Here is a 55731-nt window from a genome sequence, read left to right as displayed (position 1 = left end):
GACGGCCATGGGGATCTCCATGGTGGTCCCGGAGTTCGTGCCGCAGGCAAAGTGGCATCTCTATTCCGGCTTTACGATCGTCGCCATGCTGTCGCTCTACGCGCTGTTCCTGCGCATGCAGGTCGACCAGCACAGCTATTTCTTCAGCTACCACTACCCCCGCAACACCCGAAAGGCGGAGGCGGCAGCGGTTGCGGCGGAAGGCGACCACGACGAGGACGCGCCGATGAGCGTCTCGATCGCATTCCTGATCGCCGGCGTGTGCGTCATCGGCTTACTGGCGGAGCTGATGTCCGGCTTCATGACGGAGGGCCTCAAGGGCACCGGCACGCCGCCAGCCGTCGCCGCCATCATCGTGGCGGGCATCTCGGCGGCGCCGGAAATCCTGACCGCCCTCAGGGCGGCGCTCGCCAACCGCATGCAATCGGTCATCAACATCGCGCTCGGCGCCTCGTTGTCGACAGTCATCCTCACCGTACCGGTGATGGAAGCGCTCGCCCTTTTCCAGGGCGAGCCGATCGTGATGGCCATGACCTCGACACAGACGGTGATGGTGACGATCACGCTGATCGCATCGGCCATCAATCTTTCCGACGGCGAAACCAACGCGATCGAAGGCATGACCCATTTCGTGCTGTTCGCCACCTTCCTGATGCTGTCCGCGATCGGCCTTTAGGCGACAGCCAGCGTGCCGCTCCGGTGGTCACCGAGCGCTTCGGGCAGGCAACCGAACGCATCAAGGGTGGCGCGCACCGCCTCGTCGATCGGCGTACGCGGCTCTTCCCCGATCGCCGCCGTCAGCTTGCTGTTGGTCAGGTGCAACGGCTCCTGCCAGAGATAGCGCATCTCGAGAATCTCCCGGAAAAGCCGGACGAAGGGGGAGGCAACATAGGCGAGCGGCCACGGGAAGCGTCGGACGCGGATATCCGGCTTTCCGACCACACGTCCGATTGCGTTTGCCATCTGCATGCCGTCATGGTCCCAGAACCCTTCGAAGTGATAGTCGGCATAGGCCGGCAGGCTCGACGAGCGCTCCACCAGCCGCATCATGGTTTCCGCCAGATCGGGCAGATAGGCCCATTGATGGCCAACGCCTTTTCGACCCGGATTGACGACCGCCTTCACCGGCTTGCCGGGCGTCACCAGTTGCGAAAACCAGTTGTTGGCGGCACCGGGACCGAAGAAATCCCCGGCCCTGACCATGATGACCTGTGTGCCATTGGCGGCTGCCTGGCGCAGGCGCTTCTCGAACGCAACGCGGATCTTCCCCTTTCGCGTCTCCGGGTTCTGGGGGCTGTCCTCGACCGGGTTGGGGCGCGCGTCAGGCCCGAAATTGTAGACCGTTCCCGGCACCAGCAGCCGTGCACCATGGCGGGAAGCCGCCGCGATCGAATTGTCGAGCATCGGCAGCACCAGCTTTTCCCAGTCGCGATAGCCGGGCGGATTGACCGCATGCACGATGAGATCGACGCCGCTGGCTGCCGCCGAAACATCCGCCGCGACCAGCGCGTCACCTTGCCGCCACTCGAATTCCGGATGCCGGCCTTGCAGGGCCGCCGAGTTCCGGTTCAGGGCGCGGACCGTCCAGCCTCTTGCCTTCAGCACATGGGCGACTGCGCCGCCAATGCCTCCGGTTGCGCCCAGGATAAGGGCAACAGGTAACTTCAAATCGTTCGACATCGATAATCTCCACTGTTGGGTTTGTGTGGCGCAATCATCGGCGATCTTCCAAAAATTCGGAATTGTATAAATTGGTTGCCCTGCTATACGTTTTTGTATGGCAACACATGATGTCGACTGGGATCTCTATCGGACGTTTCTTGCCGTGTTGCAGACCGGCTCGCTCTCGGCTGCGGCGCGGCAACTGAACCTCAGCCAGCCCACCGTAGGCCGGCATGTCGAGGCGCTGGAACAGGCCGCCGGCTTTCCGCTCTTCACCCGCTCGCAAAGCGGCCTGCAGCCGACGGAAGCGGCGCTGACCCTCAAGCCCTACGCCGAAAGCATGGCAGCCACCGCCGCCGCGCTGGCGCGCGCCACCTCCGCCTCGCCCGGCGCCGTCGAAGGCACGGTCAGGATCAGCGCCAGCGAGATCGTCGCCGTCGAGGTGCTGCCGCCGATCCTTGCAAAGCTAGGCGAGACCCATCCAAAGCTCGAGATCGAGTTGTCGGCCTCTGACGCCGTGGAGGACCTGCTGCACCGGCAGGCCGACATCGCCCTCAGAATGACGGAACCGGTCCAGACAGCCCTCGTCGTCCGCCATCTCGGCGACATTCCGATCGGCTTCTTCGCCCATCGCGACTATCTTGTAAGACGCGGTACGCCGCAAAGCCTAGCCGATCTCGCCAAGCATGATGTCATCGGCTACGACAGGAACCTTGCCTATGTCCGCGATGTCATGCGCAATTTCCCGGGCGTCGCCCTGCCCCGGTTTCATTTCCGCGCCGACAGCAACACCGCGCAACTGGCCATGCTGAGAGCCGGTTGCGGCATAGGGCTGTGTCAGAGGCAATTGGGCCTGAGGGACCCCAATCTCGTGGAGATTCTGGAAGGCACCCTGCCGATCCGCCTGCCCGTCTGGGCCGCCATGCACGAGAACCTCAGGAATACGCCGCGTTGCCGTGCCGCGTTCGACGCCCTTGTCGAAGGCATGCTGCAATACGTCCGCAGCCTGTAGCGCAAACAAAAGGCCCGCTGGACGCATATCCGGCGGGCCTTCAAATTTCGATTTTGTCAGGCGCTTACTTGCAGGCGGCGCAGAAGCGCTGGATGCGCTGGCAGGCGTCTTCAAGCTGCTCTTCCGAGGTCGCATAGGAAATGCGGAAGTTCGGGCCCATGCCGAACGCCGTGCCATGCACGACGGCGACGCCTTCCGACTGCAGAAGTTCCATGACGAAGTCCTCGTCCGTCTCGATGACCTTGCCCGACGGCGCGGTCTTGCCGATCAGGCCGGCGCAGGACGGGTAGACGTAGAAGGCGCCTTCCGGAACCGGGCAGGAAATGCCGGTCGCCTGGTTCAGCATCGACACGACCAGATCACGGCGGCCCTGGAAGATCTTCTTGTTCTTCTCGATGAAGTCCTGCGGACCGTTCAGCGCCTCGACGGCCGCCCACTGGGCGATCGTATTGGTGCCCGACGTCTGCTGGCCCTGGATCATGTCCATGGCCTTGATGAGCTCCAGCGGGCCGGCGGCATAGCCGATACGCCAGCCGGTCATCGCATAGGCCTTGGACACACCGTTCATGGTCAGAGTGCGCTCATAGAGCTTCGGCTCGACCTGAGCCGGCGTGGCGAACTTGAAGTCGTCGAAGGTCAGGTGCTCGTACATGTCGTCGGTCAGCACCCAGACATGCGGATGCTTGACCAGCACGTCCGTCAGCTTCTTCAGCTCGTCATGCGTGTAGGCCGCACCCGACGGGTTGGACGGCGAGTTGAAGATCAGCCACTTGGTCTTCGGCGTGATCGCCTTTTCAAGGTCTTCCGGCTGCAGCTTGAAGCCGTTCTCGATGGTCGCGTTCACGAAAACCGAGGTGCCGCCGCAGATCGCCACCATTTCCGGGTATGACACCCAGTAAGGGGCCGGAATGATCACTTCATCGCCCGGGTTAAGGGTTGCCATCAGCGCGTTGAAAAGAATCTGCTTTCCGCCGGTGCCGACGATGACTTGTGCAGCCGTGTAGTCGAGACCGTTTTCGCGCTTGTACTTCTTGGCGATCGCTTCGCGCAGTTCCGGAATACCGGAAACCGGCGAATACTTCGTCTCGCCGCGGTTCATCGCCTCGATGGCGGCTTTCTTGATGTTGTCCGGCGTATCGAAATCGGGCTCACCGGCCGAAAGGCTGATGACGTTCATGCCCTTGGCTTTCAGCTCGCGGGCTTTCTGGGCCATGGCAATGGTGGCGGAGGGCTTTACGCGGGCAAGTGCATCAGCAAGAAAGGCCATAATGATTGGGTCCTGATGTGGTTTTCAGACGATCGGCGGAAAACCTGCGGGAAATCCCGAATTTCCGCCCCACGCTCTATGTCGAATGTGACCGCCGGTTTCAAGCCAAACCGTGTCTCGGTGACATATTTTCTGACGTTTCGTCGCGAATTGCAGCGAGGTGAGCCTCGTGTGCCGCAGCAGCACTCCCCCGCCCGGCAGGCGGCGTCACGAATCTTTCCATGTTGAAGACCACACCGCGCCGCAATTTGGTCCATCTCGAGCCATCTTCTGGTGGCCTTGTTCTGTTGAATGATCGCTATCCGTGTTCCCGCATTCAAAGGACGAGACGGGCCGGGCGATAAGGGTTAATATAGGGGTCAAGGACGGGGCGAAGGTCCCGAGGGGGAAATATCATGTCATTCGAGCGCGAGGATCACGAGCTGCGCGAGCAGCAAAGAACAACAGCCGCGGCGTTTCGCCTGGCTTTCTTTGCGCTCGCCGCCTGCATGGTCATGCTGACCGGCCTCGTGTCGGGGCTGAAGGCGCAGGATACCGCTGCCAAGCCTCCCGCACCGCAGAAGATCGCACTGGTGCGGCCCTCCGACATGATGAGCGGTGCCCTGCTCTTTCCGGCGCGCGATCCCGGTTTCTATGTCGAGGCGCCGAAGCTTGCCACCGACGTGAAGATCGACGTCTCCGGACCGATCGCCCGCGTCAAGGTCACACAGCAGTTCGTCAATCCCTCCAAGGGATGGGTCGAAGGCACCTACGTCTTCCCGCTGCCCGAAAACGCCGCGGTAGACACGCTGAAGATGAAAATCGGCGATCGCTACATCGAAGGCGAGATCAAGCCGCGCCAGGAGGCGCGCGAGATTTACGAACAAGCCAAGAAGGAAGGCAAGAAGGCCGCTCTTCTGGAACAGCAGCGCCCCAACCTCTTCACCAACCAGGTCGCCAATATCGGCCCCGGCGAAATGGTGGCCGTACAAATCGAGTACCAGCAGGAGGTCCACCAGTCGAACGGCGAGTTCTCCCTGCGCTTCCCGATGGTCGTGGCACCCCGCTACAATCCGCAGCCGCTGGTCCAGACGGTCGACTTCGACAACAGCGGCTCGGGCTATGCGACGGGCAGCGATCCGGTTCCGGACCGTGAGAAGATCACCGCCCCCGTCCTCGATCCGCGCGAAAACGCCAAGATCAATCCGGTGACCCTCACCGTCCACCTTGATGCCGGTTTCCCGCTCGGCGAGGTCAAGACGCCGTTCCACGAGATGGACACGGTCAAAGACGAGAACGGCAGCGAGACGCTGGCCCTGAAGAACGGCAGCGTACCGGCCGACCGGGACTTCGAGATCGACTGGCGCGCCGCCGCCGGCAAGGCCCCGAATGCAGGTCTTTTCAAGGAGAGCGTCGACGGCAAGACCTATGTCATGGCCTTCGTCACGCCGCCTGCCGATCCGGCAGCAGAAAAGGCCGTCGACAAGCGCGAGGTCGTCTTCATCCTCGACAATTCCGGCTCCATGTCCGGCCCGTCGATCGAACAGGCGCAGGCGAGCCTGGCACTGGCAATCAGCCGCCTGAAGGCCAGCGACCGGTTCAACGTCATCCGCTTCGACGACACGATGACGGACTTCTTCGGCGGCCTCGTGCCCGCCTCCCCCGACAACCGTGAAAAGGCGATCGCCTATGTCCGCAGCCTGACGGCCGACGGCGGCACAGAAATGCTGCAGGCCCTGCATGCGGCGCTCACGACCCAGGGCAAGCACGAGGACGGCGCGCTGAGGCAGGTCGTGTTCCTGACCGACGGCGCGATCGGCAATGAGGCGGAACTCTTCGACGAAATTGCCCGCAACCGTGGCGATGCACGCGTATTCACCGTCGGCATCGGTTCGGCCCCGAACTCCTTTTTCATGACCAAGGCCGCCGAACTCGGCCGCGGCACCTACACCCATATCGGCTCGGAGGATCAGGTCGCCGAACGCATGGGCGAACTCTTCCAGAAGCTCGAACATCCGGCGATGACCGACATCTCCGCCAAGTTCGAGGGCGTTGGTGCGCAGGAAATCACCCCCGATCCGATGCCCGACCTTTATGCCGGAGAGCCTGTCGTGCTGACGGCGGAACTGCAGGAAGCGGACCCCTCCGGCACATTGCTGATCGCCGGCAAGACCGGCGATCAGCCCTGGCGCGTCGACATGGACATCGCCAAGGCGGCCAAGGGCAGCGGCATTGCCAAGCTCTGGGCCAAGCGCAAGATCGAGGACCTGGAATCCAACGCCTTCCGCATTGGCGACCAGAAGGCGCTCGACAAGCAGATCGAGGATGTGGCCATGGCCCACCACCTCGTCTCGCGCGTCACAAGCCTCGTTGCCGTCAACGTGACGGCGAGCCGCCCGAGCGGCGAGTGGCTGGCGGAAACCAGGCTGCCGCTGAACCTGCCGGCCGGCTGGGATTACGACAAGGTCTTCGGCTCCGACCGCCCACAGGACAACACCGTCCCCGGCCAGCAACCCGACAAGGCCGAAATCGATGCGCCGGCTGCAAAGCGCGTCCAGCTAGCCTCCATGACGGCAAACCAGATGCTCGCCGCCCCCAGCGCCGAAAGCGCCGCCCTGATCGCCTCCAACCAGACGGCAAGCGTCGATCTTCCGCAGACGGCAACGCTTGCCGATCGCAACATACTGCTCGGCCTGCTGATGGTCGCCTTCGCCGTGATGGCCGGCATTTGCCTCACCATCTGGCGCCGGGGCTTCAAGCACCTCGCCTCCTTGGGAGGAACGCGCCTTGACTGACCAGCCCAGATGGTACCACCTCGACTTCATACGCCGTATGTCGACGGCCGAGCGGTTGCTGGCCGGCGCCATTGCGGTGGTCGGCGTGACGGGCCTGATGCTGATCGGCGACGGCCTGTACATGAAGGCGAAGGCCGCCCTCTCCCAGGTTCTGCTGCAGCGTAGCTTCGCCGAGCGTCTGGCCGGAGATGCCAACAGCAAACCTTGGCCTTGGGCCGATTTCGTCACCGAAGCGGAAATCCGGGTGCCGCGGCTCCACCGTTCGGCGATCGTGCTGAAAGGCGCGTCCGGCCAGGCGCTCGCCTTCGGCCCGGCATGGCTGACCACCACCCCGCCGCCCGGTGAAAACGGCACAACGGTCTTCGCCGCCCATCGCGACACGCATTTTCGCTGGCTGAAGGACGTCCGTCCCGGCGACATCATCGAGGTCACGACGGCAAACGGCAACGTCCTGCGCTACCGGGCGGGCGTCGGCCGGATTGCGCGTTGGAATGACAGCGGCATAGACGCCGCGGCCAGCGGCCAGCACCTGGCGCTGACCACCTGCTGGCCTTTCGACGCGGTCGAACGCGGCCCGCTGCGCTACATTCTCGATGCAGAACGAATGACCGAAGGCACGGGAAACATCGTCGCGGCGCGTTGAAACCTGAAAGAGAATCCCCCACATTCGCCTGAAGATTGAAATCTAGCGTCAGGATGTCCGCATGGCCCGGCGGAAATACACAAGTCTCGCTTTTGCGGCTGCCGCCGCGATGATGACCACCGCCTTTTGTGCATCTGCGCAGGACGACGTCGCCGAGACGCAATCGGCCATTCTCGAGGTCACGAAGATCGCCGACGGCCTGGCCTCACCCTGGTCTGTAGAGATCCTGCCCGACGGCGCCTACATCATCAGCGAAAAGGCCGGCACCATGCGCATCGTGCGCGACGGCAAGGTTTCCAAGTCGATCGCCGGCGTCCCGGCGGTCTATGACGCCGGTCAGGCCGGCCTCCTGGACATCGCGCTCGATGCCGACTTCGCACAGAACCGCCGCCTCTATTTCACCGCCGTCGTCACCGACGAAGCCGGCCATGGCACGGCCGTCTACAGCGCCACGCTCGCGCGTGACGAAAGCCGGCTCGACGACGTGCAACAGATTTTCCTCATGCATCCGGCCTGCACCACCGACATCCAGTTCGGCAGCCGCATCGCCCAGGCGCCGGACGGCAGCCTGTTCTTCGGCATCGGCGATTGCGGCGAGCGCGACCGCGCGCAGGATCCCATGGACGATGCCGGCAAGATCCTGCACATCAACGCCGACGGCACCATTCCCGCCGACAATCCCTTTGCCGGCGGCGCGAAGGGCAGACCGGAAATCTGGTCGCTCGGTCACCGCAACCCGCAGGGCACCGTCATCGATCCGAAGGACGACCGGCTCTTTACCGTGGAACACGGCGCACGCGGCGGCGACGAGATTAACATGCCGGAAGCCGGCAAGAATTACGGCTGGCCGGTGATCACCTACGGCAAGGACTATTCCGGCGCCGATATCGGAATCGGCACGGAAGCCGAAGGCTACGAACAGCCGCTCTACTATTGGGATCCCTCCATCGCGCCCGGGGCGATCGCCGTCTATCACGGCCCGATGTTCCCGGAATGGGAGGGCGACTTCCTCGTCGCGGCGCTCAAATACCAGCTGATCGCAAGACTGGAACGCGAGGACAGTGGCACCATCCTGTCGGAGGAGCGCATGCTGCAGGGCGACTACGGCCGCATCCGTGACGTGAAGGTCGCGCCGGACGGCTCGATCATCTTCATCACCGACGACGAAAACGGCGCCCTGATGCGCATCACCCGTTCCAATACCGCCGAGCAGTAAAGTTTGACCCCATCGACGATTTTGCATCCGGCGGCAGGCCCGGTTCTTGCCGCGGCTGTGGCCAACTGATATCGCTCGGCCTCTTCCTGTTCGACAACGGAATGACATTCGGAGCCGTCCCCCCTGTATCCGGAACGGACCGCTATTTGTTTCTTGGAGGTCGCAAATGTCCCGTATTCAGGCCAACATCGTCCTGTTGATTGCCGCCGCCGTCTGGGGTGGAGGCTTCGTCGCCCAGGCAACGGCCATGGAGACGCTGGGCGCCATGTGGTTCATCGGCCTCCGGTTCGCGATCGCGGCGCTCGCCACGGTCCCTTTCGTCATCCGCGAAGCCCGCAAGGCCGAGGCGCCGGCCGGACCAAAGGCAATCCGGGCCTTCATCCTGATCGGTCTCGCCCTGTTCGGCGGCGCGGCAACGCAGCAGTTCGGCCTTCTGACGACGTCGGTGACCAATTCCGGCTTCCTGACCGGGCTCTACGTCATCATCGTCCCCATTCTCTTCGTCGTCTTCCTGCGCCGCAAGCCGCACTGGATCATCTGGCCGGCGGCCGTGATGGCGGTGTCCGGCATTTATCTCTTGAGCGGTGGCGATCTCGGCGCGCTGAACAGCGGCGACGTTCTCACCATCATCTGCGGTGTCTTCTGGGCCATTCAGGTCACGCTGATCGGCTTCTTCCTCGAACGGCACGGGCGGCCGCTGCTGCTGTCCTGCATCCAGTTCACCGTCTGCGCCGTGCTCGGCCTTGCGATCGCCTATGTCACCGAACCGATAGATATCAAGGGCCTGACGGAAGCCCTGCCCGAGGTCATCTATTCCGGCTTGTTCTCGTCGGGTCTCGCCTTCGTCCTTCAGGTCATCGGCCAGCGCTACACGACCGCTCCGCAGGCGGCGATATTCCTGTCCTCGGAATCCCTGTTTGCGGCCGCCGCCGGCGCGATATTCCTCGGTGAAAAGCTGACCACGACAGGCTATTTCGGCTGCGCGATCATCTTCACGGCGATGCTGATCGTAGAAATTGTGCCGGAGCTCACGCGGCGGCGAAGCGCGCCTGCCTGAATCGCGATTGGCAAGTTAACCCGGCGGCGGTCGTACCGTTTCGACACAAAGGAGCGACTATTTTCGGCTCCGTTGCTTCAAACCCCTGTAATCCAAGGGTTTCAACTGCGTCATTTAAGAAAAGTTTCACTTGCCAAAGGCGGATAAACACGACAATCTGTCGCGGTTCGGGCATTTTGCGAACACGGGAAGACCTATAATCACGCGCACCGGAAACGCAAAATCTCCGGGCGGCTGAAAGACGAAACGCTTTGATGATGTCGATGATGTCAACGCCAGTCACTGACCGCGGTAAAAACACAGGCCCTTTCCACTCCGTAATCAAGAACTGCCTGCCCGCGCCCCTTTGAAGAAAGGGGTCAAATGCAATGATGCAATGCCGCCTATTTCTGGACTGGCGGAGAGAAAAGGACCTGACGCATGGCCGAGACTGGCACCGTAAAATTCTTCAATACTGAAAAAGGCTTCGGCTTCATCAAGCCGGACAAGGGTGGCGCCGACATCTTTGTTCACATTTCCGCTGTCCAGGCTTCCGGCCTGACAGGACTTACCGAAAACCAGAAGGTCAGCTTCGAAACCGAGCCGGACCGCCGCGGGAAAGGCCCGAAGGCCGTAAACCTGCAGATCGAGGCTTGATCAGCCGATCGGTTTGAACGCTTCAGAACCCGGCACTCACCTGCCGGGTTTTTCGTTCAGGTTACATTCAGCTTCAAATCGCTAGTCTTCAATCATCGGCGGTACCGATTGGTCCGCACATGAAGAGGAAGCTGAAAATGAACAAGCTTGCAAAAATCACAATCATCAGCGCGACAGCGATCGCTGCGACCCTTTCCTCATTTGCGCCGTCCTATGCCGACGATTACTGGCGCCATCGCCATCATCGTCACCACGACGATGGCGGCCGGGCCGTTGCCGCCGGCGTCGCCGGACTTGCAGCAGGAGTGATCCTGTCGAACGCATTGAACCAGCCGCGCTACGTCAACCGGGACTACCTGGAAGGCCCTGTCGTCGCACCGCCGCCGCCGGCCTATGATCCCGACTACTATCCGGTTTCGCCCCGCCGCTACAGCGCCCCGGAGGCCGATCTCGAGCCCTGGACGTCCGCCTGGTATGAGTACTGCTCCGACCGCTACCGGTCGTTCAACGCCCGCACCGGCACCTATATCGGCTATGACGGCCGCAGCCATTTCTGCGAAGCCGGCGGCTGATCAGGTCGGACCACCATCGGAATTATCGGAAATGCGCCCTCCCGGGCGCATTTTTGTTTGTAGCCGGCAGAGGTCAGATGCCCTTCAGAAACGGGTTGGTCCGCCGCTCGTCGCCGATGCGGCCACCAGGCCCGTGACCGCAGATGAAGCCGACGTCATCGCCGAGCGGCAGCACCTTGTCGCGGATCGAATCGAGAAGCTGCTGGTGGTTTCCGCCCGGCAGATCGGTTCGACCGATCGAGCCGGAAAACAGCACATCGCCGAGATGGGCGAAATTCTGCTCCCGGTTGAAGAAGATCACATGACCCGGTGCGTGGCCGGGGCAATGGAAGACTTCGAAGGAATGGTCGCCGAACGACACCGTGTCGCCATCGTCGAGCCAGCGGTCCGGCGTGACGTTCCTGACTGCCATCGGTACGTTGAACATCTTCGCCTGGTCTTCCAGCCGGCTGAGCAGCGGCAGGTCGTCCTTGTGCGGACCGATAATCTTGATGCCGAGGGCCTCCTTCAGTTCTTCGGCACCGCCGGCATGGTCGATATGGCCGTGGGTCAGCCAGATCGCCTCCAGCGTGATGCCGTTTTCCTGCACGGTCTGCAGGATCACCTCGACATCACCGCCCGGATCGACGACAACGCCATGCTTGGTCTCCATGTCGAAAAGGATGGTGCAATTCTGCTGAAACGGTGTAACGGGGATGATGCCTGCCTGAAGCATGCCCATGGAATATCCTTCCAGATCTGTCGGCATTGACGGGAACGGCGCGGCCGCGTTGAGCCCGAGGCTGTAACAGGCTTTAAAAAAATGTGTCAAGAACGCGGACTTGGCACCGGCAATCCGATGGTGAATAGGCTATATTCGCGACCGCACGGCAAAAAGAAAAAGGAAAATCAGGTGCCAGCAGCACTGACCAAGAAGACATCCGCCGATGAGATCACACCCGCGCCATCCGCGGATGGCGGCGGCATCGACTTCGAGATCATCGAACTTCTGTTTTTCGCCTATCGCGACTTCACGTCGGATCCTGACGCCATCCTCGAGCAGAAGGGTTTCGGCCGGGCGCATCACCGCGTCATCCACTTCGTCAACCGCAATCCCGGCATGACGGTCGCCGATCTCCTGGATACGCTGAAGATCACCAAGCAGAGCCTGGCGCGCGTTCTCAAGCAGTTGCTTGACGGCGGCTATGTCCGCCAGTTGAACGGTCCCGAGGACCGCCGCCAGCGGCGTCTCTACACGACGCTTGCAGGCAAAGAACTCGCCATCGCGCTCGCCGCGCCGCAATCTGCCCGGATCGCCAGGGCGCTGGATGCCCTGCCCGCCGACAGCCGCAAGCATGTGGTCGGCTTCCTGAAGGGCCTTCGGGATTGAGGCAGTTCGGCGAGAGGAGCCGGTGAATTGAATGCGAAAGTGAAAACCGACATCATGGACGACGCCCCTCACCTTCTGATTGTTGACGACGACACGCGCATCCGCGACCTGCTCAGCCGTTATCTCGGAGAAAACGGCTTCCGGGTCACCGTGGCCGGCAGCGCCGCCGAGGCCCGCCGCAAGCTGGAAGGTCTCGAATTCGACCTCATCATCATGGACATCATGATGCCGGGCGAGACGGGACTGAAACTGACCGAATCCCTTAAGGACCGCGGCCAGGTTCCGATCCTGATGCTCACCGCGCTTGCCGAAGCGGAGGCGCGCGTCGCCGGACTGCAGGCCGGTGCCGACGACTATCTGCCCAAACCCTTCGACCCGCGCGAACTGGTCCTGCGCATCCGCAACATCCTCAAGCGCAACATGCCGTCCGGCGCCCCCAAGATCGAACAGGTGATCTTCGGTCCCTACACGTTCTCGCTCGTTCGCCGCGAACTGAAGAAAGGCGGCGAGACGATACGGCTGACCGATCGCGAGCAGGACATCATGGTGATCTTCGCCAGCCGCGCCGGCGAAACGGTACCCCGCCACGAGCTGATCGGCGAAGACGTCTCGGTCGGCGAACGGACGATCGACGTCCAGATCAACCGGCTCCGGCGCAAGATCGAGGACGATCCCGCCAATCCCACATGGCTGCAGACGGTGCGCGGCATCGGCTATAGACTGACCATCGACTAGGCCTCCGACAGGATCACCGCGCAACAGATCATGGCAAATTTCGATTTCCTCAGAAGCGAATTCGGCAGTCGCCATACCGGCTTGAAAGCCATCAGTATCTGGCTGCGCCGAAGGCTGCCGACGGGGCTTTACGGGCGCTCACTGCTGATCATCATCCTGCCGATGGTGCTCCTTCAGACCGTGGTGGCTGCGGTCTTCTTCGAGCGCCACTGGCAACTCGTGACCTCCCGGCTTTCGGATGCCGTCACCGGCGACATCGCAGCGGTCGTCGAGTTGCTGGAAGACATGCCGCCGGGCAGCAATTACGCACGGCTCATCAGCATTGCCAGAACCGATCTCAACCTCACCATTTCCATTGAAGAAGGTGGCAAACTGCCGCCGGTTCAGCACAAGCCGTTCTTTTCGCTGCTGGACGAAGTGCTGAGCCAGAACATCAGCGAAAAGATCCGCAAGCCATTCTGGGTCGACACCTTCAGCGACCCGAAGCGGGTCGACATTCGCATCAAGCTCGGCGACCGGGTCCTGAAGGTCAGTGTCGACCGCTACCGAACCTACGCGTCCAACAGCCACATCTTCCTGGTCTGGATGGTTTCCACCTCACTGGTGCTGATCACCATCGCCATTCTGTTCCTGCGCGGTCAGATCCGCCCGATCCTGACATTGGCGAAGGCCGCCGAAAGCTTCGGCAAGGGCCAGAAGATCCCCGGCTACGTTCCGCGCGGTGCCGACGAGATCCGCCGCGCCGGCCTTGCCTTCCTGCTGATGCGCGAGCGTATCGAACGGCAGCTGGAGCAGCGCACCGCCATGCTCTCAGGCGTCAGCCATGACCTTCGCACCATCCTCACCCGCTTCAAGCTGCAACTGGCGCTGGCCGGCGATCATCCTGATCTCAAGCCCTTGCATCAGGACATCGAGGACATGCAAACCATGCTCGAGGGCTATCTCGATTTTGCCCGCGGCGAAGTCGCCGAGGATGCCGCGGAAGTGGATCTGGACGAGATGTTCTCGCGCCTGCAATACGAGGCGGAACTGCATGGCCGCAGCCTGGACTATGAAATCGAAGGCGGCGGCAGGATTGTCGTCAAGCCGAACGCCTTCAGCCGGCTCGTATCCAATCTCGCAGGCAATGCGCGCCGCTACGCCAACCACCTGACGATCAAGGCGGTACACAGCGAGAAATGGCTGACGGTCACCTTCGATGACGATGGCCCGGGCATTCCGGCGGAAACGCGCGAAGATGTGTTCAAGCCATTCTTCCGCATGGACGAGGCCCGCAATCTCGACGCATCCGGCACGGGCCTCGGCCTGACCATCGCCCGCGACATCGCCCGCGCCCACGGCGGAAATGTCACGCTTGGCGACAGCCCGCTCGGCGGCCTGCGCGCCGTCATCAAGATTCCGCTGTAGGGCGGTTGCCGCTCACATCAGCTTTTCGCCGTTCGGCACCGGCTTGTCGGAGGCTGCGAGCACGATCGCGCCCTTGTCGTCCGCAAAGCCCAGTGTGAGGACTTCCGACATGAAGGGACCGATCTGGCGCGGCGGAAAATTGACCACACCGAGCACCTGCCGACCGACAAGGTCTTCCGGCTTGTAGTGCACCGTGATCTGGGCGGACGAACGCTTCACGCCGATCTCCGGTCCGAAATCGATCTTCAGCTTGATGGCCGGCTTGCGGGCTTCGGGAAAATCCGATGCCTCCAGCACGGTGCCGACCCGAATGTCGACGCGCTCGAAATCCGCATATGAAATCTGTTCGCTCATCAAAATCGCTCCTTCATCGAAAGGACCGTCATAGCAACGGAGACGGCGAACGGCAAAGCCCGCCCGAAACGAAAACGGAGCCGCTGTCCCCCGACCGCGGCCCCGCATGCATGTGCCGGCCTTTTGAGGCCGGAAAAACTTGCCCTGCTCAGGCTTCGCCGACGGTCTCGAACAGCACCGCTGCCATGGCGCTCGCCGCATCCATGCCGGACCAGACGACGAACTGGAAGGCCTGGAAATAGGCTTCGCAGGTCTCGAGCGCATTCGAAAGCAGAACCTCGACCTGCTGGTTGGTCGGCTCTGCTCCGCCAGACAGCAGAAGGGACTGCCGGAAGATCACGACGTCCTCATTGCGCCACAAGTCGAAGTGGCCCATCAGCACCTGGCCGTTGATGTGCGACAAAAGCCGGATGACCTCGTTGACCCGGCTCTCGGGGACCTTGATGTCGAAGGCGCTGGCAATATGCAGGGCTTCGAACTCTTCCATCCAGGAGAAGGACACGTGGTAGTCCGCCCAGCGACCCTCGACGGTCATGGCGATCTCGTCCTCTCCGGAACGCTCGAACGACCAGTCGTTGTTCGAGGCGACAAATTCGATCATGTCGACCGGATTTGAATGGCGTTCAATTTCAAAATCCACAAGGCTCATGCAGCACCTTCTTGACCGGAATGATTGTGGCTCTTCGGGTTTGCGGACAAACTGAAGGACGCTCATACAACTGACCGGAAACTTTCCCGCGATGATTGTCCGACGGAATCGAGCCTAGGCGGCAGAGCATGCCCGGAACTGACCAAGACCGTTTCGAATCATCATTTAAAATCAGCATATAATGGCGGAGTCAGTGGAACAGCCCCTTGCCCGGGCTTTTGCACCCAAACCCCCTATTCCCGCTTGGGACGAGGTTTCAAACCTGACTCATAAGGGATTCAGGCAATTGCGTTTTTTGGGGCTGTCCACAGGGCCGAAATAAAATCCTTGAAAAGGTTCGGGAATCGGGCGGCGGCGGCCGTGTCCTGTGGAATAGTGTTCCGGAAACGAAAAATGGCCGGGATTTTACCTCCGGCCATTCGACAAGTGCGTGAAGGTGAAGAGACCGGCCTTACTTGCCGGCAGCCTCAAGCCGCTTTTCAAGGGCGTCGATGCGGGCCGCCAACGCGTCGTTTTCCTCACGCGCCTTGACCGCCATCTCCTTCACCGCTTCGAACTCCTCGCGCTTGACGAGGTTCATGCTGTTTGCCCAACGCTCGGCCTGGGTATGAAACATCGTTTCGACCTCCTTGCCGAGGCCCTGCGCGGCGCCCGCCGCATCGGTCATCAGCTTGGCGAATTCATCCATGAAACGGTTCTGTCCGGTCGACATCTTCGTGCTCCTCTCGGCGTGCCGCGAAAGACCTCCCGCGTGCGGGGGCCATGGGATAATGCTCTTTCTATCAGGTAAGACGCCGTCATGAAGGTTGCAAGACAAATCAGGCAAACCGGCCATTCGCCAAGCTTCGGACATCTTTGACTGCGTAAAGATTCGCCTTGACCAGACAGACATTGAGCGGCATGTTCCGCGCAAACCGGACGGATCATCAATTTGCTGTTAATTGCCAACGCCTTAGCACTGATCAATTTCCCCAACATCGACCCGGTCGCCATCCGGCTCGGTCCGATCCCGATTCACTGGTACGGCCTCGCCTATGTGGCCGGCATCATGGGTGGCTGGTATTACGCGCGCCAGCTGGCGAAGAACAACCGGCTTTGGGCTGGTGACAAGGCCCCGCTGACGGCGGAGCAGCTCGACGATTTCATCCTGTGGGTGGCGCTCGGCATCGTGCTCGGCGGCCGTATCGGCTACATCCTTTTCTACGACCTGCCGTCGGTGCTGGCCAATCCGCTCAGGGCGCTGGAAATCTGGAACGGCGGCATGTCCTTCCACGGTGGCTTGACCGGCACGCTGATCGCCATGCTGCTGTTTGCCCGCAACAACGCCATTCCCGCCTGGAGCCTCTTCGACACCGTGTCGGCCGTCGTGCCGATCGGCCTTTTCTTCGGCCGTATCGCCAACTTCATCAATGGCGAACTCTGGGGCCGGCTGGCCAACGTGCCGTGGGCAATCATCTTCCCGACCGGCGGGCCCTTCCCGCGCCATCCGAGCCAGCTCTACGAGGCAGGGCTCGAAGGCATCGCTCTCTTCACCCTTCTGGCGATCGCCATCTTCGTGTTCGGCGCGCTGAAGAAGCCGGGGCTGGTCGCAGGCCTGTTCGTCACCTTCTACGCCATCTCCCGCATCACGGTCGAATTCTTCCGCGAGCCCGACGCCCAGCTTGGCTACCTTTACGGCGGCTGGCTGACCATGGGCATGTTGCTGTCACTGCCGATGGTGCTGGTCGGCATCTGGGCGATCGTCCGCGCCCTTCGCGCTGTGCGCACGAGCGAGGCCTGAGGAAAGGCCCATGGCGCAGAGCACCCCGCTTGGAGAGAAGATCAAGGCGCTGATCAGGGCATCCGGTCCGATCAGCGTCACGGATTATTTCGCCCTCTGCCTCGCCGATCCGCAATACGGCTACTACAAGACGCGCGAGCCCTTCGGCACCAGCGGCGACTTCATCACCGCGCCGGAAGTCAGCCAGATGTTCGGCGAGATCATCGGCATCTTCATGGTCCAGGCCTGGCAGACCCATGAGCGGCCGGCCGCCGTTCGCCTTGCCGAGATCGGTCCCGGTCGCGGCACGATGATGGCGGACATGCTGCGCGTCATCGCCAAAACCGCGCCGGATCTCTATGCCGGCCTGACCATCCATCTGATCGAGACCAGCCCGCGGCTGCGCGAGATGCAGGCAAGGACACTGGCCCAGCATGAGGGCCGCATCAGCTGGCACGACAGTTTCGACGAATTGCCGGACGGCTTCACCCTGCTCGCCGCCAACGAACTGTTCGATGCGATTCCGCTCCGCCAGTTCGTCAAGACGGAAACGGGTTTCCGCGAACGCCTTGTTGGCCTCGACGCGGAGGACAACCTGACCTTCACCGTCGGCGCCGCGACGCTGGACAAGGCGCTGCTGCCCGACGACGCCCGCGCCCGCCCCTATGGCACCGTATTCGAAATCTCCCCGGCCCGCCAATCGGTGATGATGACGATCTGCGAGCGGCTGAAGAGCTTCGGCGGCACGGCCTTGATCATCGACTACGGACATCTGGTTTCCGGTTTCGGCGATACGCTGCAGGCCGTCCGCATGCATGAGTTCGATCCCCCGCTCGCCCATCCCGGCGAGGCGGATCTGACCAGCCACGTGGACTTCGAGCACCTGGTTCGCACGGCCGCCGCCGCCGGCGTGCACATCAACGGCATGGCCCATCAGGGAGAGTTTCTGGTGAGCCTCGGCCTGCGCGAGCGGGCTGCGGCATTGGGACGCGACAAGAGCCCCGCCATCCAGCAGGACATCATGAACGCGGTCGCCCGTCTGGCCGGCGAAGGCGAAGGCTGCATGGGGGAACTCTTCAAGGTGTTGGCCGTTTCCTTCCCGATTGCCGGACTGAGGCCGTTCAGCCGCCCGGATTGACACGGGCCTTTGCGATAAGCCAACATCCAGCCCAAGAACGACAAGATGATTTGCGAGACCCGGCACGAACCGGGTCCGGGCGAAACACCACTTTTTCCTGAAACAACAAGAACATGGCCCCATGGACAAGGACACCCAGCCTGAGCCGGTTATCAGCCCCATGCTTGCCGACAGCACGAAAGCGGGCATCCGGCACGGATTCTTCACCCGCAAGGGCGGCGTATCCGAAGGCATCTACCACGGACTGAACACGGGCCTCGGCTCCAATGACGAGCGCGCCCACGTCGTCGAAAACCGCGCCCGCGTCAGCCGCTGGTTCGACGCTGACCCCGGTCGGCTCGAAACCGTGCACCAGGTCCACTCGAACATCGCCGTAACGGTTTCCGAACCTCTGAACGGCCATCGTCCGGAAGCCGATGCGCTGGTGACGGCCGTTCCCGGACTGGTTCTCGGCATTTTGACCGCCGACTGCGGCCCGGTGCTGTTCTGCGATCCGGTCAACCGGGTCGTCGGCGCCGCCCATGCCGGCTGGAAAGGCGCCCTCTACGGTGTTCTCGAAAGCACAATCGAGGCGATGGAAGCGCTGGGCGCCGAACGGACCAGCATCAAGGCGTCGCTCGGACCGTCGATCAGCGGACGCAACTACGAGGTCGGCCCCGAATTCGTGGACCGTTTCGTGACCCACGATCCGGACTATGAGCGCTACTTTTCGGCAAGTACCAAGCCGGGTCATGCCATGTTTGATCTTCAGGGTCTTACCCTGATGCGGCTTGAAAAGGCGGGCATCGAGGCGGAATGCCTCGGCATCTGCACATATGAGGACGAACACGGCTATTTCTCCTATCGCCGCACGACACACCGCGGCGAGCCCGACTACGGGCGGCAGATATCGGCCATCGCAATCATGGAGACCTGATATGGCACTGCATTTCGACCGCCACGAATACGCCATGCGCCTTTCCCGCCTCACCGAGAAGATGCGGGACGAAAAGCTCGACGCCATGCTGCTCTTCGCGCAGGAGAGCATGTACTGGCTGACCGGCTACGATACGATGGGCTTCTGCTTTTTCCAGACCCTGGTCGTCAAGGCGAGCGGCGAGATGGCCCTGCTGACGCGCTCGCCGGATCTCCGCCAGGCCCGCCACACCTCGACCATCGAGAATATCATCGTCTGGGTTGACCGGCTGAAGGCCGACCCCACCGTCGACCTGAAGAACCTTCTGAGCGACATGGACCTGCTCGGCGCCCGCATCGGCATCGAATACGACACGCACGGCATGACCGGCCGCACGGCGAGATTGGTCGATGACCAGCTGACCTCCTTTGCCCAGTTGATCGATGCCTCGACGCTGGTCGGACAGTTGCGACTGATCAAGAGTCCGGCGGAAATCGAGTTCGTCGAACGCGCTGCGGAACTCGCCGATGACGCGCTCGACGCGGCGATGCCCTATCTGAAGGAAGGCGGCGACGAGGCGGATATCCTGGCGGCCATGCAGGGCGCGGTGCTGGCGAGCGGTGGCGACTACGCCGCCAATGCCTTCGTCATCGGCTCCGGCCCGGACGCCCTCCTCTGCCGCTACAAGTCCGGGCGCCGGACCTTGTCGGCCAACGATCAGCTCACGCTCGAATGGGCGGGCGTCAGCGCCCACTACCATGCGGCGATGATGCGTACCGTCGTCATCGGCGAACCGTCGCCGCGCCATCATGAACTCTACAGCGCCTGTGTCGACAACATCCGGGCCATCGAGGACGTGCTTGTTCCCGGCGCCACCTTCGGCGACGTTTTCGATACCCATGCGCGGATGATGGACGAGCGGGGCCTGACGCGCCATCGTCTCAATGCCTGCGGATATTCGCTGGGCGCCCGCTTCGCCCCGTCGTGGATGGAGCAGCAGATGTTCCATGCCGGCAATCCACAGGTCATCGCCCCCGGCATGAGTCTGTTCGTCCACATGATCATCGCCGATTCCGACACCGGCACCGCCATGACGCTGGGCCAGACCTACCTGACCACCGAGGAGCGTCCCCGCTGCCTCTCCCGCCACCCACTGGATTTCATCAATCGTTAACGCTTGTGACAAGAACTCACGAGCCTTGACAGCCGATAGGGCGAATTTTCATAAAATGTGAAGGAAAGCGGGAGACAAACGCTGCAGTAGAAACGGAAAGCAGCGAGATGTGCGGCCGGGCGAGCCGCTTCTGAAAGGTAAGGCGTCATGAAGTCGATAGTCTCGACGCTTGTTGTTGTCACGTGTGCGGGCCTGATGTCCGCCTGCACTTCGACCGACGCCCTGACGCCACCGCTCCCCGTCGGAGAAACCTCTTCCGCGCCTGTCGGAATGCCTCTGGCTCAGGAAGAGGCCCAGCAGATCGAAAGCGATCCGGTAGACACGAGCCAATTTCCGCCACCCCCGCAATCCGCCGGATCACAGATTGCCGCCACCGACCAGATGCAACAGCAGCCGATGACGGCGCCGGGTCCGGTGCAGCCGGCAGCAACCGGCACCATGCTGACGCCGCAGATCGCCGCCGCCGCGAGCGTTCCGGCCATTCGCTTCCTGCCGATCATCGGCGCTCCCGTCAGTGCCGTCACACCACTATCGCAGGCACTCGGCAACGAAGCACGCAGCCGCGGCCTGACCATCAAGCCGGCGGCCGATGCCAGCGGCGGAGACATTCTGAAGGGCTACTTCTCGTCCGCGGCCGGCGATAACGGCGTCACCGTCATCTACGTCTGGGACGTCCTCGACAATGCCGGCAGCCGCCTGCATCGCATTCAGGGGCAAGAAGCCGTGCCCGGTCCGGTCCAGGGTGACGCCTGGGCGAGCGTGCCGGCCAGCGTCATGCAGAAGATCGCCGCCGACACGATTTCCGCCTATCTCTCCTGGAAGCAGACAGCCAGTTGATCGCGCCATACGTCGGCAGAACTGCAGATTTGTGACTAAAACTTGAAAATAACCGGATGCGACCCCATGCGCCCCCTTGAATTAAGAGGTGGTGGCGTTATTAAGCGGCCATCAGAATGAGCACAGGCGGCCAAAATGAAGGTTTTCGCAGGCAATTCGAACCGGCATCTTGCCGAAGCGATCTGCAAATATCTCAATGTTCCCTTGGGAAAAGCCAGTGTCAGGCGATTTGCCGACCAGGAAATTTTTGTTGAAATCCAGGAAAACGTGCGCGGCGAGGACATCTTCGTCGTCCAGTCGACCTCGTTTCCGGCAAACGACAACCTGATGGAGCTGCTGATCATGATCGATGCCTTCCGCCGGTCTTCGGCAAAGCGCATCACGGCCGTTCTTCCCTATTTCGGCTATGCCCGCCAGGACCGCAGGGCATCCGGCCGTACGCCGATCTCCGCCAAGCTGGTCGCCAACCTGATCACCGAGGCCGGCGCAGACAGGGTCCTGACGCTCGACCTGCATGCCGGCCAGATCCAGGGCTTCTTCGATATCCCGACCGACAACCTCTATGCCGTGCCGATCCTGACGCGCGACATCAAGGAACACTACGACACCAAGAACGTCATGGTCGTTTCGCCCGACGTCGGCGGCGTGGTGCGCGCACGATCGCTCGCCAAGCGCCTCGACTGTCTGATCGCCATCGTCGACAAACGTCGTGACCGTCCGGGTGAATCGGAAGTCATGAACATCATCGGCGACGTCGACGGCAAGGACTGCATCCTGATCGACGACATCGTCGATTCCGGCGGCACGCTCTGCAACGCTGCCGAGGCGCTTTTGAAGAATGGCGCCACCAGCGTGACGGCCTACATCACCCATGGTGTTCTCTCCGGCGGCGCTGTCACCCGGGTCACCTCGTCGAAGCTGAAGGAACTGGTGATCACCGACTCCATCCAGCCGACGACCGCCGTCCAGTCGGCCCCGAACATCCGCGTGATTTCGACGGCCAGCCTGATCGGCGAAGCCATCAACCGCACCAGCCAGGAAGAATCGGTCTCGAGCCTGTTCGACTGATGCGGCCGCCAGCCCGGACGGGCTGAATCAGAATATGAAGACCTTGAATCAGGCCCTTCGGAACTCTCCGCAAGGGCCTGTTTTGATTCAGCTTGCAGACGAGACGGTCAGCGACCCGGCAGCGGGCAGGCCTCGTCCTCGCCGAAGATGCGACCCCGGGTGAGGAACCGTTTCTCTCGGCCATTGTCGAGAGAAAACATGCCCCCTCGCCCCGGCACCACGTCGATGATCAGCTGCGTATGCTTCCAGACCTCGTACTGCCTGCCGCCGATGTAGAACGGCACCCCGCCGATATGGCCGAGCAGCACGTCGTGGTCGCCGACCTGGAACTCGGCGACCGGATAGCACATCGGCGACGAGCCGTCGCAACAGCCGCCGGATTGATGAAACAGGATCTCCGGATGATCCGCCTTGATCTCGGAAATCAGATCAAGGGCCGCGTCGGTGGCGATGACGCGCGGTTCGGTGCCATTGGTGCCATTGGTGCCGTTGGTGCCACTGGTGACATTGTCTTCCGGCATGTTCGTTCTCCTCCCGAATGACCGAAGGGCTCCCGGCGCAAGACGCCGGGAGCCCGCTTTTGAGGTGACTGCCGTCCGGCAATATCAGAAGAAGCCGAGAGCGTTCGGGCTGTAGCTCACCAGCATGTTCTTGGTCTGCTGGTAGTGGTCGAGCATCATCTTGTGGGTCTCGCGACCGATGCCGGACTGCTTGTAGCCACCGAAGGCGGCATGGGCAGGATAGGCATGGTAGTTGTTGACCCAGACGCGGCCCGCCTGGATCCCGCGGCCGAACTGGTAGCAACGGTTGGCATCGCGGCTCCAGACACCGGCACCAAGACCGTAGAGCGTGTCGTTGGCGATCTCCAGCGCTTCGGCTTCGTCCTTGAAGGTCGTGACCGACACGACAGGGCCGAAGATTTCTTCCTGGAAGATCCGCATCTTGTTATTGCCGCGGAACACCGTCGGCTCGACGTAGAAGCCGCCGGCCAGATCGCCTTCGAGAACGTTGCGGCCACCGCCGGTCAGCACCTCGGCGCCCTCACCCCTGCCGATTTCGATGTAGGACAGGATCTTTTCCAGCTGCTCGGAAGAGGCCTGCGCACCGATCATCGTCGAAAGGTCGAGCGGATTGCCCTGCTTGATCTTCTGGACGCGGGCCACGGCGCGCTCCATGAAGCGGTCAAAGACCGATTCCTGCACCAGCGCGCGGCTGGGGCATGTGCAGACTTCGCCCTGGTTGAGCGCGAACATGGCGAAGCCTTCGAGCGCCTTATCGAAGAAGGCATCGTCTTCCTGCATCACGTCGGCGAAGAAGATGTTCGGCGACTTGCCGCCCAGTTCCAGCGTCACCGGAATGAGGTTCTGCGAGGCGTACTGCATGATCAGCCGGCCGGTCGAGGTTTCGCCGGTAAATGCGATCTTGGCGATACGCGGGCTGGACGCGAGCGGCTTGCCGGCTTCAAGGCCGAAACCGTTGACGATGTTCAGGACGCCCGGCGGCAGCAGGTCGCCGATGATTTCGGCAAGCACTAGGATCGAGGCCGGCGTCTGTTCGGCAGGCTTCAGCACCACGCAATTGCCGGCGGCAAGCGCCGGAGCCACCTTCCAGGCAGCCATCAGGATCGGGAAGTTCCACGGAATGATCTGGCCGACGACGCCGAGCGGCTCATGGAAATGATAGGCGATCGTGTCGTGGTCGACTTCGCCGATCGTGCCTTCCTGAGCGCGGATGCAGGCCGCGAAGTAGCGGAAGTGGTCGATGGCAAGCGGAATGTCGGCCGCCATGGTTTCGCGCAGCGGCTTGCCGTTGTCCCAAGTCTCCGCCTTGGCGAGAACCTCGAGGTTTTCCTCCATGCGGTCGGCGATCTTGTTCAGGAGATTGGCGCGTTCCGTCGTTGACGTCCGGCCCCACTTGTCTTTCGCGGCATGCGCCGCATCAAGCGCGAGTTCGACGTCCTTCTCGTCCGAACGGGCGACCTCGCAGAGCACGCCGCCATTGACCGGCGTGGTGTTTTCGAAATAGCGGCCGGCAACCGGCTCGCGCCATTCGCCACCGATAAAATTCCCGTAACGCAGCTTGAACGGGGTTTCGATAATCTTCTGGTGCAGCATGTCATCCTCCTTGACGATGTTCGAGCAACCGATGGAAGAAGGATGGGCGCAAATTGGTTATCGCGATAGATATCGAGAACAATGCCGCACTGCACACTGTATCACTTGTGCGACAGCATGAATGGCCGCATTCATGGAAGAAATTCTAAATTATTTATTTGATATCGAAAAATATAAATGGAGACGCATCGAAATAATGCGCCTCCCTATCAATAATATATTTCCGCAGTTCTCAGATCGTCAGTGAACAGAGAATTTCTTCATCTTCCGATGCATGGTCGCCCGGCTGATGCCGAGCAGTTCGGCAGCCTGGGACACATTGCCATTGGTGCGCGAGAGCATGCGCCGCAAGGCCGCGCGCTCTGCCTCGAAGAGATCGCTGCCCTCGTCCGCCCGCGCTTCCTGCAGGGCGTCCGCGGCCGGAACGCCACGCATGATCTGGGCGTCGTCGAGCTGCAGGGCGAGACGCGCCGCGCGGGTGGCGCCGACAACGAGATCGTCCTGATCGACGGCCAGCAGCGCATTCGTCGGATTGACGGCGTGCGGCACCATGATGATGCGCGCACCCGGGAAGGCACGCCGGAACAGGTTGGTCTCGATCCGGCCCGCCGTATCGCGGACAGCCTGCGCGAGGATCGACATCGTCATCTCGTTAAGATCGTCACGGCAGGTGGAGATGTCGAGCGCCGCCGTAACCCTGCCCTGATGGTCGCGGATCGGCGAGGTCGTGCAGCCGAGGCCGATATTGGTCGCCAGAAAATGCTGGTCGCGGTAGATCGTCACCGAACGCTCGTCGGCAAGGGCCGTGCCGATCCCGTTCGTTCCGACGCTCGCCTCCGTCCAGACATTGCCGGGCCAGAGGCCGACGGTCTTGAAATCCTTCTCGTCGCCGACCGTGCCGCGACGGTCGAGCGCAATGCCGTTTTCGTCGCTCAGGATAAGGCAGCAACCGGCCTTGCCGACGGTCTGGAAGAGACGATCGAGTTCACCGCGCGCCTCGTTGACCAGCAGCTCGGAACGCTCGAGCGCCTGGCGGAAGGCGGCATCGTCGAGATGGAAAGGCAACCGTCGCTCTTCCGGCGCCATGGAGTGCATGACCATGCAGCGGCGCCAGGAGGCAACCACCGGCGAACTGGCCGCCGCCGATCCCTGCTTGGCGAGCGAATAGACCCGCTCGATATGCTGGATGTCTGACATCGGCTCCTCCCAAAGCTTCCGTGCACTGTGAACCCTATTCATATCACACTTTCGCAATATGCATCTGTGCGCATAAAATCGGTTATCTGCGCCGCTTCCATGATCTGTATCAAATGTGCGACAGTTGCGCGTAGCACCGGCGCCGTTTCGCCGTCAGGACAGATGAACGCAGCAGAGCGCAATCCCTTGCGTTTCCGGCTCTATTGGTCTATAGCGCCCCGGTCCGCCCAGACACCCTTGGAGGCAAGGCGGATGAAGCCGGTCAATTTGCCGATTTCAGTGAACCTCTGCCGGAATATCCCGGACACGGTTCGCTCTCCAATAATACGCGAAAGGAAATGCCATGAGCCAGGAAACTTACGTGCTCAAGGCCGAAGCGCGCGAACGGGTTGGTAAGGGGTCCGCCCGAGAACTTCGCCGCAACGGTATGATTCCCGCTGTCATCTATGGTGACAAGCAAGCTCCCCTCGCCGTCGCTCTGTCGACGAACGAAGTTACCAAGCGTATCCACGCTGGCGGCTTCATGACCACCATTGCGACGATCGAAGTCGACGGCAAGTCCATCAAGGTTCTGCCGAAGGACTACCAGCTCGACCCCGTCCGCGACTTCACCGTACATGTCGACTTCCTTCGGGTTTCCGGCAACACGCAGGTGACCGTTGCCGTTCCGGTTCAGTTCATCAACGAAGACAAGTGCCCCGGCATCAAGATCGGCGGCGTTCTGAACGTCGTCCGTCACGAAGTCGAAGTCCACTGCCCGGCTGATACCATTCCGGACCACATCGTCGTCGACCTCACCGGTTGGAAGATCGGCGAAGGCGTTCACATCTCGCACGTCAAGCTGCCGGCAAAGGTGACCCCGGTCATCACCGACCGCGACTTCACGATTGCGACGATCGCGACCCCGGCTGGCGGCGTCCAGGACGAAGAAGAAGCATCGGACGATACCGAAGAATAATCCTCTTCGATCGCTGAGATCAGGGCCCGCGCAGCGTCAATCGGCGCGCGGGCTTTTTCATGCCATAATGCTGCCTACTAGTGGCGGACAGATGCCTCCCCGTCTTAAGCCGATGTTTACCAGCTTTTCGGCTTCCCCCTCAAAACAGAGGGTAGAGAAACGCCAGAGAGCTGCTTCGGCCTCGTTATTCAGCAAAGCTTAAAACTCGTCGGTAAAGATCGTCGACAGTTCTACGACCTTCATCTCATGGCAGTCGAATACGCCTGAAGAACACGCGAAGAAGGAGGAACGCCGAGGAAACCGCGTCTTTTGATGAAGGCGATTGAGGAAAGCTGCCAATGCTGACGAATTCGGTTCAAAACCGATTTATAGCGATCATCCTTGCGGCGCTTGTCGTCCTCGTCATGCCATTGTTCCTGCTGTTTTTCTATGTGTCCGGCGAACGTGCGAGCCGCGAGTCAATGGAACATGCACAGATCGTGCTGGCAGCAAACGCGCAGGCGCTGGGCAAGCCCCTCTGGGATTTCGACAACGAGAGCGTGAAGCAGCTGGCCGCCACCATCGCGTCGGATCCAGCCATCATCGCCGTCAAGGTGACTGAAGCGGCAAACAACACCTCGACATCATTCGCCTCCACGCCGAACGCGCTTCAGGCCGACACGATCAGCCTGTCCGCACCGATCGACTATCACTCTCCCGACGGCATTCGCCGGGTCGGCTCATTGACGGTATCCATCGCCAAGCCAGGCTTTCTGTCCGACAATCAGTCCGAAGAACTGTCCCTGATCGGCATTTTCGCAATTGCTGTGCTGATCATCACCGCTGCGGCGATCCTCGGAAGCCGCATCATGATCTTGCGGCCACTTGAAAAGCTTACCAAGGCCATCCGCGCCACCCGCGTTCCCGGCGCGCGCCACACCGTCGAATTCTCGTCCAGCGACGAGATGGGAGAACTCGCAGCCAACTTCAATCAGATGCAGGCGCGGCTTGCCAAGGAGGAACAGGAGCTCAAACAAGCCCACGATCGCGCCACGACGACATACAATCTCACTCCGGCCAAGCTCTATACGGTCGATGAAAACGACCGTCTGATTGCCGTGAGCGATTACTGGCTTCTGGCGACCGGCTACCGGCGAGAGGACGTCATCGGTCGGGCCTTCAGCTCGTTCCTGCAGCCGGAAAGCCTCCCCGCCTACACAGAATACAAGCTGAAGGCGGCGCAGTTGCAGGGTGACTACAACCCGACGGTCAAGTTCTGCTGCGCCGACGCACGTGTAATGGACGTGCTGATCAAGGAAGTGCCGATGCAGGAGGACAACGGTGGCCGCGTCGTCAACCTCGCCGTCATGACGGACGTCACCGAACTGAAGGATGCCGAGCAGCGCAACCGGCTGCAGGCGATCACCGACCATCTCACCGGACTTCTCAACCGGCAGGGCTTCGAAAACGAGCTCGACAAGGTGCTGGCCGAGGTCAACGAGAACGGCGGCGAACTTGCCTGCCTGCTGATCGACCTCGACCGCTTCAAGGCCATCAACGACAATCTCGGGCACGCCTATGGCGACAAGGTGCTGCGCACAATCTCCAACCGCATCCGCGACCAGTTGCGAGCCCAGGACAGGATAGCCCGTCTCGGCGGCGACGAATTCGCGGTTCTCGTGCCCGCCAAGGACGCCGAGAAGGCGGCCACGGCGATCGCCGAACGCATCGTCGATGTCTGCGAGGCGCCGATCCTGGCGGACGGGCATGAGTTGTCGGTGAGCGCCAGTGTCGGCATCGCGCTATACCCCGCCCAGGCCTCCAGCGCCGGTGAACTTCTGCTACGCTCCGACATGGCCATGTATGTGCGCAAGCACAATGGCAAGAACGGCGCGGAACTGTTCAATCTCGATATGGTCAAGGCTGCCCGGGAAAAGGCCGACATCAGCGCGTGGATCGATCAGGGGCTTCGCGACGACTGGTTCGAGGCGCACATGCAGCCGGTGATGAAGCTGCCGACCCAGACGCTCGCCGGTTTCGAATGCCTCCTGCGCCTCAATCACCCGGAACACGGCCTGATCCCGCCTGGCCGCATCATCGCGGTCGCGGAGGAAAACGGCTCGATCCGCAGGGTCGGCGACCGCATGTTCGAGAAGGCCATCAGCCAGATGGCCGAACTCTCGGCGATCCCGGCGCTTTCGCAAACCCGCTTCGCGGTCAACGTGTCACCGCTGCAGTTCACGCCCGATCTGCCGCCGCGGCTGGCCCATCTGATGATGAAGGCAGGCCTCGCGCCGCAGAGGCTGGTCCTGGAAATCACCGAAGCCGTGCTGATGCACGCGAACCCGGACATCGGCAAGGTTCTGGCCGCGATTCACGAATGCGGTTTCAAGATCGCCATGGACGACTTCGGCACCGGCTATTCTTCGCTGAGCTACCTGCTGCGCTACCCCTTCAACATCGTCAAGATCGACCAGTCCTTCATCAGCTCGCTGACCAGCACAGCCCCCGAGATCGCCGAGCGCAGCCGCAAGCTGATCGAGGGCATCCGGGCCATTTCCCAGCAGATGAACTGCCAGGTCGTGGCCGAAGGGGTCGAAACGCGCGAACAGGCCGAGGCCCTGCTGTCGCTCGATATCGAATTTGGGCAGGGCTATCATTTTGGTCGCCCGCAACCTGTCGCAGAGATCATCAGACAATACGCACCCGCAAACATGCAACAGACGGCGGGCGGATTGCCGACCCGACTGATCGGAGACCCAACGTGAAGCACGCCATCCTCTTTGCCGCCCTGCTCTTTCCTGCCGTCTCGCAGGCCGCGCCTCTGATGCTGACGACCGAATCCTATCCTCCCTTCAATTTCCGCGAGAACGGCGAATACAAGGGCTCGTCGGTCGAGCAGGTCGATATTCTGATGAAGGCCGCCGGCATCGACTACAAGATGGAGATGATGCCGTGGGCCCGCGCCATCGCGCTGGCCGAGAATGACGGGAACACCTGCGTCTTCACCACCGTCCACAACCAGGAGCGCGATCCAGCCTTCAAGTGGATCGAGCCCCTGCTGACCAGCCGCACGGTCCTCATCCGCAAGGCCGGCTCCGGCGTCGATCCGAAATCGCTGGCGGACGCCCGACAGTTCAATGTCGGAACCCAACGCGACGATTTCACCCAGACGATCCTGCAGGAAAACGGCTTCGCCCGGATCGATCTCGCCACCGATCTGGAACTGACCATGAAGAAGCTGCTCTCCGGTCGCGTCGACCTGATGCCGATATCGGAGAAATACTACGACAAGCTGAAGCGTGAAGGCGTGCCGATCGAAGCGACGCTCGTGCTGGCTCAGGATGTCTATTCCATCGCCTGCAATCCGGCTGTACCCGACGCGACGGTCGCGAAGATGCAGGCAGGGCTCGACGCGCTGATTGCCGACGGCACGCAGAAGAGGCTTTTCGAGAAATACGGGCTGGCTGACGACTGACGCAAAGCGCCCGCAGCACCGCAAGACTTGACATCCTCGTCGTTTCGGGTTGGTGAAGCGGTGGAACAGCTTCAAGCGAAAAGGCCCCGCCATGATCATAATCGCCGGCCTCGGCAATCCCGGCGCGAAGTACGCCGGCAACCGTCACAACATCGGCTTCATGGCCGTCGATGCGATCCAGCGCCGCGCCTCCTTCGCGCCCTGGTCGAAGAAGTTTCGCGCCGAAATCTCGGAAGGCGAGATCGCCGGTGAAAAGGTGCTGCTGATGAAGCCGCAGACCTTCATGAATCTCTCCGGGGAATCCGTCGGCGAGGCGATGCGCTTCTACAAACTCGGTCCTGAAAACATCGTCGCTGTCTATGACGAACTCGATCTCCTGCCGGGCAAGGCGCGAATCAAGACCGGCGGCGGCTCCGGCGGCCACAACGGCATCAAGTCGCTCGACGCTCATTGCGGCAAGGACTACCGCCGGCTGCGCCTCGGCATCGGCCATCCGGGCGACAAGGCCCACGTGCACGGCTATGTCCTCGGCGACTTCGCCAAGGCCGACCGTGAATGGCTCGATCCGCTGATGGATGCGCTCGCCGACAATGCCGAGATGCTGGTCAAGGCCGAGGATTCGCAACTGATGAACAAGCTGGCGCTCGCCGTCGGCGGCACCGCCGACGCTCCCGCCGCCAAGCCGGCCAAGGCGCCCGTCAAGCCCGCAGCCAAACCGACCGGCAAGTCGCATATCCATCAGGCGCGAACGGGCCAGCAGAAGCTTCCCGAAAAGGGTCCGATGGCCGACATGCTGAAGCGCATGTTCGGCAAGAAGGACGACTAATCCTCGTCGCCACCTGCCGGGAGGTAGTAGCGCTCCCAATCCGACTTCGGGATGGCGTCCCCCAGTTCGAACGCAAACGCCGTTACCGTGCGGTCGTCTGTGCCGAGCGTGCAGTCGAACTTGAGCTTGTACCATAAGCCATTGGCGCGGATCGCCGCGCCCTCGGCGCGAATGGTGGCGCCGTCCGTTTCGGCATCCTTCAGCGCATAGGCGATCACCTGTTCGGTCTTGAGGCTCTTTTTCCAGGCCTCCACCTGCTCCATCGCCTCCAGGTCGCAGATCTGCTCCTTCCGGTCATCGAGCGCCACGCCGTCGAGTTCGGCAACCGCCTTGGCGCTGCGCGGATCGGCGAGCGTCTTTGCCGCGAAGAAGGTCTTCGCCTGCACCATTCCGTCACTCTTCGGAGGCGCCAGTCCTTGCGGCATCTGGGCGGACTTGTCGGAGGCCGGCGGCACGGGCGGAGCCGCAGTGGTGGCAGATGCCTTCGGCGCGGTCAGGACGGCCGGCGCCGGACGTACAGCCTGCGGCAGCGCGGCCGGCACGATCTGCACAGCGATGCTTTCTTCGGCCGGCCTGACCTGCGTTCTGGGATAGCGCGTGAGAAGCAAAAGCAGGATGAGGAGAACGCCGTGCACCGCCACGGAAACGGCAACAGACCTCCGGTCGCCGGGCGGGCTCTCCGGCCCCGTAAGAAGTCTTTCTGCCTGCATGATTTTCCGATGGCCGCAAATGCCGAAGCAAATCTGGATTGGCACAGCATCAAAGCGGCAGCAAGATGGCAGGCTCGGACGAAGCGGCGAAACGGCTGAGGCTGAAGACGGCCCTTACTCTTCGGGCTCCGTGGTGAACATCAGCGGAAAGCCCGCCTCCTTGGCAAGGTCGGTCGCCTCCTTCGCCTTGGTCTCGGCAATGTCGCGGGCATAGACGGCAACGACGCAGGAGCCCTTCTGGTGCGCCGTCAGCATGATGTGGTTGGCGGCGTCCTCGCCGGTGCGAAACACGGCCTTCAGGACGAGGACGACGAATTCGCGCGGCGTGTAGTCGTCGTTGAAGAGAATGACCTTGTGCAGCCGGGGTCGCTCCAGCTTCGGCTTGGTCACCGTCTTCGGCTTGAGAACAGTATCGTTCTGGCTCATCGCAGCAAATCTTGTCCGTCATAGCGCGACGCCGCCGTTTGCAGGCGGTAAGCGCGCACGAAATTTATGGATTTCCAATTTGCGTATCATACAGCATTGCCGCACCGAATCCAATAAAGCGCTCCGGGGTCCTGCAGATCGATCGCCTGAAGAGCCCCTTGTCGCCAGGCGCTTGCGGCTGTCGGCCAAGCTGCTAAGCTCCGATCGGTAGGCAAGGCACTGACGACGCTTGACCTTTTCGAGCATGAGGAGAGGATCTTGGGTACAACAGCGTCAACGGGTCGGTCTTCGGTGAGCTACGGCTCCGAGCCCGGCGTCCGTTTTGCATTGCTTCTCGACGGCGCCGGCGGTGGCACGCAACTCGATCTGACGGCCATCGACAGCCTGAAACCCGAGGAAGGCGTCGTCTGGCTGCATCTGGAGCGGGACCATCCGGCAGCGGCGGAATGGATCCGGACGAAGAGCGGCCTCGACCCACTGGTCATGGACGCGCTTCTGGAGGAGGACACCCGCCCGCGCGTCGAGCCGGTCGACGACGGATTGCTGATCATCCTGCGCGGCGTCTGCGCGACCGCCCCGGACGACGTCGACGACGCGCCCGACGACATCGACCTTGTGCCGATCCATCTGTGGGTCGATGGCGAAAGCGTCGTCTCGCTGCGCGACAGCGGCCATTACATCACCGCCCTTCGCGACATCCGGCTGGCGCTCGAGAACGGCAAGGGACCGCAGCGCTCCGGGGAACTGCTGGCCCTCATTTCCGACAAGCTCGTCCGCGATCTCGAGCCGGTGCTGGATGACATGGACGAGGAGGTCGACCAGCTCGACGACATGATCTTTAACGGCAATGACAGCGAGGTGCGTGGGCGCCTCAAGGCACTCCGCCGTCGCGCCGTCCAGCTGCGCCGCTACCTGGCCCCGCAGCGCGACGCGCTCAACCGTATCGAACATGACGACGCCCCTTGGCTTGGCGAACGTGACAAGCTGAGGATGCGCGAGGTTATCGACAAGCTGATGCGCTTCATCGAATATCTCGACGCCATCCGAGACCGCACCTCGATCCTCCACGACGACCTGTCGACCGTGATCAGCGAGCGCATCGCCCGCAATTCCAACCGGCTGGCCGCACTTGCCGCCCTCCTCCTGCCGCCAAGCGTGATTGCCGGCCTGTTCGGCATGAATGTCGGCGGCATACCCGGCGTCAACGACACCTGGGCCTTCATCCTGATCGTCGCCTTCGTCACGATCAGTTCCGCCGCCACACTCTGGCTGCTCAGGCGCATCAACTGGCTCTGAGACGGGCAAAGCGGCCCCGCCGTACCGCTTTCCCCTTGACCTGAAAGCCCGTGTCCCGCATACGCAGGCAAAGAATTTCCGGAAGAAAAGACAGGTTTTCCCGATGGGTTTCAAATGCGGTATCGTCGGTCTGCCGAATGTCGGCAAGTCGACCCTCTTCAACGCGCTGACGAAAACGGCCGCCGCTCAGGCCGCCAACTATCCGTTCTGCACGATCGAGCCGAACACCGGCGAAGTCGCGGTGCCGGATCCGCGCATGAAGAAGCTGGCGGAAGCCGCCAAGTCCAAGGAAATCATCCCGACCCGCATTTCCTTCGTCGACATCGCCGGCCTGGTGCGCGGCGCATCGAAGGGCGAAGGCCTCGGCAACAAGTTCCTCGCCAACATCCGCGAAGTCGATGCCGTCGTGCACGTGCTGCGCTGCTTCGAGGATGACGACATCACCCACGTCGAAGGCCGCATCAATCCGGTCGGCGACGCCGACACGATCGAGACCGAGCTGATGCTCGCCGACCTCGAAAGCCTGGAGCGCCGCGTCGAGCAGACGCGCAAGCGCGCCACCGGCAAGGACAAGGAATCCATGGCGCAGCTCCCCGTCATGGAAGCGGTCGTCAAGCTCCTGAACGAAGGCAAGCCGGCGCGCCTGCTCCTGAAGACGCTGAGCCCCGAGGAAGTGCTGACGCTGAAGGGCCTCAACCTGCTGACCTCGCATCCGGTCCTCTACGTCTGCAACGTTGCCGAAGCCGATGCGGCAACCGGCAACAAGCACACCGAAGCCGTCGCCGCGATGGCGAAGGAACAGGGTGCGGAATGCGTGATCATCTCGGCCGCGATCGAATCCGAAGTGGCGCAGCTTCCGGAAGAGGAAGCGCAGGAATTCCTGGGCGCCCTCGGGCTGGAAGAAGCCGGCCTCGACCGGCTGATCCGCGCCGGCTACCACCTGCTCGACCTGATCACCTATTTCACCGTCGGCCCGAAGGAAACGCGCGCCTGGACGATCGTGCGCGGCACCAAGGCACCCGCCGCTGCCGGCGTCATCCACACGGATTTCGAACGCGGCTTCATCCGCGCCAACACCATCGCCTATGACGACTACATCGCCTTTGGCGGCGAAGTCGGCGCCAAGGAAGCCGGCAAGGCCCGCGACGAAGGCAAGGAATACGTCGTCCAGGACGGCGATGTCATCCACTTCCGCTTCAACACGTAAGACAAGCGATTACCGCAATAGACAAGGAGCGAGACGGGAAACCGCCTCGCTCTTTTCTTTTCAACACGTTGTGTGGGCAGCCTGAATCAGTCTCTCAGGCCGGGAATGGATTTATCTGAGCGTCGGCAGGATCGTCCGCATGCGTTCTGGCAGAATGCGCAGAAGCCCAAAGCGGAGCGTTCGCCACCCGAAACCGATGATCAGCACGATGGCGCCGACGACGAGAACGACGACCGAGAACTGGTCCGATATCCGGCCCCACAGGCCGCCTCTGGCGCCCGTCTCCAGAATGCCGGCGACGGCATAGCCGAGCGACAGGAGGCCGGAGGTGACGAAGGCGCGGCGGTCGAGCAGCACGCCGGCCAGCATCAGCACAACAACGGCTGCGATCAGGGTCAGCGACGCGCTGAGCGGCAGATTGGCAATGCCCACCCCGCCGCTGCGGTTCATCGTCGTGACGAACACCGCATTTAGAAGCGCCGGCGCGGCAACGAGATGCAGCCAGAAGGCGACATCGGACCGCCGCGTCAGCCGCTTCGGATCGGAGAGGTCGAAATAGAGCGCGATCACGAACAGGATGAGCCCGAACAGTCCAATGAAGACCGGGCCGATGCCGCGTCCGGCAGCCGTTTCCAGCGGCAGCGGTCCGAGGAACGGCGCGGCGATGGCCGAGACGATGAAGGCGACGGCCGACACGCAGAGCATGGCAAAGGCGATCGGAACGCGGTAGCGCCAGTAATAGGCGCCGAGCAGCAGCGCCTCGCAGACGAGGATGATCAAAGCATCCGATTTTTCGGAAGCAGCGCCGAACAGGTCGGGCGTGCCGGTCATCGATACGTAGAGCGACGACACCGCGTAGAAGGCCGAAACCGTGAAGGCTAGCGTCAGGACGACCGCAGGCAGAGCGAGCCGCTGCCGACGGACGAAGACTTCCGAAAGGACCAGCACGGCGGCGAGGATGACGTAATACGGTGTCAGCCCGGCAAGGCCGGCCAGCGTGATCAGGATGCCGATGGTGATCAGGATATCATGATAGCCGCGGATGAAGCGAGGCGACTCGCTCTCTTCGTCCTCCGTTGCGCGGTCGGCGGCGACCGGCTCGTCGAGCGTATGGCGCACGTCACCATTTAACGGCGCCACGGCGGCGGTGACGCCCACGCCCCGGTGCAGCAGGAAATCGGCAAGCGGCGCGCTTTGCGCCTCGGCGATCACACCCGCCTGGGCGGCTTCTGCGAGAACCGGCTGGAGCGCACGCTTGCGCCCCTCCCAGTCGTCGAGCGAAAAGGTTCGGTCGGCCATACATATCCCCTTCTGCAAAGCTCCGCACAAGGGATATAGCTTCAACCCGCAGATGCAACCCGTAAAGGTCGATCGGGACGCGTTATGCCGCTCAGTTCTTTTTCACCGGGCAGGTCGAAATGCCGAGGATCGAATAGAGCGGGCACGTGGACAGAAGCCCGGTGGCCAGCGGCACGATGCCGATCAGCGCGTAATAGCGCCACCAGGCGCCCGGATACAGGAAGAACAGCGCGATCAGGACCACGCCGACCAGGATTCTGAGCATGCGATCGACGGAACCGACATTCTTGGCAAACATGTGAGTGACCTTTCCGAAAGCGAGGCATTCGCCGGTCATCGCCGGCAATGCGCGATAATGCGCCTGTCCCGCCTGGAACGACATGACAAATATCAAACATCTAAATGTATGCATGTATTTTCGTGAAATTCCGTCCTCCCCGCCCCTTGCCTTAAGGCCACCGGCTGTCACATTGTTCAACATCGAACAATGATCTCCAGAGTCCCATGACAGCCAGATATTATTTCGAGGATTTTCACACCGGCCGGACATTTCCGCTCGGGCCGGTCACGGTGAGCAAGGAAGAAATCATCGCCTTCGCTTCGGAATTTGATCCACAGCCGATGCACACCGACGAAGAGGCCGCCAAACAATCCCTGTTCGGAACGCTGGTCGCCTCCGGCTGGCATACGTCCAGCATCATGATGCGGATGATGATCGACAGCTATCTCCTGCAGTCGGCCTCCGAGGGCTCGCCCGGTGTCGACCTGATGGAATGGAAGAAGCCGGTGCTCGCCGGCGACACGCTGTCCGGCCAGACGACCGTCGTGCAGGCCCGCGCCTCCGCCTCCAGGCCCGGCATCGGCCTCGTCAAGGTCCTTCACGAGCTCTTCAACCAGAAGGGCGACTTGGTCTTGAAATCGGAGAACTGGATCATGATGCGGCGGCGGCCGGCCGGGGAGGCTCAACAATGAAAATGGCGGAACTTCACAAGCCTGATACGCGCGTCAACGTCGGCACCTACACCTTCACCGACGAAAAGATCATCCGCTTCGCCAGGTCCTTCGACCCGCAGCCGTTCCATGTCGATGCGGAAGCGGCGAAGGATTACGTCTTCGGCGGCCTGTGCGCTTCCGGCTGGCACACGGCGGCCGCCTGGATGCAGACCTTTCTCGGCTACTGGCAGAGGGAGAGCGAACGATTGACGCGTGAAGGCCAGGAGCCGCCGAAGCTCGGCCCGTCGCCGGGCTTCACCAGCCTCAAATGGCTGCGTCCCGTCTTCGCCGGCGAAACGGTCACCTATTACGTCACGCTGACAGGCAGCCGCGCGCTTGCCTCGCGGCCCGGTCTTATTCTCAACACCACCCTTGTCGAAGCCGAGAACCAGGACCAGTTACCTGTCCTGCGCTTCGATGGCAGCGTGCTGGAATATGAGTGAAACGCCGTGGAGCGATCAATGACTGTCTATGACTATCAGGCCAGGACCAATGCCGGCCAGGAGATCGGGCTCGATAGCTATCGCGGCAAGGTGCTGCTGATCGTCAACACGGCGAGCGCCTGCGGCTTCACCCCGCAATATGCCGGGCTGGAGACGCTCTACAAGACGTACAAGGACGACCTCGTCATCCTCGCCTTTCCCTGCAACCAGTTCGGCGCACAGGAAAAGGGCAGCGACGAGGACATCAGGACCTTCTGCGACCTGAACTTCAACATCTCCTTCCCGCTCTTCGCCAAGGTCGATGTCAACGGCAGCGACGCGCATCCGCTGTTCAAGTATCTGAAGGAAGCATTGCCCGGCGTGCTCGGCACGGAGGCGATCAAGTGGAACTTCACCAAGTTCCTCGTCGGCCGCGACGGCAAGCCGCTCAAGCGCTTTGCACCGAACGACAAGCCGGAAGATATCGAGGACGACATCAAGGCGGCGATCGCCGCCTGACGGGGCCTCAGTGGCCGGAAAATTCGACGAGCGTGCGGACCTCGACGCCGAGCGCTTCGAGCTTCTTGCGGCCGCCGAGCTCCGGCAGGTCGATGACGAAGCAGGCCGAGACGACGTCCGCACCCATCTGCCGCAGGAGCTTGACCGCCCCTTCCGCCGTGCCGCCAGTGGCGATCAGGTCGTCGACAAGGATCACCTTCTCGCCGGGCTGAACGGCATCCTTGTGCATCTCCATCTCGTCCACACCGTATTCCAGGCTGTAGGCGACCCGCACCGTATCGTGCGGCAGCTTGCCCTTCTTGCGGATCGGAATGAAGCCGGCGGAAAGCTGATGCGCGACGGCACCACCGAGAATGAAGCCACGCGCTTCCATGCCCGCGATCTTGTCCACCTTCAGGCCGACATAGGGCTGCACCAGCTCGTCGACGGCGCGGCGAAAGGCGCGCGGATTGCCGAGCAGCGTGGTGATGTCGCGGAAGATGATGCCGGGCTTCGGATAATCCGGAATGTTGCGGATGGCGGCGGCAAGTTCGGAACGCAGATCGTTCATCGATGGCTTTCCTCTGTTTTGCGGGCAGGCTCGAAGCCTCCCATAAAAAAGGCGGCCCGAAAGCCGCCTTTCAACTGTCGGGACAGGATATCCCTCAGTGTTCCTTGTTGGAATAGACCGCCTTCTTGGTCAAGTAGATCAGCGCCGTAAAGATCGCCAGGAACACCAGAACCATGAAGCCGGTGCGCTTGCGTTCTTCGAGATGCGGCTCGGCGGCCCACATCAGGAAGGCTGCGACGTCATGCGCATACTGGTGGACCGTTTCCGGCGAACCGTCGTCATAGGTCACCTGGCCGTCGGAGATCGGCTGAGCCATGGCGAGCGACGGTGAACCGGCGAAGTACGGGTTGAAGTGCGTGCCTTCCGGAACCTTGTAGTCGGAACCGTCGGTGTTCTTGATGCCTTCCGGCGGCTCCTGGTACCCGGTGATCAGCGAGTAGATATAGTCCGGACCACCTTCCTGATACTGCGTGAAGATATCGAAGATGAAGGTCGGGAACCCGCGCTCGACGCCGCGCGCCTTGGCGAGCAGCGACATGTCCGGCGGAGCCGCACCGTTGTTGGCGGCGGCAGCTGCTTCCGGGTTCGGGAACGGCGACGGGAAGTAGTCGGACGGAACGGCCTTGCGGGTGAACATCTCACCATCGCCGTTCGGGCCGTCCTGCACTTCGTAGTTCGCCGCGAAGGCCTTTACCTGTGCTTCGGAATAGCCGAGCTCTTCCAGCGTGCGGAAGGACACGAGCTGCATCGAGTGACAGGCAGAACAGACTTCTGTGTAGACCTTCAGGCCGCGCTGCAGCTGAGCCTTGTCGTAATGGCCGAACGGCCCGGCAAAGCTCCACTCCTCGTTCTTCGGCTTGAGGATGGGGAAGTGCCCACCCGCAATCGCATGCGTTGCTTCCTCGGCGAGGCCATGGCCTTCCTCGGCGGCGTATGCCGATCCCGACGCGAAGACCGCGGCGGCGATGACAATGCTTGATACAAGCTTTTTCATTGTTTCAGTTCCTTTCAGCCGCTGCAGGTTCACGCTTTCGCGCTCTTCTTCTCGAGCACCGCTTCGGTGATCGAGTTGGGAATGCGCTTCGGCGTTTCGATCAGGCCGAGAACCGGCATGATGACCAGGAAGAAACCGAAGTAGTAGATCGTGCCGCAGAGAGCCATCAGGGTGTAGAGGTCGGACGGCGTACGCGATCCGAGCCAGCCCAGCATGATGCAGTCGGCGACGAAGAGCCAGAAGAACAGGCGGTACCACGGACGGTACACGGCCGAACGGACCTTCGAGGTGTCGAGCCACGGCAGGAAGAACAGGATGATGATCGAACCGAACATCACCAGAACGCCACCGAGCTTCGAGTCGATCGGGCCGATGTTGAAGGTGATCGCACGCAGCATCGCGTAGAACGGCAGGTAGTACCATTCCGGAACGATGTGCGACGGCGTCTTCAGCGCGTTGGCCATGATGTAGTTGTCGGGGTGACCGAGGTAGTTCGGCAGATAGAAGACGAACCAGGCATAGGCGATCAGGAAGATCACCACGCCGAGCGCATCCTTCAGCGTCGCATAGGGCGTGAAGGGAACGGTATCGGTCTTCGACTTGACTTCGACGCCGGTCGGGTTCGTCTGGCCGGTCACGTGCAGCGCCCAGATGTGCAGGATAACGACACCGGCAATCATGAAGGGCAGCAGGTAGTGCAGCGAGAAGAAGCGGTTCAGCGTCGGCTGACCGACGGCAAAGCCGCCGAGCAGGAACTGCTGAATCCACTCGCCGACCCACGGGAAGGCCGAGAAGAAGCCGGTGATGACGGTCGCGCCCCAGAAGGACATCTGACCCCAGGGCAGAACGTAACCCATGAAGCCGGTCGCCATCATCAGGAGATAGATGACCACGCCGAGGATCCAGAGGATTTCACGCGGCGCCTTGTAGGAACCGTAATAGAGGCCACGGGCGATGTGCAGGTAGACGGCGACGAAGAAGAACGATGCGCCGTTGGAGTGCAGGTAACGGATCAGCCAGCCGTGATTGACGTCGCGCATGATCTTTTCGACCGAGTCGAAGGCGACCGTCGTTTCGGCGGTGTAATGCATGGCGAGAACGATGCCGGTGAGGATCTGGACGATCAGCATGACCGACAGCATTGCGCCGAAGGTGTAGGCATAGTTCAGGTTGCGGGGAACCGGATAGGCGACGAAGCTGTCGTAAATCATCCGGGGCAGCGGCAGGCGGGAATCGATCCACTTTTCGAGACCCGACGACGGCTGGTAGCTAGAATGGCCACTCATAATCAGTATCCCCCTCAACCGATCTTAATGACTGTGTCTTTGACGAACGAGAAAACCGGCATGTGGAGGTTCTCGGGTGCCGGACCCTTACGGATACGGCCCGCCGTATCGTAGACAGAACCATGGCAGGGACAGAACCAGCCATTGTATTCGCCGGCCTGACCGAGCGGCACGCAGCCGAGATGGGTGCACGAGCCGATCATGACGATCCAGTTCTGCTTGCCGTCGCCGGCGGAACGGTCAACGCCCGTCGCGGGCGCATCGGCCGGCAGGTTGGCGTTACGTGCGACCGGATCCTTCAGCTGATCCATCGGAACGCTGGCAGCCTCTTCGACTTCCTTGTCCGTACGATTGCGGATGAATACCGGCTTGCCGCGCCACTTGACCGTCAGAGACATGCCGGGCTCGAGCGCCGAAACGTCAACCTCGATCGAGGCGAGCGCCAGGGTCGATGCATCCGGACGCATCTGGTCGATAAAGGGCCAGGCAACGGAAACTGCGCCTACTGCTGCAGCCATGCCGGTGGTCAAATAAAGGAAATCACGGCGAGTCGGCTCGCCCATGTTCTCGCTAGTCGCTTCGTGTTCGCTCACGGTTACCCATCCTCTCCGCGTATTTCTGCGAAAAACCGCATCTACACCTTAAGATTGGAGAGCCCCATGAAATCACGGTCCCGTAACAGACTCCCCACCATTCCGGCGCTTCTATGCTTGATCGCAAAATAAGTCCAGTCTTGGCAAGGGGGTGAGATGACAATGTCCCGGAAAATTGCTCCGGCCATGTCACTGATCGAGTTGATGAAAGGCAAAAGGCCCGGCACAGGTCTCTGCAGCTGTTGGAGCGGCATGGCGCCACCTGCTGCCGGCCGGTGATCCGGCAGCGGCGTCCTGCCGCATATCGGTCGCTTGTAAAGCCCGCCGGACCACCGCTTTTCCGGTGCCTGAAGGCCTTATTCCGCCGAGATCGGCTGCTTGAGCTCGTCTTCGGCCGCGAGGAACCCGCCAGACTGACGGGCCCAGAGTTCGGAATAAAGTCCGCCCGATGCGAGGAGCTCCTGATGGGTCCCCTCCTCGATGATCCGCCCCTTGTCCATGACGATCAGCCGGTCGAGGGCCGCGATCGTCGACAGCCTGTGCGCGATCGCCAGAACGGTCTTTCCTTCCATCAGACGGGAAAGGTTCGACTGGATGGCCGCTTCGACTTCCGAATCGAGCGCCGACGTCGCTTCGTCGAGGACCAGAATCGGCGCATCCTTCAGCATCACCCGGGCAATGGCGATGCGCTGGCGCTGGCCGCCGGAGAGCTTGACGCCCCGCTCGCCGACATGGGCATCGAAACCCTTGCGGCCACGCTGGTCCTGGAGGTTGCGGATGAAATGCAGCGCTTCGGCGCGTTCCGCCGCCCGTTCCAGATCCCGTTCCCCCGCATCCGGCCGGCCGAAGAGGATATTTTCCCGGATGGAGCGGTGGAGAAGCGCCGTGTCCTGCGTGACCATACCGATCTGACCGCGCAGCGATTCCTGGCGAACGCCTGCGATGTCCTGTCCGTCGATGAGTATCCGCCCGCCTTCCAGATCGTAGAAGCGCAACAGCAGATTGACGAGCGTCGACTTGCCGGCGCCCGAGCGCCCGACAATGCCGACCTTCTCGCCGGGCCGAATGTGCAGGCTGAGATCATCGATGACGCCAGACCCCTTGCCGTAGTGAAAGCGGATGCCCTCGAACCGGATATCGGGTCCCGTCACGACAAGGTTGTCCGCGCCTTGCCGATCCGTCAGCTGTATCGGCTCGGAAATCATCTCGGCGGCATTCTGGATGACGCCGATATTGCGCACAATGCCGTTGAACTGCGTCATCATCCGGCCGAGCAGCATGTTGAGGCGCAGAACCAGACCGAGCGTGAAGGCGACGCCGCCCGACGAGATCGCGCCGCTGAGCCACAGATCAACCGACAGAGCGGCGACCATGGAGATCATCACGCCGGACAGAAGTGCCAGCGACGTGCGGATGCCGGTGATGTGCCGGGTCAGATCCATGACCACCGCGCGGCCCTTGCGAAAACCACCCATCATGTACTGGTCGTTCTCGTCCTCGCGGCCGTAGAGCTTCAGCGTCTGGATATTGCCGTAGGAATCGACGAGGCGTCCGTTGATCATCGACGCGACCTCGGCCGTCTCGCGCGCCCTCGCCCTGACCCGCGGAACGAAATAGCGGGCCAGCAGCCCGAACACGCCGATCCAAACCGCGATCAATGCGGAAAGACGCCAGTCGAGCTGGGCGACAAGCGCCATGGTCGAGACGGTGTAGATGATGATGAACCAGACCACCTGCAGCATCGACACCATCAGGTCGGAGACCGACTGACCGGCACTCCACACCTTGGTCACGATGCGCCCGGCAAAGTCGTTCTGGAAGAAGGTCAGCGACTGGCGCGCGACGTGCACATAGGCCTGCCAGCGCGCGAGCGTCACGAAGCCGGGAACGATCACCTGCTCCTCGACGAGTGCGCTGAGCGCCGTGACGATGAAACGGACGACGAGCACGATTATCAGCATCGCCGCGAGCTCGACCCCGTGATTGGCGGTCAGCCCGTCCCAGCCCGAGCCCTTCGGTGTCTGGTCGAGAATGTCCACCAGCCGGCCGACGAACCAGAACAGTGCCGCTTCCAGCATCGCGACCAGCCCACCCAGCACCAGCATGGCGAAGAACGGCCATTTGGCCTGCCGGACATAGAACCAGATGAATGCCAGCGTCCCCCTCGGAGGCCGCAGATCAGCACGGCGGGCGAAGGGATCGATCCAATTTTCGAAGTGGCGGAGAATACGGTCGATCAGCATGAGCGAGATATAGGCGGATTCCCGATTTCGGCAAATAGAGGCGATATCGCCAAATTGACGCGCAGCCCCGCCCCGCATTTACTATTCAGAAACGCAGTCGGCCCGCGCAGCAACCGTAACCAAACAAGACACGTGCCTCGAATTGATACATCCGCACGCGGTCGATGGCGAAAAAACGGCAATCGGACAACACCCCGAATTGCAGCGACAGCGGTGCAATACAGCCGTCAGGTTGAAAATATCGGCGAAATTCATCAAAAACGCCACATGTATATATTTCGATTAAAAATTTAACATTCGCATTTCACTGGAATATACCAGGTAATTACGAGACACCTACTCCAGGAGTGCAAGAAATAGTAATGTCTCCGATCAGTAATGGCGCATATCGACCGCCTGTATCATTTTGAACCGGAGCAGTGCATGCAGAAGACATGGCAGCTTGTAGATCGTTGCTCTGCAGCCTTTCCGCGCTGGCGACAGACGCTGGCGCGCTTCACCTCGGACAGGGCCGGCAACTTCGGCGTCACATTCGCGCTCGTCGCCCTGCCATTGTCCATGGCGGTCGGGTCCAGTTTCGATTTCGCGCAAGCCTACAACACCCGCGAGAAGATGCAGGCCGACCTGGATGCGGCCCTCCTCGCCGGCGTCCGCGACATCGGCACGGCGACCGATGCCGAAATCAAGGACAAGATCCGCAAATGGTTTGCCGCCCAGACACCGCTGACCAACGCCGACGGCTCCGTCGACCCGACGGCGGACGTGAGCGCGACGACATCGGCGAGTTTCGGCACCTACCAGCTCACGGACAACGACATCACGATAAACCATACGACGCACGAGATCACGGCGACGGTCAGAGGTGCGATCGGAACGACGCTGCTACGCATCGTCGGCATGGATAACATCGACCTCTCGATCACTGCCGCCGCCGCAGGATCCACGACGTCCTACATCGACGTTTATATCGTGCTGGACAAGTCTTCCTCCATGCTGCTTGCTGCCACGCCGGCGGATCAGCAGCTGATGGTGGACAAGACCAGTTGCGTCTTCGCCTGCCATTCGGGCAGCATCGCCGTGGCAAGCGGCAGTGGCCGCAGGACAACCTACACCTACTACACGCCATACGAGATGGCGCGGATGAACGGCGTGACGCTGCGCTCCGACGTCCAGCTCGACGCCGTCCGCTCGGTTCTCGACATGGTCGACACTGCGAATACCGAGACCCAGCACATTCGCGTCGGCTTTTATACGGTCGGAACGAACACGACAGGCTCGTCGCTCTTTTCGTCGAGCTACAACACGGCAAACGGCCTGCACGCGATCAAGGCGCCGACCTACGATACCGCCTCCCTGCGTTCATCACTCACCAGCAACAGCGCGCTGAACTCCGATAGTACCTATGACTCGTCCGACTTCCGTGCTCTGAAGAGCCTGTCTACGGCAATCGGCACCGCCGGCGATGGATTGACCCAGGACAGCGCGAAAAAGCTCGTCATGCTGATCACCGACGGCGCGCAGTCCAGCAAGGGCTTCATCACCAATTCGAGCTACTATCCGGACATCACGCCGCTCAATCCGAAATGGTGCGACAACGCCAAGAATGCCAAGGCGACCATGGCGGTCCTCTACACGCAGTATCTCGCCGTCTCGATCGGCAACGACGTGTTCCGCTACCAGAACACGCTTGGCTCCTCCATGAGCTCGAGCTACTTCACCAATGTCTGGGGCGGCACCCTGAGCTCCACCGACAACGGCACGAGCCGGCGCGACTATATCTCCAAGGCGCTCTCCGCCTGCGCGTCGAATTCCAGCTACTTCATCGCGGCAGATGCCAAGGACGAGATCGTCAGCGGCTTCTCGACACTGTTCGACACGTACCTGTCGAACATCCGCCTGACGCAGTAATAAGGTGCAAAACGGGGGAGCCCGTCCTGCCTCCCCCGGCTACCACAGCGATGTGAGCCGGGGATGGTTGCGGATATCGTCTGCCGAAGTCACCTCGGTGGCATCCCACCCGCAGGCGGCGGCGATATCGCAAATGTCTTTCTGATCATCGAAAAATAACGGCCGCTCGTCCGGCTCCAAGCCCAGGCGCTCGTTGATGGTCTCAAAAAAGCGGCGGTCCTTTTTGCCGAAGCCGATATCCGCACTGTAGAACAGGCCGTCAAAGTGCTCGGAGAATTTGAGGTCTTCCCACAGATATCGGGCGCGGTGGTGCTCCTGCCCGGTGGCGACGAAAAGCTGAATATCGTCGGCGGTCCGCAGTCGCTTCACCAGCGAAAAAACAGCTGCGTTCAGGTTCGAGTCCTTTTCGAACCAGTAGCGCATAAAGTCGCTGACGGAACCGCGATAACCTGTCCGGGGCAGAACCTCCGCCAGCACGTCTGCCAAATCCCGCCGGCCGGTTATGCAATCCGCCATGGGCGCAGGGCCGCCTTCGCCGGCAAACAACTGCCGTTGCAGCGCCACACGATCGACGCCCAGATCCGCCTCGATTGTTACGTCCCATGGCTTGCGCAGTTCCGGCCGCACATGCCAGCCGTCGATCAACACGCCATCGACATCGAAGAATAGTCTCATCATTTTTCCCGGGTATCGCGTCCGCCCGCGGCAAATGTCGCGGGCGGACTTGCGCAAACATCTTTACTCCGCCGCCGCTTCCAGTTCGTCGGCGATGAAGCCGCCGGACTGGCGGTTCCAGAGGTCGGCGTAGATGCCCGTACCGGCAGCGAGTTCGGCATGGGTGCCGGACTCGACGATGTTGCCCTTGTCGAGCACGATCAGCCGGTCCATCTGCGTCAGCGTCGACAGGCGGTGGGCGATCGCGATCACCGTCTTGCCTTCCATCAGCGAGAACAGGCTCTCCTGGATCGCCGCCTCCACTTCCGAATCGAGCGCCGAAGTCGCCTCGTCGAGGATCAGGATCGGCGCGTTCTTGAGGAACACGCGGGCAATCGCGATCCGCTGGCGCTGGCCGCCGGAGAGCTTCACGCCGCGTTCGCCGACGTGGGCATCAAGCCCCTTGCGGCCCTGCAGGTCCTCGAGCGACTGGATGAAGTCCCAGGCGTTCGCCTGCTTGGCGGCCTCGATGATCTCCGCATCGCTGGCCGCCGGACGGCCATAGGCGATGTTGTCGCGGATCGAGCGGTGAAGCAGCGACGTATCCTGCGTCACCACCCCGATCAGCGAGCGCAGGCTGTCCTGCGAAACGCTGGAGATGTCGTCGCCATCGATCGTGATCCGGCCTGCTTCGAGATCGAAGAAGCGCAGGAGCAGGTTCATGAGCGTCGTCTTGCCGGCACCCGACCGGCCGACCAGCCCGACCTTTTCGCCGGGGCGGATCGAGAGCGTCAGGTTCTCGATGACGCCTTTCTGCTTGCCGTAATGGAACCGGACCTGGTCGAACAGGATCTCGCCCTTCGGCACCGTCAGCGCATTGGCGGCGGGCCTGTCGACGATGTCGTGCGGCTTCGTCATCATCGCCATGCCGTCATAGACGGTGCCGATGTTTTCGAAGAGCGCCGAGACCTCCCACATGATCCACTGCGACATGCCGTTGATGCGCATGGCGAGGCCGATGGCGATGGCGATGGCGCCGATGGAGATCGCCCCGTTCAGCCAGAACCAGATCGACAGGGCACCGATGGCAAACAGCGCCACGCAGTTGTTGACGTAGACGAGGATCTGGAAGAGCGTCACCCGGCGCATCTGCCGGTAGACGGTCTGCAGGAACTCGTCCATGCCGCCCTTCGCGTATTGCTCCTCGCGCCCCGCATGCGAGAACAGCTTCACCGTCGCGATGTTGGTGTAGCTGTCGACGATGCGGCCGGTCATCATCGAACGCGCGTCCGCCTGATCGGCCGAGATTTTCCTAAGCCGCGGCACGAAATAGGCGACGATGCCGATGTAGATGGCCAGCCAGACGATAAGCGGCGCCGTCAGCCGCCAGTCAGCGGTCGCCACGACGACAATCATCGTGACGAAGTACGAGACGACGTAGACGAACACGTCGAGCAGCTTCATCACCGTTTCGCGCACGGCAAGCGATGTCTGCATGACCTTGGTGGCCACCCGCCCGGCGAATTCGTTGGCGAAGAACGTCATCGAATGCCGGAGCAGGAAGCGGTGCATCTGCCAACGGGCGATCATCGGGAAGTTGCCGAGCAGCACCTGGTGCATGATGAACGACTGCGCGGAAACGACCAGAGGCAGGCCGATCAGGACCATCGCCCCCATGCCGATCAGCTTCGGCGCTTCCGTCTGCAGGAAGGTCGTGCGGTCGGCATTCGACAGCCAGTCGACGATGTCGCCCAGGAAGCGGAACAGCATGACTTCGCCGACCGCGATCAGGACGGTGAAGAAGGACATGGCCAGCAGCCAGCCGGCCGCCGGCTTGGTGTAGTGCCAGCAGAAGGCGAAAAGGCCCTTGGGGGGCAGCTCGGGATCTTCCGAGGGATAGGGGTTCAGTCGCTGTTCAAACCAGGTGAACATTGGATGTCTCCAGAATGATTTTTACACGCGATGCAGATCCCGAGCGGAACTATAGCATCAAAAAGCCGGTCGAAACCGAAGCTGTCTCGGGAAAAACGAGGCAAATCTGCCGCGCGCGTTTTTTATGTAATTTCCAGGGGAATGAGAGTGAGCGATTAAAGCTCAGCCGGCGAAGAACATACCGGTCGGTCGTGGCAGTACAGTCCGCCGCGCGCCAGCATGAAGGCCGGTCCAGGTCACATTATCCATGTCTGCCTCCTGTATCGCGGTGGAAAGATGGGACGTCTTCTACCCCCGTTTTCGAATTTTGAAAAGCGTCAATGCCGCAAATCGGTCCATCCATGACGCATGTGACCGATCGGCAACAGCCTCAAGTTGCATCGGCTCATTGACGCTTGAACAGGTCCCGCCGCCGGGCTAACCAACGGCCATGACCAGACCATCGATCGCCCTCTACCAGCCCGACATTCCCGGCAATACGGGAACCATCCTGCGGTTTGCCGCCTGCCTTGGCCTGGCCGTCGACATCATCGAGCCGGCCGGCTTCGACCTCTCCGACCGCAACCTGAAGCGCGCCGGCATGGATTACATCGCCCGTGCAACACTGACGAGACACGTCAACTGGCAGGTCTTCGAGGAATGGCGGAAGACGGCGGGGCGCCGGCTGGTGCTGGCCTCCACCAAGGCCGCCCTGCCCTACACCAGCTTCGATTACCGGCCCGACGACATTCTCCTGTTCGGCCGCGAAAGCGCCGGCGTTCCCGATCACGTCCACGACGCAGCGGATGCGCGCGTGCTGATCCCCATGGTCGAGGGGCAGCGGTCGCTCAACATCGCCATGTCCGTTGCCATGATTGCCGGCGAAGCCATCCGCCAGCAGGCGTGAAAAAGCCCGCAGTCCTTGTAAGAACTGCGGGCAGGCTGGAAACATCGGCAATGCTTCCGGGGTCAGGATGATCAGGCGAAAAGCGACAGGAGGTTCTTCGACTGATTGTTTACGATGTTGAGGCCGATGGTCTGCAGCTGCTGCTGCACCTTCTGGGCCGACAGGTTGACCGCCTGCTCTTCCATGTTGGCATCCACGAGCCGGCCGATACCCTTCTTGATGGTGTCCTGCAGGTTCTGCAGAAAATCCGACGAGCTGGAAATCCGGTTGGACGTCGCACCAAGCGAAGCGCCGGCACTGGTCATGTCTTTCAGCATCGAATTCGTGGCCGCGATCATGCCGTCGAGGTCGCTGGAGGTCGTCGAGGAATTGACCGAAATCTCCGACCCCGTCGTGCCGACCGTCGAATTCGCGTCGATCAGGTGATAGTCGTAGGCCGCCCCGCTGCCCGTCGTGCCGGAATAGCTGCGGGTCAGCAGCCCGTCCTCGGCATCGCCGGCGGCGATCAGGTTGGACTTCGCCGTGTCATAGTCGATCGTACCAATCTTGATGCCGCCCTTGCTGTCGGCCGTTGCCGATGCGACGAGCGACTGCGTCTGCGGCGCACTACCGGCATCGGTGCTCAGCCAGTTCTGGCCGGCAAACGACGTGCTTTCCGCAACCGTTCCCAGTTGCTGTTTGAGCTGGTCGATCTCCGCACCCACGGCGTCCTTGGCGGAACCGCTGAGCGACTTTGCCAGGATCAGCTTGGACTGGATCTGCGTGACGATGTCGGTCGCCGCCTGCATGCCGAGCCGTGCGGTATCGACGGTTGCCGATGCGAAAGCGGTCGCATCCTGGGCGCTCGACAGGGCCGAACCTTGCGAGTCCATGTCGGTCGCGATCGCCCAGTAGGCGGCGTTGTCAGAGGCACTGTTGACCTCCTTGCCGGAGGCGACCTTGGTGATCGTATTGGCCAGCGCCTTGTTCGATCCCGTCAGGAGCGAAAGGGCTGAAGCGGCCGTCGAATTGTTCAAGCTTACCATGGGATCCCCATGTATGTCGGTTGAAGCAGCATGCCGACGAACGGCGCTCGGATGGCGTCATGCCCTGCTCCCAGGCTGTCCGGATGTCCGGGCCTGGGATTACCGATTAGCCCACAGAGCTATAGGGCAAGCGTTGGGGAATATTTGTCGGGAATGCTAAAATTCGAGCGGTTCCTGTACTTTTCAGCACGCACAGGCACATCCATACAAGAATAGAAAATAAAACGTGAAGAACTACTTCCAGCGCACCAAAACAAGACGCATCGGGAAAATCTCTACTCAGGGTTTAGTCTGCGGTCGGCAACCGGCGCATTGTGAATTCGATGCGGTCACCTTCTAGCTGCCGCCAGCTTTCCACCGCGGTCCAGTAGGCAGCCTTGGGAAACGCGTCGAACCATTCGCGTGCCTTGGCGCGCGCTTCCTCGCGGTCGAGGCAGTAGGTCTTTCGCACGAAATCCGTATTCTTGCCCCGCGCGCGCTCGTCGCGGTGCTGTCTGATCCGTCGCTTCAAACCGTCCATCGGCGGACGGGCGGGTACCTTCGCCATGCACAATACCTCTCGCCACACTGAAGAATAGTGCGGGCAATGAAGTATTGCGAGTCCATTTTCACAACTGATCCGCGCGCCGATCACCAACCGCCGTTGGTTTTTCCGCCGCCAACTGTTAGAGCACGCGGTAACGAGAGGGCGGCAGGAACGAGTCGCCGCCATCAGCGCTGACGACGCGGAGGAAGCGATGCAGAGACCGGAACTGCCCAAAGGCCTGCCGGACGATATCGAGGAGAAGAAGACCAGGGCCCGGGCCTGGTTCGAAGAGCTTCGCGATCAGATCTGCGCGTCTTTCGAAACGCTCGAGGACGAGCTTGCCGGCCCCCTGTCGGATCACGAGCCGGGCCGCTTCGAGCAGACGGACTGGAAACGCGACGGCGGCGCGGGCGGCGGTGGCCGCATGTCGATGCTTGGCGGCCGCGTCTTCGAAAAGGCCGGCGTCCACACCTCCACGGTGCATGGCGAGTTCTCGCCGGAATTCCGCAGCCAGATCCCCGGCGCCGAGGAAGACCCGCGCTTCTGGGCATCCGGCATTTCGCTGATCGCCCATCCGGTGAACCCGAACGTCCCGGCCGTCCATATGAACACCCGCATGGTGGTGACGTCGAGCCAGTGGTTCGGTGGCGGCGCCGACCTGACGCCGGTTCTGTCGCGCCGGCGCACGCAAGACGATCCCGACACGCAGCTCTTCCACAAGTCGATGCAGATCGCCTGCAGCCAGCACGATGAAGTCGCCGACTATCCACGCTTCAAGGAATGGTGCGACGAATACTTCTTCCTGAAGCATCGCAACGAGCCGCGCGGCATCGGCGGTATCTTCTTCGACTGGCTGCATTCCGACGAGGAGCGCGGTGGATGGGATGCGGACTTCGCCTTCGTGCGCGACGTCGGCCGTGCCTTCAGCCTCGTCTATCCGAAGATCGTCCGCGACAATTTCAACAAGACGTGGACCGAAGCGGATCGCGACGAACAGCTGATCCGCCGCGGCCGCTATGTCGAATTCAATCTGCTGTACGACCGGGGCACCATTTTCGGCCTGAAGACCGGTGGCAATATCGATTCCATCCTGTCTTCGCTACCGCCCGTGGTCCGCTGGCCGTAGCAAGGCAGCGGATTTTCGCCTGATCCGCCGGGCGATCACATTCGTAGTTTCAAGGGAGCCCGGCGCGCCAATGCGCCGGTCATCCCGATGAAAGACGAATGCTTTCCATGGCCGACCGCCCTTCCCTCATCCTGATCCTTGGCGATCAGTTGTCGCCCGAGATCAGCAGCCTGCGGAACGCCGACAAGGACCGCGACATCGTGCTGATGTGCGAGCTGCGCGACGAGACGGGCTATGTCGGCCATCACAAGCAGAAGCTGGTCCTGATCCTTTCGGCCATGCGTCACTTCGCGCGCGAACTCGAGGCCGATGGCTGGACCGTCGACTATGTGCGCCTGATCGATGCCGGCAACACCCATAGCTTCACGGACGAAGTCGCCCGCGCGCTCAAGCGCCACAAGCCTGGCAGGCTCATCGTCACCGAGGCAGGCGAATGGCGTGTCCAGCAGATGATCGATGCCTGGGCGAACGATCTTGATATCGAGGTCGACTGCCGGCCCGACGAGCGTTTTCTCTGTTCGAAGGCCAAATTTGCGGACTGGGCGAAGGGGCGCAAGGAATTCCGCATGGAGCATTTCTATCGCGAAATGCGCCGTGTCACCGGTCTCCTGCTGGACGGCGACAAGCCGGAAGGCGGCAAGTGGAATTTCGACCACGACAACCGCAAGCCCGCCAAGGAAGACCTGTTCCTGCCGAAGCGCCTGCGCTTCAAGCCGGACGAGATCACCCGCGAGGTGATCGCACTCGTGGAGAAGGAGTTCCCGGATAACTTCGGCTCGCTGGACAATTTCGGTTGGGCGGTGACGGCTAAGGATGCCGAACGCGCGTTGGACGATTTCCTCAAGACATCGCTCGCCGATTTCGGCACCTATCAGGACGCGATGCTGAGCGACCGGCCGTTTCTCTATCACGGGCTGATCTCGCCCTACATCAATCTCGGACTGCTCGATCCGCTGGCGGTCTGCCGTGCGGTGGAGGAAGCCTACGGAAGCGGCAAGGCGCCGCTGAATGCCGCCGAAGGCTTCATTCGCCAGATCATCGGCTGGCGCGAATATGTCCGCAGCATCTACTGGCTGAAGATGCCGGACTATCGCGACAGGAATGCCCTGTCGGCGAAAAACCCCCTGCCCTGGTTCTACTGGAGCGGCGAGACCGACATGAATTGCCTCCGCCAGGCGATTGGCCAGACGCGCGACGAGGCCTATGCCCATCACATTCAGCGGCTGATGGTGACCGGCACCTTCGCCCTTCTCGCCGGCATTGATCCACACGCCGTCCACGAATGGTATCTCGCCGTCTATATCGACGCCTTCGAATGGGTCGAACTGCCAAATACGCTCGGCATGAGCCAGTATGCGGACGGTGGCCTGCTCGGATCGAAACCCTATGCCGCGAGCGGCGCCTACATCAACCGCATGTCCAATTACTGCGAGGATTGCGCCTTCGACGTGAAGGCTCGAACCGGCAAGAATGCCTGCCCTTTCAATTATCTCTACTGGGATTTCATTGCCCGCCATGAAAAGCGTCTCGGCTCCAATCCGCGCATGCGGCAGATCTACGCGACCTGGCAAAAAATGGATGCCGGCGACCGCAAGGCGGCAAGAAAACAAGCCTCTGAATTTCTTGAGACACTCCGCGCTGACACGCAAAGATAACCGTCGCGTCTTCGCATCATCCGCCTTGCCTTACCGGTTTTTAATTTAGCTTTGGCGCAAAAGATGCTACCTTTACCAGTAGAGCAACCTTTGGAGGGATCGTAGCTCGCTTTCAGAAGGAGGAGTTCGCTATGGCAAATGCTAAGACCGACCGCAAACCGGTCATCGATGTTGCAACAGAGTCCCCCCGTAAGACGCGTCCCCTTAAGATCGAAATCGAACGCCTTGCCGAAGATCTGCGCGCGGCGAGCGATCTGGACCTGCCTCATTCCTATTTTGTCGAGCAGGCTAAGCTGAAGCTCGGCGGCCACCCCGAAATCGCGACCGGACACAAGGAAGCGATCGAAGGCAGGGTCACGCATGGTGGGCAATATCAATCGCCCGCATGCTTCAACGCCTGGGCAATGCCGGACTGAGATTTCCGGTCTCCGGGTGGAACCGGCCGCGATCAAGTTGCGTTGGCCGATGACAAAAAGGAGAACCTGATGAAACTATTCGAATGTGGAACGCTCGTGCCGGGTTGCGAATGGCATACCCGCGCCGACGAGGAAGCCGAAGTGGTCCGCCGCGCGGTCGAACACATGCGCACCGTGCACGGCGAGACCGTGATCCGGGAAAACATGGTCGAAAACATCAAGGCCCGGATCCGCAAGGAAGACAAGGCGGCCTGACAACGGGCCGCGACCAGGGGCATCAGTCCCTGGTCGTATCTGTCTCATTCAGCCGGGCGAGAAGGCTCTCCCGGTCCATTGTGAAATTCGACTTCACCCACTCTTCTTCCAGCGCTTTCAGACCGTCTCCGACCTTCGGACCGGGTTGCATGCCTGCGGCGAGCATATCCGCGCCCGACAGCGGGAAGACCGGCTTCTGCCATCGGTCCGCCCGCTCCAGCAGGAGCGACAGCCGCCCCACTTTCGCCATCGCCAGCATGTCTGCGCCGGCCTTCGCCCTCGCATTGGAAAGATCGATGCGCAGCCGCGCGATGATGCCAGCGCTCCCCGACCGGTACAGAAGACGGTCGAACGCGCGGTCACTGATGTCTTCGGCAATCGCCGGAGCGCCTGCAAAGGCGGCAAGCTCGGCGGCTTCGGCATTCGAAAGCCGCAGGCGCTTTGCTAGGGACGTCAGGCGCTCGGCGTCCGGTGGCACCATGGCCATCAGTCGCAGCATCGGATCCGGCGTCCAGCCAAGTGCGGTGCCGGCCTCGACAAGCGCTGGTATCGTGTCGATGCCCCATTTCTCCGTCTCCGGCAGGATTTCGGTCAGGACACCCGTCTGGCGCATCCAGAGAAGCGCCCTGCCCGGATTCGGCGCGCCGAGCAGCTTCTTCGTTTCCGACCAGATGCGTTCCGCCGAAAGCGTCGAAAGTTTGGATCGTGCCGCCGCTGACGCACGGAGGCCAGCGGCATCCGGACGGCCGCTGCCGTAGAGCGCGAAGAAGCGGAAGAAGCGGAGAATGCGCAGGTAATCCTCGGCGATCCGCTCGCCGGCATCCCCGATAAAGCGCACGGTGCGCGTTTCGATATCCGGCATGCCGTTGACGAGATCGATGATCTTGCCGTCCGCATCGGCATAGAGCGCATTGATCGTCAGGTCGCGCCGCTCGGCATCGACCTGCCAGTCCGTCCCGAACGCCACTTCCGCGTGACGCCCGAAGGTCTGGACGTCCTTGCGCAGCGTCGTGACCTCGAACGGCGTATGGTCCTTGACCAGCGTAACCGTGCCGTGGTCGATCCCGGTCGGCACGGCCTTGATCCCGGCCTCGGTTGCCCGGCGGATGACCTCCTGCGGCAGAAGCGTCGTGGCGATGTCGATATCGCCGACGGGTATGCCCATCAGCGCATTGCGTACCGCGCCGCCGGCAATCCGCGCCTCCCCGCCATCGGCATTCAGGAGGGCCAGGACCGCTTGCAGCGCCGGTTCCTTGAACCACGCTTCGTCGGCGACAGTCTTCATGCGTAGAGCCTTTCATAAATGGTGCGGACGATGCCCGCCGTCACGCCCCAGATCATCCGCTCTCCGTAGGGAATGCGGTAGAAATGCCGCACGGCGCCGCCGAGCATGCCGCTGTCGCGCCTGTGGTTTTCCGGCTGCATAAGAAAGGACAACGGCACCTCGAAAACGTCATCCACCTCGTGCGGGTTTAGCGTGAACTTGAAACCGGGCCGGACGACGGCGAGCACCGGCGTGATGCGGAAACCGGTCGCCGCCAGATATTGCGGCATCCGGGCCACCGGCTCGACAAAGGACGGGTCGAGCCCGATCTCCTCCTCGGCCTCGCGGATCGCCGCCCGCTCCGGACTGCCGTCCTCGGCATCGACCGAACCGCCGGGAAACGCCACCTGCCCGGAATGCTTGCGCAGTTTTTCCGTGCGCTTGGTGAAGATGACCGCCGCGTCGGGACCGTCGTCGACGACCGGCACGAGAACGGCGGCATCGCGGAGCTTCGGCGTATCGATCGCCCGCACCAGATCGACGTTCAGGAAATGATCGCCATGGTCCAGCACGGCGTGTTCGATCGGCGCGCCGACCTGATCGAGAGCCCGGCGGCGAAACTCCGCGGCCGAATAGGGAAATTCGCTGCTCATTGCGACAAGGCATCCAGTTCGGCCGTCGGCATGATCGGGAAGACCGCGCCACCTGAGCGCACCGAGAACATCTCGACCCCGTCGACCGTCTCGCTCTCGCCAAGCGCCACCAGATCG

57 protein-coding genes (2 of these 57 cut by a window edge) are annotated in these 55731 nt (G+C 61.7%); 32 read left to right on the top strand and 25 right to left on the bottom strand.

The features are described from left to right. Positions 1-676 carry the 3' portion of a calcium:proton antiporter gene (locus NN662_RS07070; RefSeq protein WP_261929590.1) on the top strand. Its footprint begins 431 nt before the window's first position, so only the last 676 of its 1107 coding nucleotides appear in the window; the start codon falls outside the window, past its left edge; its stop codon occupies positions 674-676. Here NN662_RS07070 and NN662_RS07065 read toward each other — a convergent pair. Next, positions 673-1680: an NAD-dependent epimerase/dehydratase family protein gene (locus NN662_RS07065; protein ID WP_261929589.1), complete on the bottom strand. Its 1008-nt coding sequence runs from the start codon at positions 1678-1680 to the stop codon at positions 673-675. The two genes, NN662_RS07070 and NN662_RS07065, sit on opposite strands and share 4 nt — an antisense overlap. A gap of 97 nt (positions 1681-1777) precedes the next feature. On the opposite strand from NN662_RS07065, the gene NN662_RS07060 reads away from it, so the two are divergent. Beyond that, on the top strand, positions 1778-2674 hold the full coding sequence (locus NN662_RS07060; protein WP_261929588.1) for a LysR family transcriptional regulator: 897 nt from the start codon (positions 1778-1780) through the stop codon (positions 2672-2674). A 64-nt stretch (positions 2675-2738) separates the two neighbouring features. Here the strand turns inward: NN662_RS07060 and NN662_RS07055 are convergent, their stop codons facing one another. Continuing rightward, positions 2739-3941: a pyridoxal phosphate-dependent aminotransferase gene (locus NN662_RS07055; protein ID WP_261929587.1), complete on the bottom strand. Its 1203-nt coding sequence runs from the start codon at positions 3939-3941 to the stop codon at positions 2739-2741. A gap of 395 nt (positions 3942-4336) precedes the next feature. Between NN662_RS07055 and NN662_RS07050 the strand changes: the two genes are divergently transcribed. The 6 genes from NN662_RS07050 to NN662_RS07025 all read left to right on the top strand — a co-directional run bounded on the left by NN662_RS07050 (position 4337) and on the right by NN662_RS07025 (position 10839). Next, a complete protein-coding gene (locus tag NN662_RS07050) occupies positions 4337-6715 on the top strand; it encodes a marine proteobacterial sortase target protein (RefSeq protein WP_261929586.1) in 2379 nt (792 codons plus the stop codon). Positions 6716-6752: 37 nt separating this feature from the next. Beyond that, on the top strand, positions 6753-7358 hold the full coding sequence (locus NN662_RS07045) for a class GN sortase (protein ID WP_261931890.1): 606 nt from the start codon (positions 6753-6755) through the stop codon (positions 7356-7358). A 61-nt stretch (positions 7359-7419) separates the two neighbouring features. Next, the gene (locus NN662_RS07040; RefSeq protein WP_410010911.1) at positions 7420-8574 is read left to right on the top strand and encodes a PQQ-dependent sugar dehydrogenase; all 1155 of its coding nucleotides are present in this window, start codon (positions 7420-7422) and stop codon (positions 8572-8574) included. 166 nt (positions 8575-8740) lie between these two features. Continuing rightward, on the top strand, positions 8741-9631 hold the full coding sequence (locus NN662_RS07035) for a DMT family transporter (RefSeq protein WP_261929585.1): 891 nt from the start codon (positions 8741-8743) through the stop codon (positions 9629-9631). A 420-nt stretch (positions 9632-10051) separates the two neighbouring features. Next, entirely contained in the window at positions 10052-10267 is a 216-nt protein-coding gene (locus NN662_RS07030; RefSeq protein WP_261929584.1) for a cold-shock protein, read from the top strand. Positions 10268-10404: 137 nt separating this feature from the next. Then, the gene (locus NN662_RS07025) at positions 10405-10839 is read left to right on the top strand and encodes a BA14K family protein (RefSeq protein WP_261929583.1); all 435 of its coding nucleotides are present in this window, start codon (positions 10405-10407) and stop codon (positions 10837-10839) included. 73 nt (positions 10840-10912) lie between these two features. On the opposite strand, the gene NN662_RS07020 is transcribed toward NN662_RS07025, so the two are convergent. Continuing rightward, the gene (locus tag NN662_RS07020; protein ID WP_261931888.1) at positions 10913-11554 is read right to left on the bottom strand and encodes an MBL fold metallo-hydrolase; all 642 of its coding nucleotides are present in this window, start codon (positions 11552-11554) and stop codon (positions 10913-10915) included. Between the two features lie 177 nt (positions 11555-11731). Between NN662_RS07020 and NN662_RS07015 the strand changes: the two genes are divergently transcribed. The 3 genes from NN662_RS07015 to NN662_RS07005 are packed head-to-tail and all read left to right on the top strand — an operon-like array spanning position 11732 to position 14350. Further along, positions 11732-12208, top strand: coding sequence for a MarR family winged helix-turn-helix transcriptional regulator (locus tag NN662_RS07015; RefSeq protein ID WP_410010910.1), 477 nt, complete (start codon positions 11732-11734; stop codon positions 12206-12208). 54 nt (positions 12209-12262) lie between these two features. After that, entirely contained in the window at positions 12263-12943 is a 681-nt protein-coding gene (locus NN662_RS07010; RefSeq protein WP_410010965.1) for a response regulator, read from the top strand. Positions 12944-12973: 30 nt separating this feature from the next. Continuing rightward, positions 12974-14350 carry an ATP-binding protein gene (locus NN662_RS07005; RefSeq protein ID WP_261929581.1) on the top strand — a complete coding sequence of 459 codons (1377 nt, stop codon included), beginning with the start codon at positions 12974-12976 and terminating at the stop codon, positions 14348-14350. 12 nt (positions 14351-14362) lie between these two features. On the opposite strand, the gene NN662_RS07000 is transcribed toward NN662_RS07005, so the two are convergent. The 3 genes from NN662_RS07000 to NN662_RS06990 all read right to left on the bottom strand — a co-directional run bounded on the left by NN662_RS07000 (position 14363) and on the right by NN662_RS06990 (position 16065). Then, positions 14363-14704 carry a tRNA-binding protein gene (locus NN662_RS07000; protein ID WP_261929580.1) on the bottom strand — a complete coding sequence of 114 codons (342 nt, stop codon included), beginning with the start codon at positions 14702-14704 and terminating at the stop codon, positions 14363-14365. 148 nt (positions 14705-14852) lie between these two features. Beyond that, positions 14853-15353, bottom strand: a complete 501-nt coding sequence (locus NN662_RS06995; protein WP_261929579.1) for a YbjN domain-containing protein — start codon at positions 15351-15353, stop codon at positions 14853-14855. A 451-nt stretch (positions 15354-15804) separates the two neighbouring features. Continuing rightward, a complete protein-coding gene (locus NN662_RS06990) occupies positions 15805-16065 on the bottom strand; it encodes an accessory factor UbiK family protein (protein WP_261929578.1) in 261 nt (86 codons plus the stop codon). Between the two features lie 219 nt (positions 16066-16284). Between NN662_RS06990 and lgt the strand changes: the two genes are divergently transcribed. From lgt to NN662_RS06960, 6 genes are all read left to right on the top strand, one after another. After that, positions 16285-17133, top strand: coding sequence for a prolipoprotein diacylglyceryl transferase (gene lgt / locus NN662_RS06985; RefSeq protein WP_261929577.1), 849 nt, complete (start codon positions 16285-16287; stop codon positions 17131-17133). Positions 17134-17143: 10 nt separating this feature from the next. Continuing rightward, positions 17144-18250 (top strand): class I SAM-dependent methyltransferase, encoded by a 1107-nt coding sequence (locus NN662_RS06980; RefSeq protein ID WP_261929576.1) that lies wholly within the window; start codon positions 17144-17146, stop codon positions 18248-18250. Between the two features lie 121 nt (positions 18251-18371). After that, positions 18372-19166, top strand: a complete 795-nt coding sequence (pgeF, locus tag NN662_RS06975) for a peptidoglycan editing factor PgeF (RefSeq protein WP_261929575.1) — start codon at positions 18372-18374, stop codon at positions 19164-19166. Position 19167: 1 nt separating this feature from the next. Continuing rightward, on the top strand, positions 19168-20319 hold the full coding sequence (locus NN662_RS06970; protein WP_261929574.1) for a M24 family metallopeptidase: 1152 nt from the start codon (positions 19168-19170) through the stop codon (positions 20317-20319). Positions 20320-20466: 147 nt separating this feature from the next. Beyond that, positions 20467-21156: a hypothetical protein gene (locus NN662_RS06965; protein WP_261929573.1), complete on the top strand. Its 690-nt coding sequence runs from the start codon at positions 20467-20469 to the stop codon at positions 21154-21156. 135 nt (positions 21157-21291) lie between these two features. Beyond that, positions 21292-22224: a ribose-phosphate pyrophosphokinase gene (locus tag NN662_RS06960; protein WP_261929572.1), complete on the top strand. Its 933-nt coding sequence runs from the start codon at positions 21292-21294 to the stop codon at positions 22222-22224. A 107-nt stretch (positions 22225-22331) separates the two neighbouring features. Here NN662_RS06960 and NN662_RS06955 read toward each other — a convergent pair whose 3' ends face one another. The 3 genes from NN662_RS06955 to NN662_RS06945 form a co-directional block, all read right to left on the bottom strand. Beyond that, entirely contained in the window at positions 22332-22745 is a 414-nt protein-coding gene (locus tag NN662_RS06955; protein ID WP_261929571.1) for a DUF779 domain-containing protein, read from the bottom strand. 84 nt (positions 22746-22829) lie between these two features. After that, on the bottom strand, positions 22830-24338 hold the full coding sequence (adh, locus tag NN662_RS06950; protein ID WP_261929570.1) for an aldehyde dehydrogenase: 1509 nt from the start codon (positions 24336-24338) through the stop codon (positions 22830-22832). 240 nt (positions 24339-24578) lie between these two features. Continuing rightward, positions 24579-25535, bottom strand: coding sequence for a helix-turn-helix domain-containing protein (locus NN662_RS06945; protein ID WP_261929569.1), 957 nt, complete (start codon positions 25533-25535; stop codon positions 24579-24581). A gap of 343 nt (positions 25536-25878) precedes the next feature. On the opposite strand from NN662_RS06945, the gene NN662_RS06940 reads away from it, so the two are divergent. From NN662_RS06940 to pth, 4 genes are all read left to right on the top strand, one after another. Continuing rightward, complete coding sequence (locus NN662_RS06940) at positions 25879-26493, top strand: 50S ribosomal protein L25/general stress protein Ctc (protein WP_261929568.1); 615 nt, start codon at positions 25879-25881, stop codon at positions 26491-26493. A gap of 341 nt (positions 26494-26834) precedes the next feature. Continuing rightward, positions 26835-29240: a putative bifunctional diguanylate cyclase/phosphodiesterase gene (locus NN662_RS06935; RefSeq protein ID WP_261931886.1), complete on the top strand. Its 2406-nt coding sequence runs from the start codon at positions 26835-26837 to the stop codon at positions 29238-29240. After that, positions 29237-29950 carry a substrate-binding periplasmic protein gene (locus NN662_RS06930; protein WP_315972585.1) on the top strand — a complete coding sequence of 238 codons (714 nt, stop codon included), beginning with the start codon at positions 29237-29239 and terminating at the stop codon, positions 29948-29950. Before NN662_RS06935 ends, NN662_RS06930 begins: the two co-directional genes overlap by 4 nt. 91 nt (positions 29951-30041) lie before the next feature. Beyond that, entirely contained in the window at positions 30042-30776 is a 735-nt protein-coding gene (gene pth / locus NN662_RS06925; RefSeq protein WP_261929567.1) for an aminoacyl-tRNA hydrolase, read from the top strand. Here pth and NN662_RS06920 read toward each other — a convergent pair. Together NN662_RS06920 and clpS are read right to left on the bottom strand one after the other, a co-directional pair. Next, positions 30773-31486: a DUF930 domain-containing protein gene (locus NN662_RS06920; RefSeq protein WP_261929566.1), complete on the bottom strand. Its 714-nt coding sequence runs from the start codon at positions 31484-31486 to the stop codon at positions 30773-30775. The genes pth and NN662_RS06920 overlap by 4 nt on opposite strands. Positions 31487-31600: 114 nt before the next feature. Next, entirely contained in the window at positions 31601-31912 is a 312-nt protein-coding gene (gene clpS / locus NN662_RS06915) for an ATP-dependent Clp protease adapter ClpS (protein WP_261929565.1), read from the bottom strand. A gap of 258 nt (positions 31913-32170) precedes the next feature. Here clpS and NN662_RS06910 point away from each other — a divergent pair, with 258 nt between their 5' ends. Next, the gene (locus NN662_RS06910) at positions 32171-33208 is read left to right on the top strand and encodes a zinc transporter ZntB (RefSeq protein WP_261929564.1); all 1038 of its coding nucleotides are present in this window, start codon (positions 32171-32173) and stop codon (positions 33206-33208) included. A 103-nt stretch (positions 33209-33311) separates the two neighbouring features. Further along, positions 33312-34415, top strand: a complete 1104-nt coding sequence (gene ychF / locus NN662_RS06905; RefSeq protein ID WP_261929563.1) for a redox-regulated ATPase YchF — start codon at positions 33312-33314, stop codon at positions 34413-34415. Positions 34416-34526: 111 nt separating this feature from the next. On the opposite strand, the gene NN662_RS06900 is transcribed toward ychF, so the two are convergent. Both NN662_RS06900 and NN662_RS06895 read right to left on the bottom strand, forming a co-directional pair. Then, on the bottom strand, positions 34527-35714 hold the full coding sequence (locus tag NN662_RS06900) for a hypothetical protein (RefSeq protein WP_261929562.1): 1188 nt from the start codon (positions 35712-35714) through the stop codon (positions 34527-34529). A gap of 91 nt (positions 35715-35805) precedes the next feature. Continuing rightward, on the bottom strand, positions 35806-36096 hold the full coding sequence (locus NN662_RS06895) for a DUF2892 domain-containing protein (RefSeq protein WP_410010909.1): 291 nt from the start codon (positions 36094-36096) through the stop codon (positions 35806-35808). 122 nt (positions 36097-36218) lie between these two features. On the opposite strand from NN662_RS06895, the gene NN662_RS06890 reads away from it, so the two are divergent. Genes NN662_RS06890 through NN662_RS06880 form a run of 3 tightly spaced genes read left to right on the top strand, consistent with a single transcriptional unit; the run spans position 36219 to position 37648 of the window. Next, complete coding sequence (locus NN662_RS06890) at positions 36219-36686, top strand: MaoC family dehydratase (protein WP_261929561.1); 468 nt, start codon at positions 36219-36221, stop codon at positions 36684-36686. Next, positions 36683-37150: a MaoC/PaaZ C-terminal domain-containing protein gene (locus NN662_RS06885; RefSeq protein ID WP_261929560.1), complete on the top strand. Its 468-nt coding sequence runs from the start codon at positions 36683-36685 to the stop codon at positions 37148-37150. Before NN662_RS06890 ends, NN662_RS06885 begins: the two co-directional genes overlap by 4 nt. An 18-nt stretch (positions 37151-37168) precedes the next feature. After that, the gene (locus tag NN662_RS06880; RefSeq protein WP_261929559.1) at positions 37169-37648 is read left to right on the top strand and encodes a glutathione peroxidase; all 480 of its coding nucleotides are present in this window, start codon (positions 37169-37171) and stop codon (positions 37646-37648) included. Between the two features lie 7 nt (positions 37649-37655). Here NN662_RS06880 and NN662_RS06875 read toward each other — a convergent pair whose 3' ends face one another. The 5 genes from NN662_RS06875 to NN662_RS06855 form a co-directional block, all read right to left on the bottom strand. Continuing rightward, positions 37656-38198, bottom strand: coding sequence for an adenine phosphoribosyltransferase (locus NN662_RS06875; RefSeq protein WP_261929558.1), 543 nt, complete (start codon positions 38196-38198; stop codon positions 37656-37658). 94 nt (positions 38199-38292) lie between these two features. Continuing rightward, positions 38293-39192 (bottom strand): cytochrome c1, encoded by a 900-nt coding sequence (locus tag NN662_RS06870; RefSeq protein WP_261929557.1) that lies wholly within the window; start codon positions 39190-39192, stop codon positions 38293-38295. A 29-nt stretch (positions 39193-39221) separates the two neighbouring features. Further along, complete coding sequence (locus NN662_RS06865) at positions 39222-40478, bottom strand: cytochrome b N-terminal domain-containing protein (RefSeq protein WP_261929556.1); 1257 nt, start codon at positions 40476-40478, stop codon at positions 39222-39224. Positions 40479-40492: 14 nt separating this feature from the next. Further along, positions 40493-41071, bottom strand: coding sequence for a ubiquinol-cytochrome c reductase iron-sulfur subunit (gene petA, locus NN662_RS06860; RefSeq protein WP_261929555.1), 579 nt, complete (start codon positions 41069-41071; stop codon positions 40493-40495). A 356-nt stretch (positions 41072-41427) separates the two neighbouring features. After that, entirely contained in the window at positions 41428-43314 is a 1887-nt protein-coding gene (locus NN662_RS06855; RefSeq protein WP_261929554.1) for an ABC transporter ATP-binding protein, read from the bottom strand. A gap of 423 nt (positions 43315-43737) precedes the next feature. On the opposite strand from NN662_RS06855, the gene NN662_RS06850 reads away from it, so the two are divergent. Beyond that, positions 43738-45222, top strand: a complete 1485-nt coding sequence (locus tag NN662_RS06850; protein ID WP_261929553.1) for a TadE/TadG family type IV pilus assembly protein — start codon at positions 43738-43740, stop codon at positions 45220-45222. Between the two features lie 39 nt (positions 45223-45261). Here the strand turns inward: NN662_RS06850 and NN662_RS06845 are convergent, their stop codons facing one another. Beyond that, a complete protein-coding gene (locus tag NN662_RS06845) occupies positions 45262-45897 on the bottom strand; it encodes an HAD family hydrolase (protein ID WP_261929552.1) in 636 nt (211 codons plus the stop codon). A 63-nt stretch (positions 45898-45960) separates the two neighbouring features. Continuing rightward, complete coding sequence (locus NN662_RS06840) at positions 45961-47808, bottom strand: ABC transporter ATP-binding protein (protein ID WP_261929551.1); 1848 nt, start codon at positions 47806-47808, stop codon at positions 45961-45963. A gap of 430 nt (positions 47809-48238) precedes the next feature. On the opposite strand from NN662_RS06840, the gene NN662_RS06835 reads away from it, so the two are divergent. Next, complete coding sequence (locus tag NN662_RS06835; RefSeq protein WP_261929550.1) at positions 48239-48694, top strand: tRNA (cytidine(34)-2'-O)-methyltransferase; 456 nt, start codon at positions 48239-48241, stop codon at positions 48692-48694. A 71-nt stretch (positions 48695-48765) separates the two neighbouring features. Here NN662_RS06835 and NN662_RS06830 read toward each other — a convergent pair whose 3' ends face one another. Together NN662_RS06830 and NN662_RS06825 are read right to left on the bottom strand one after the other, a co-directional pair. Beyond that, on the bottom strand, positions 48766-49719 hold the full coding sequence (locus NN662_RS06830; protein WP_261929549.1) for a flagellin: 954 nt from the start codon (positions 49717-49719) through the stop codon (positions 48766-48768). Between the two features lie 286 nt (positions 49720-50005). Next, positions 50006-50266, bottom strand: coding sequence for a hypothetical protein (locus tag NN662_RS06825; RefSeq protein ID WP_261929548.1), 261 nt, complete (start codon positions 50264-50266; stop codon positions 50006-50008). Positions 50267-50456: 190 nt separating this feature from the next. Between NN662_RS06825 and hemF the strand changes: the two genes are divergently transcribed. From hemF to NN662_RS06805, 4 genes are all read left to right on the top strand, one after another. After that, positions 50457-51371, top strand: a complete 915-nt coding sequence (hemF, locus tag NN662_RS06820) for an oxygen-dependent coproporphyrinogen oxidase (protein WP_261929547.1) — start codon at positions 50457-50459, stop codon at positions 51369-51371. A 107-nt stretch (positions 51372-51478) separates the two neighbouring features. After that, entirely contained in the window at positions 51479-53026 is a 1548-nt protein-coding gene (locus NN662_RS06815) for a cryptochrome/photolyase family protein (protein WP_315972584.1), read from the top strand. A gap of 131 nt (positions 53027-53157) precedes the next feature. Beyond that, a complete protein-coding gene (locus NN662_RS06810) occupies positions 53158-53442 on the top strand; it encodes a hypothetical protein (protein ID WP_261929545.1) in 285 nt (94 codons plus the stop codon). 69 nt (positions 53443-53511) lie between these two features. After that, positions 53512-53697, top strand: a complete 186-nt coding sequence (locus tag NN662_RS06805) for a DUF1059 domain-containing protein (protein ID WP_261929544.1) — start codon at positions 53512-53514, stop codon at positions 53695-53697. Positions 53698-53719: 22 nt separating this feature from the next. Here the strand turns inward: NN662_RS06805 and NN662_RS06800 are convergent, their stop codons facing one another. The 3 genes in view from NN662_RS06800 to NN662_RS06790 are tightly spaced (each overlapping or abutting the next) and all read right to left on the bottom strand, a layout consistent with a single transcriptional unit that may run on beyond the window. Continuing rightward, positions 53720-54982, bottom strand: coding sequence for a CCA tRNA nucleotidyltransferase (locus NN662_RS06800; RefSeq protein WP_261929543.1), 1263 nt, complete (start codon positions 54980-54982; stop codon positions 53720-53722). Further along, positions 54979-55614 carry a CoA pyrophosphatase gene (locus NN662_RS06795; RefSeq protein WP_261929542.1) on the bottom strand — a complete coding sequence of 212 codons (636 nt, stop codon included), beginning with the start codon at positions 55612-55614 and terminating at the stop codon, positions 54979-54981. The genes NN662_RS06800 and NN662_RS06795 overlap by 4 nt, the downstream gene beginning before the upstream one ends. Beyond that, positions 55611-55731, bottom strand: partial view of a DUF1285 domain-containing protein gene (locus tag NN662_RS06790; RefSeq protein ID WP_261931883.1) — the 3' portion only. The gene runs 503 nt beyond the window's last position; the window shows 121 of its 624 coding nt (coding positions 504-624); the start codon falls outside the window, past its right edge; it ends in the stop codon at positions 55611-55613. The genes NN662_RS06795 and NN662_RS06790 overlap by 4 nt, the downstream gene beginning before the upstream one ends.

This window comes from Rhizobium sp. NRK18 (genome assembly GCF_024385575.1).
Classification (GTDB): domain Bacteria; phylum Pseudomonadota; class Alphaproteobacteria; order Rhizobiales; family Rhizobiaceae; genus JANFMV01.
The sequence above is the reverse complement of the archived record's forward strand: the minus strand, read 5'-3'. Positions and strand labels throughout refer to the sequence as shown.

Excerpts from the sequence above, each read along its gene's own strand:
- NN662_RS06940 (WP_261929568.1), top strand. The coding sequence starts at position 25,879 with ATGAGCCAGGAAACTTACGTGCTCAAGGCCGAAGCGCGCGAACGGGTT.
- NN662_RS06890 (WP_261929561.1), top strand. The coding sequence starts at position 36,219 with ATGACAGCCAGATATTATTTCGAGGATTTTCACACCGGCCGGACATTT.
- pth (WP_261929567.1), top strand. The coding sequence starts at position 30,042 with ATGATCATAATCGCCGGCCTCGGCAATCCCGGCGCGAAGTACGCCGGC.
- NN662_RS06995 (WP_261929579.1), bottom strand. The coding sequence starts at position 15,353 with ATGAGCCTTGTGGATTTTGAAATTGAACGCCATTCAAATCCGGTCGAC.
- NN662_RS06990 (WP_261929578.1), bottom strand. The coding sequence starts at position 16,065 with ATGTCGACCGGACAGAACCGTTTCATGGATGAATTCGCCAAGCTGATG.
- NN662_RS06870 (WP_261929557.1), bottom strand. The coding sequence starts at position 39,192 with ATGAAAAAGCTTGTATCAAGCATTGTCATCGCCGCCGCGGTCTTCGCG.
- NN662_RS06895 (WP_410010909.1), bottom strand. The coding sequence starts at position 36,096 with ATGTCGTTCCAGGCGGGACAGGCGCATTATCGCGCATTGCCGGCGATG.
- NN662_RS06815 (WP_315972584.1), top strand. The coding sequence starts at position 51,479 with ATGGCCGACCGCCCTTCCCTCATCCTGATCCTTGGCGATCAGTTGTCG.
- NN662_RS07000 (WP_261929580.1), bottom strand. The coding sequence starts at position 14,704 with ATGAGCGAACAGATTTCATATGCGGATTTCGAGCGCGTCGACATTCGG.
- NN662_RS07025 (WP_261929583.1), top strand. The coding sequence starts at position 10,405 with ATGAACAAGCTTGCAAAAATCACAATCATCAGCGCGACAGCGATCGCT.
- NN662_RS06865 (WP_261929556.1), bottom strand. The coding sequence starts at position 40,478 with ATGAGTGGCCATTCTAGCTACCAGCCGTCGTCGGGTCTCGAAAAGTGG.
- NN662_RS07065 (WP_261929589.1), bottom strand. The coding sequence starts at position 1,680 with ATGTCGAACGATTTGAAGTTACCTGTTGCCCTTATCCTGGGCGCAACC.
- NN662_RS07060 (WP_261929588.1), top strand. The coding sequence starts at position 1,778 with ATGGCAACACATGATGTCGACTGGGATCTCTATCGGACGTTTCTTGCC.
- NN662_RS06955 (WP_261929571.1), bottom strand. The coding sequence starts at position 22,745 with ATGCCGGAAGACAATGTCACCAGTGGCACCAACGGCACCAATGGCACC.
- NN662_RS07030 (WP_261929584.1), top strand. The coding sequence starts at position 10,052 with ATGGCCGAGACTGGCACCGTAAAATTCTTCAATACTGAAAAAGGCTTC.
- clpS (WP_261929565.1), bottom strand. The coding sequence starts at position 31,912 with ATGAGCCAGAACGATACTGTTCTCAAGCCGAAGACGGTGACCAAGCCG.
- NN662_RS06970 (WP_261929574.1), top strand. The coding sequence starts at position 19,168 with ATGGCACTGCATTTCGACCGCCACGAATACGCCATGCGCCTTTCCCGC.
- NN662_RS06800 (WP_261929543.1), bottom strand. The coding sequence starts at position 54,982 with ATGAAGACTGTCGCCGACGAAGCGTGGTTCAAGGAACCGGCGCTGCAA.
- NN662_RS06960 (WP_261929572.1), top strand. The coding sequence starts at position 21,292 with ATGAAGGTTTTCGCAGGCAATTCGAACCGGCATCTTGCCGAAGCGATC.
- NN662_RS06885 (WP_261929560.1), top strand. The coding sequence starts at position 36,683 with ATGAAAATGGCGGAACTTCACAAGCCTGATACGCGCGTCAACGTCGGC.
- NN662_RS06855 (WP_261929554.1), bottom strand. The coding sequence starts at position 43,314 with ATGCTGATCGACCGTATTCTCCGCCACTTCGAAAATTGGATCGATCCC.
- NN662_RS06900 (WP_261929562.1), bottom strand. The coding sequence starts at position 35,714 with ATGGCCGACCGAACCTTTTCGCTCGACGACTGGGAGGGGCGCAAGCGT.
- NN662_RS07055 (WP_261929587.1), bottom strand. The coding sequence starts at position 3,941 with ATGGCCTTTCTTGCTGATGCACTTGCCCGCGTAAAGCCCTCCGCCACC.
- pgeF (WP_261929575.1), top strand. The coding sequence starts at position 18,372 with ATGGACAAGGACACCCAGCCTGAGCCGGTTATCAGCCCCATGCTTGCC.
- NN662_RS07020 (WP_261931888.1), bottom strand. The coding sequence starts at position 11,554 with ATGCTTCAGGCAGGCATCATCCCCGTTACACCGTTTCAGCAGAATTGC.
- NN662_RS06840 (WP_261929551.1), bottom strand. The coding sequence starts at position 47,808 with ATGTTCACCTGGTTTGAACAGCGACTGAACCCCTATCCCTCGGAAGAT.
- ychF (WP_261929563.1), top strand. The coding sequence starts at position 33,312 with ATGGGTTTCAAATGCGGTATCGTCGGTCTGCCGAATGTCGGCAAGTCG.
- NN662_RS07050 (WP_261929586.1), top strand. The coding sequence starts at position 4,337 with ATGTCATTCGAGCGCGAGGATCACGAGCTGCGCGAGCAGCAAAGAACA.
- NN662_RS06810 (WP_261929545.1), top strand. The coding sequence starts at position 53,158 with ATGGCAAATGCTAAGACCGACCGCAAACCGGTCATCGATGTTGCAACA.
- NN662_RS06825 (WP_261929548.1), bottom strand. The coding sequence starts at position 50,266 with ATGGCGAAGGTACCCGCCCGTCCGCCGATGGACGGTTTGAAGCGACGG.
- hemF (WP_261929547.1), top strand. The coding sequence starts at position 50,457 with ATGCAGAGACCGGAACTGCCCAAAGGCCTGCCGGACGATATCGAGGAG.
- NN662_RS07005 (WP_261929581.1), top strand. The coding sequence starts at position 12,974 with ATGGCAAATTTCGATTTCCTCAGAAGCGAATTCGGCAGTCGCCATACC.
- NN662_RS06845 (WP_261929552.1), bottom strand. The coding sequence starts at position 45,897 with ATGAGACTATTCTTCGATGTCGATGGCGTGTTGATCGACGGCTGGCAT.
- NN662_RS06980 (WP_261929576.1), top strand. The coding sequence starts at position 17,144 with ATGGCGCAGAGCACCCCGCTTGGAGAGAAGATCAAGGCGCTGATCAGG.
- NN662_RS06830 (WP_261929549.1), bottom strand. The coding sequence starts at position 49,719 with ATGGTAAGCTTGAACAATTCGACGGCCGCTTCAGCCCTTTCGCTCCTG.
- NN662_RS06945 (WP_261929569.1), bottom strand. The coding sequence starts at position 25,535 with ATGTCAGACATCCAGCATATCGAGCGGGTCTATTCGCTCGCCAAGCAG.
- NN662_RS06965 (WP_261929573.1), top strand. The coding sequence starts at position 20,467 with ATGAAGTCGATAGTCTCGACGCTTGTTGTTGTCACGTGTGCGGGCCTG.
- NN662_RS07035 (WP_261929585.1), top strand. The coding sequence starts at position 8,741 with ATGTCCCGTATTCAGGCCAACATCGTCCTGTTGATTGCCGCCGCCGTC.
- NN662_RS06850 (WP_261929553.1), top strand. The coding sequence starts at position 43,738 with ATGCAGAAGACATGGCAGCTTGTAGATCGTTGCTCTGCAGCCTTTCCG.
- NN662_RS06920 (WP_261929566.1), bottom strand. The coding sequence starts at position 31,486 with ATGCAGGCAGAAAGACTTCTTACGGGGCCGGAGAGCCCGCCCGGCGAC.
- NN662_RS06880 (WP_261929559.1), top strand. The coding sequence starts at position 37,169 with ATGACTGTCTATGACTATCAGGCCAGGACCAATGCCGGCCAGGAGATC.
- NN662_RS07045 (WP_261931890.1), top strand. The coding sequence starts at position 6,753 with ATGTCGACGGCCGAGCGGTTGCTGGCCGGCGCCATTGCGGTGGTCGGC.
- NN662_RS07040 (WP_410010911.1), top strand. The coding sequence starts at position 7,420 with ATGGCCCGGCGGAAATACACAAGTCTCGCTTTTGCGGCTGCCGCCGCG.
- NN662_RS06805 (WP_261929544.1), top strand. The coding sequence starts at position 53,512 with ATGAAACTATTCGAATGTGGAACGCTCGTGCCGGGTTGCGAATGGCAT.
- NN662_RS06835 (WP_261929550.1), top strand. The coding sequence starts at position 48,239 with ATGACCAGACCATCGATCGCCCTCTACCAGCCCGACATTCCCGGCAAT.
- NN662_RS06795 (WP_261929542.1), bottom strand. The coding sequence starts at position 55,614 with ATGAGCAGCGAATTTCCCTATTCGGCCGCGGAGTTTCGCCGCCGGGCT.
- NN662_RS07010 (WP_410010965.1), top strand. The coding sequence starts at position 12,263 with ATGGACGACGCCCCTCACCTTCTGATTGTTGACGACGACACGCGCATC.
- adh (WP_261929570.1), bottom strand. The coding sequence starts at position 24,338 with ATGCTGCACCAGAAGATTATCGAAACCCCGTTCAAGCTGCGTTACGGG.
- NN662_RS06875 (WP_261929558.1), bottom strand. The coding sequence starts at position 38,198 with ATGAACGATCTGCGTTCCGAACTTGCCGCCGCCATCCGCAACATTCCG.